General features: G+C 35.6%; 57 protein-coding genes and 1 pseudogene (2 of these 58 only partly in view). 21 read left to right on the forward strand and 37 right to left on the reverse strand.

The genetic code is table 11. From position 1 onward, the window contains the following. A protein-coding gene (nadB, locus tag ACFQ0I_RS04370; protein ID WP_379939708.1) for an L-aspartate oxidase crosses the window boundary here: on the forward strand, positions 1 to 595 show its final stretch. It extends 962 nt beyond the left edge of the window; only the last 595 of its 1,557 coding nucleotides appear in the window; its start codon lies beyond the left edge, outside the window; it ends in the stop codon at positions 593 to 595. A 12-nt stretch (positions 596 to 607) separates the two neighbouring features. On the opposite strand, the gene dsrP is transcribed toward nadB, so the two are convergent. The 7 genes from dsrP to ACFQ0I_RS04405 all read right to left on the reverse strand — a co-directional run bounded on the left by dsrP (position 608) and on the right by ACFQ0I_RS04405 (position 7,483). Continuing rightward, a complete protein-coding gene (gene dsrP / locus ACFQ0I_RS04375; protein ID WP_379939710.1) occupies positions 608 to 1,825 on the reverse strand; it encodes a sulfate reduction electron transfer complex DsrMKJOP subunit DsrP in 1,218 nt (405 codons plus the stop codon). Positions 1,826 to 1,858: 33 nt separating this feature from the next. Beyond that, entirely contained in the window at positions 1,859 to 2,983 is a 1,125-nt protein-coding gene (locus ACFQ0I_RS04380) for a 4Fe-4S dicluster domain-containing protein (RefSeq protein ID WP_379939712.1), read from the reverse strand. 34 nt (positions 2,984 to 3,017) lie between these two features. After that, positions 3,018 to 3,647, reverse strand: a complete 630-nt coding sequence (locus ACFQ0I_RS04385; protein WP_379939714.1) for a cytochrome c3 family protein — start codon at positions 3,645 to 3,647, stop codon at positions 3,018 to 3,020. Next, positions 3,637 to 4,335 (reverse strand): cytochrome C, encoded by a 699-nt coding sequence (locus ACFQ0I_RS04390; RefSeq protein WP_379939716.1) that lies wholly within the window; start codon positions 4,333 to 4,335, stop codon positions 3,637 to 3,639. The genes ACFQ0I_RS04385 and ACFQ0I_RS04390 overlap by 11 nt, the downstream gene beginning before the upstream one ends. Positions 4,336 to 4,337: 2 nt before the next feature. After that, on the reverse strand, positions 4,338 to 6,665 hold the full coding sequence (locus ACFQ0I_RS04395; RefSeq protein ID WP_379939718.1) for a molybdopterin-dependent oxidoreductase: 2,328 nt from the start codon (positions 6,663 to 6,665) through the stop codon (positions 4,338 to 4,340). A 1-nt stretch (position 6,666) separates the two neighbouring features. Further along, on the reverse strand, positions 6,667 to 6,909 hold the full coding sequence (locus ACFQ0I_RS04400) for a chaperone NapD (RefSeq protein ID WP_379939720.1): 243 nt from the start codon (positions 6,907 to 6,909) through the stop codon (positions 6,667 to 6,669). A 241-nt stretch (positions 6,910 to 7,150) separates the two neighbouring features. Beyond that, on the reverse strand, positions 7,151 to 7,483 hold the full coding sequence (locus ACFQ0I_RS04405; RefSeq protein ID WP_379939721.1) for a single-stranded DNA-binding protein: 333 nt from the start codon (positions 7,481 to 7,483) through the stop codon (positions 7,151 to 7,153). A gap of 182 nt (positions 7,484 to 7,665) precedes the next feature. Between ACFQ0I_RS04405 and ACFQ0I_RS04410 the strand changes: the two genes are divergently transcribed. Beyond that, complete coding sequence (locus tag ACFQ0I_RS04410; RefSeq protein WP_379939723.1) at positions 7,666 to 8,016, forward strand: hypothetical protein; 351 nt, start codon at positions 7,666 to 7,668, stop codon at positions 8,014 to 8,016. A 14-nt stretch (positions 8,017 to 8,030) separates the two neighbouring features. Then, positions 8,031 to 8,735: a hypothetical protein gene (locus ACFQ0I_RS04415; protein ID WP_379939725.1), complete on the forward strand. Its 705-nt coding sequence runs from the start codon at positions 8,031 to 8,033 to the stop codon at positions 8,733 to 8,735. A 2-nt stretch (positions 8,736 to 8,737) separates the two neighbouring features. On the opposite strand, the gene ACFQ0I_RS04420 is transcribed toward ACFQ0I_RS04415, so the two are convergent. Further along, positions 8,738 to 9,205, reverse strand: coding sequence for a CBS domain-containing protein (locus tag ACFQ0I_RS04420; RefSeq protein ID WP_379939727.1), 468 nt, complete (start codon positions 9,203 to 9,205; stop codon positions 8,738 to 8,740). Positions 9,206 to 9,403: 198 nt separating this feature from the next. Here ACFQ0I_RS04420 and ACFQ0I_RS04425 point away from each other — a divergent pair, with 198 nt between their 5' ends. Further along, entirely contained in the window at positions 9,404 to 10,117 is a 714-nt protein-coding gene (locus tag ACFQ0I_RS04425; protein ID WP_379939729.1) for a hypothetical protein, read from the forward strand. 54 nt (positions 10,118 to 10,171) lie between these two features. Here the strand turns inward: ACFQ0I_RS04425 and ACFQ0I_RS04430 are convergent, their stop codons facing one another. Continuing rightward, complete coding sequence (locus ACFQ0I_RS04430; RefSeq protein ID WP_379939731.1) at positions 10,172 to 10,663, reverse strand: hypothetical protein; 492 nt, start codon at positions 10,661 to 10,663, stop codon at positions 10,172 to 10,174. Between the two features lie 185 nt (positions 10,664 to 10,848). On the opposite strand from ACFQ0I_RS04430, the gene ACFQ0I_RS04435 reads away from it, so the two are divergent. The 6 genes from ACFQ0I_RS04435 to ACFQ0I_RS04460 all read left to right on the forward strand — a co-directional run bounded on the left by ACFQ0I_RS04435 (position 10,849) and on the right by ACFQ0I_RS04460 (position 15,645). Continuing rightward, entirely contained in the window at positions 10,849 to 11,820 is a 972-nt protein-coding gene (locus tag ACFQ0I_RS04435; RefSeq protein WP_379939732.1) for an NAD-dependent epimerase/dehydratase family protein, read from the forward strand. 35 nt (positions 11,821 to 11,855) lie between these two features. Beyond that, positions 11,856 to 12,452: a HupE/UreJ family protein gene (locus ACFQ0I_RS04440; RefSeq protein ID WP_379939733.1), complete on the forward strand. Its 597-nt coding sequence runs from the start codon at positions 11,856 to 11,858 to the stop codon at positions 12,450 to 12,452. 396 nt (positions 12,453 to 12,848) lie between these two features. Beyond that, on the forward strand, positions 12,849 to 13,280 hold the full coding sequence (locus tag ACFQ0I_RS04445; protein ID WP_379939735.1) for a deoxycytidylate deaminase: 432 nt from the start codon (positions 12,849 to 12,851) through the stop codon (positions 13,278 to 13,280). Beyond that, positions 13,280 to 14,872: a S41 family peptidase gene (locus ACFQ0I_RS04450; RefSeq protein WP_379939737.1), complete on the forward strand. Its 1,593-nt coding sequence runs from the start codon at positions 13,280 to 13,282 to the stop codon at positions 14,870 to 14,872. Before ACFQ0I_RS04445 ends, ACFQ0I_RS04450 begins: the two co-directional genes overlap by 1 nt. Positions 14,873 to 15,109: 237 nt before the next feature. Beyond that, the gene (locus ACFQ0I_RS04455) at positions 15,110 to 15,337 is read left to right on the forward strand and encodes a type II toxin-antitoxin system ParD family antitoxin (protein ID WP_379939739.1); all 228 of its coding nucleotides are present in this window, start codon (positions 15,110 to 15,112) and stop codon (positions 15,335 to 15,337) included. 5 nt (positions 15,338 to 15,342) lie between these two features. Next, a complete protein-coding gene (locus ACFQ0I_RS04460) occupies positions 15,343 to 15,645 on the forward strand; it encodes a type II toxin-antitoxin system RelE/ParE family toxin (protein ID WP_379939741.1) in 303 nt (100 codons plus the stop codon). 45 nt (positions 15,646 to 15,690) lie between these two features. Here the strand turns inward: ACFQ0I_RS04460 and ACFQ0I_RS04465 are convergent, their stop codons facing one another. Genes ACFQ0I_RS04465 through ACFQ0I_RS04475 form a run of 3 tightly spaced genes read right to left on the reverse strand, consistent with a single transcriptional unit; the run spans position 15,691 to position 17,099 of the window. Beyond that, positions 15,691 to 16,296 carry an FAD-dependent oxidoreductase gene (locus tag ACFQ0I_RS04465; protein WP_379939743.1) on the reverse strand — a complete coding sequence of 202 codons (606 nt, stop codon included), beginning with the start codon at positions 16,294 to 16,296 and terminating at the stop codon, positions 15,691 to 15,693. After that, on the reverse strand, positions 16,296 to 16,499 hold the full coding sequence (locus ACFQ0I_RS04470; protein ID WP_379939745.1) for a hypothetical protein: 204 nt from the start codon (positions 16,497 to 16,499) through the stop codon (positions 16,296 to 16,298). The genes ACFQ0I_RS04465 and ACFQ0I_RS04470 overlap by 1 nt, the downstream gene beginning before the upstream one ends. 12 nt (positions 16,500 to 16,511) lie before the next feature. Continuing rightward, complete coding sequence (locus ACFQ0I_RS04475; protein WP_379939747.1) at positions 16,512 to 17,099, reverse strand: MarC family protein; 588 nt, start codon at positions 17,097 to 17,099, stop codon at positions 16,512 to 16,514. Positions 17,100 to 17,207: 108 nt separating this feature from the next. On the opposite strand from ACFQ0I_RS04475, the gene ACFQ0I_RS04480 reads away from it, so the two are divergent. From ACFQ0I_RS04480 to ACFQ0I_RS04495, 4 genes are all read left to right on the forward strand, one after another. Beyond that, positions 17,208 to 17,771 (forward strand): DUF3109 family protein, encoded by a 564-nt coding sequence (locus ACFQ0I_RS04480; protein ID WP_379939749.1) that lies wholly within the window; start codon positions 17,208 to 17,210, stop codon positions 17,769 to 17,771. A 290-nt stretch (positions 17,772 to 18,061) separates the two neighbouring features. After that, on the forward strand, positions 18,062 to 19,042 hold the full coding sequence (locus ACFQ0I_RS04485) for a ribonucleotide-diphosphate reductase subunit beta (protein ID WP_379939750.1): 981 nt from the start codon (positions 18,062 to 18,064) through the stop codon (positions 19,040 to 19,042). 223 nt (positions 19,043 to 19,265) lie between these two features. Beyond that, positions 19,266 to 21,746: a ribonucleoside-diphosphate reductase subunit alpha gene (locus ACFQ0I_RS04490; RefSeq protein ID WP_379939752.1), complete on the forward strand. Its 2,481-nt coding sequence runs from the start codon at positions 19,266 to 19,268 to the stop codon at positions 21,744 to 21,746. Positions 21,747 to 21,943: 197 nt separating this feature from the next. Beyond that, positions 21,944 to 23,719: a Na/Pi cotransporter family protein gene (locus ACFQ0I_RS04495; protein ID WP_379939754.1), complete on the forward strand. Its 1,776-nt coding sequence runs from the start codon at positions 21,944 to 21,946 to the stop codon at positions 23,717 to 23,719. A 168-nt stretch (positions 23,720 to 23,887) separates the two neighbouring features. Here the strand turns inward: ACFQ0I_RS04495 and ppnP are convergent, their stop codons facing one another. The 8 genes from ppnP to ACFQ0I_RS04535 form a co-directional block, all read right to left on the reverse strand. Next, a complete protein-coding gene (gene ppnP / locus ACFQ0I_RS04500; RefSeq protein ID WP_379939756.1) occupies positions 23,888 to 24,169 on the reverse strand; it encodes a pyrimidine/purine nucleoside phosphorylase in 282 nt (93 codons plus the stop codon). A gap of 127 nt (positions 24,170 to 24,296) precedes the next feature. Continuing rightward, positions 24,297 to 26,609 (reverse strand): inorganic phosphate transporter, encoded by a 2,313-nt coding sequence (locus tag ACFQ0I_RS04505; RefSeq protein WP_379939758.1) that lies wholly within the window; start codon positions 26,607 to 26,609, stop codon positions 24,297 to 24,299. Positions 26,610 to 26,731: 122 nt separating this feature from the next. Then, entirely contained in the window at positions 26,732 to 27,394 is a 663-nt protein-coding gene (phoU, locus tag ACFQ0I_RS04510) for a phosphate signaling complex protein PhoU (protein WP_379939760.1), read from the reverse strand. Between the two features lie 11 nt (positions 27,395 to 27,405). Next, positions 27,406 to 28,197 (reverse strand): phosphate ABC transporter ATP-binding protein PstB, encoded by a 792-nt coding sequence (pstB, locus tag ACFQ0I_RS04515; protein WP_379939956.1) that lies wholly within the window; start codon positions 28,195 to 28,197, stop codon positions 27,406 to 27,408. Between the two features lie 25 nt (positions 28,198 to 28,222). Beyond that, complete coding sequence (gene pstA / locus ACFQ0I_RS04520; RefSeq protein WP_379939762.1) at positions 28,223 to 29,077, reverse strand: phosphate ABC transporter permease PstA; 855 nt, start codon at positions 29,075 to 29,077, stop codon at positions 28,223 to 28,225. Further along, positions 29,070 to 29,948: a phosphate ABC transporter permease subunit PstC gene (pstC, locus tag ACFQ0I_RS04525; protein ID WP_379939764.1), complete on the reverse strand. Its 879-nt coding sequence runs from the start codon at positions 29,946 to 29,948 to the stop codon at positions 29,070 to 29,072. Before pstC ends, pstA begins: the two co-directional genes overlap by 8 nt. Before the next feature lie 71 nt (positions 29,949 to 30,019). Beyond that, positions 30,020 to 30,970, reverse strand: coding sequence for a PstS family phosphate ABC transporter substrate-binding protein (locus ACFQ0I_RS04530; RefSeq protein ID WP_379939766.1), 951 nt, complete (start codon positions 30,968 to 30,970; stop codon positions 30,020 to 30,022). A gap of 21 nt (positions 30,971 to 30,991) precedes the next feature. Further along, positions 30,992 to 32,191, reverse strand: a complete 1,200-nt coding sequence (locus ACFQ0I_RS04535) for a porin (protein WP_379939768.1) — start codon at positions 32,189 to 32,191, stop codon at positions 30,992 to 30,994. A gap of 387 nt (positions 32,192 to 32,578) precedes the next feature. On the opposite strand from ACFQ0I_RS04535, the gene ACFQ0I_RS04540 reads away from it, so the two are divergent. Then, positions 32,579 to 32,929, forward strand: a complete 351-nt coding sequence (locus ACFQ0I_RS04540) for a toxin-antitoxin system YwqK family antitoxin (protein ID WP_379939770.1) — start codon at positions 32,579 to 32,581, stop codon at positions 32,927 to 32,929. A gap of 133 nt (positions 32,930 to 33,062) precedes the next feature. On the opposite strand, the gene ACFQ0I_RS04545 is transcribed toward ACFQ0I_RS04540, so the two are convergent. The 5 genes from ACFQ0I_RS04545 to ACFQ0I_RS04565 form a co-directional block, all read right to left on the reverse strand. Next, complete coding sequence (locus tag ACFQ0I_RS04545; RefSeq protein ID WP_379939772.1) at positions 33,063 to 35,885, reverse strand: TonB-dependent receptor; 2,823 nt, start codon at positions 35,883 to 35,885, stop codon at positions 33,063 to 33,065. 95 nt (positions 35,886 to 35,980) lie between these two features. Further along, a complete protein-coding gene (locus ACFQ0I_RS04550; RefSeq protein ID WP_379939774.1) occupies positions 35,981 to 37,222 on the reverse strand; it encodes a hypothetical protein in 1,242 nt (413 codons plus the stop codon). 298 nt (positions 37,223 to 37,520) lie between these two features. Then, positions 37,521 to 37,907: a carboxypeptidase-like regulatory domain-containing protein gene (locus ACFQ0I_RS04555; protein WP_379939776.1), complete on the reverse strand. Its 387-nt coding sequence runs from the start codon at positions 37,905 to 37,907 to the stop codon at positions 37,521 to 37,523. A gap of 269 nt (positions 37,908 to 38,176) precedes the next feature. Further along, positions 38,177 to 38,494, reverse strand: coding sequence for a type II toxin-antitoxin system RelE/ParE family toxin (locus ACFQ0I_RS04560; protein ID WP_379939778.1), 318 nt, complete (start codon positions 38,492 to 38,494; stop codon positions 38,177 to 38,179). Further along, complete coding sequence (locus tag ACFQ0I_RS04565) at positions 38,494 to 38,727, reverse strand: hypothetical protein (protein ID WP_379939780.1); 234 nt, start codon at positions 38,725 to 38,727, stop codon at positions 38,494 to 38,496. Before ACFQ0I_RS04565 ends, ACFQ0I_RS04560 begins: the two co-directional genes overlap by 1 nt. A 186-nt stretch (positions 38,728 to 38,913) precedes the next feature. Here ACFQ0I_RS04565 and dgt point away from each other — a divergent pair, with 186 nt between their 5' ends. Further along, a complete protein-coding gene (dgt, locus tag ACFQ0I_RS04570; RefSeq protein WP_379939782.1) occupies positions 38,914 to 40,254 on the forward strand; it encodes a dGTP triphosphohydrolase in 1,341 nt (446 codons plus the stop codon). Positions 40,255 to 40,453: 199 nt separating this feature from the next. On the opposite strand, the gene ACFQ0I_RS04575 is transcribed toward dgt, so the two are convergent. Both ACFQ0I_RS04575 and ACFQ0I_RS04580 read right to left on the reverse strand, forming a co-directional pair. After that, entirely contained in the window at positions 40,454 to 40,909 is a 456-nt protein-coding gene (locus ACFQ0I_RS04575; RefSeq protein WP_379939784.1) for a GNAT family N-acetyltransferase, read from the reverse strand. A 17-nt stretch (positions 40,910 to 40,926) separates the two neighbouring features. Continuing rightward, entirely contained in the window at positions 40,927 to 41,646 is a 720-nt protein-coding gene (locus ACFQ0I_RS04580; RefSeq protein WP_379939786.1) for a 3-ketoacyl-ACP reductase, read from the reverse strand. A 242-nt stretch (positions 41,647 to 41,888) separates the two neighbouring features. Between ACFQ0I_RS04580 and ACFQ0I_RS04585 the strand changes: the two genes are divergently transcribed. From ACFQ0I_RS04585 to ACFQ0I_RS04595, 3 genes are read left to right on the forward strand one after another with little or no spacing between them, the layout of a single operon-like run. Continuing rightward, positions 41,889 to 42,152, forward strand: a complete 264-nt coding sequence (locus ACFQ0I_RS04585) for a helix-turn-helix domain-containing protein (RefSeq protein ID WP_379939788.1) — start codon at positions 41,889 to 41,891, stop codon at positions 42,150 to 42,152. Positions 42,153 to 42,197: 45 nt separating this feature from the next. Continuing rightward, positions 42,198 to 43,634: an McrB family protein gene (locus tag ACFQ0I_RS04590; protein WP_379939790.1), complete on the forward strand. Its 1,437-nt coding sequence runs from the start codon at positions 42,198 to 42,200 to the stop codon at positions 43,632 to 43,634. Further along, positions 43,631 to 45,004, forward strand: coding sequence for a hypothetical protein (locus ACFQ0I_RS04595; protein WP_379939792.1), 1,374 nt, complete (start codon positions 43,631 to 43,633; stop codon positions 45,002 to 45,004). The genes ACFQ0I_RS04590 and ACFQ0I_RS04595 overlap by 4 nt, the downstream gene beginning before the upstream one ends. A gap of 174 nt (positions 45,005 to 45,178) precedes the next feature. On the opposite strand, the gene ACFQ0I_RS04600 is transcribed toward ACFQ0I_RS04595, so the two are convergent. The 5 genes and pseudogenes from ACFQ0I_RS04600 to ACFQ0I_RS04620 all read right to left on the reverse strand — a co-directional run bounded on the left by ACFQ0I_RS04600 (position 45,179) and on the right by ACFQ0I_RS04620 (position 49,043). After that, positions 45,179 to 45,418, reverse strand: a complete 240-nt coding sequence (locus ACFQ0I_RS04600) for a hypothetical protein (protein WP_379939794.1) — start codon at positions 45,416 to 45,418, stop codon at positions 45,179 to 45,181. A 101-nt stretch (positions 45,419 to 45,519) separates the two neighbouring features. Beyond that, positions 45,520 to 45,986, reverse strand: a pseudogene (locus ACFQ0I_RS04605) (DNA cytosine methyltransferase); the annotation flags it as partial. Continuing rightward, positions 45,976 to 46,284, reverse strand: coding sequence for a helix-turn-helix domain-containing protein (locus ACFQ0I_RS04610; RefSeq protein WP_379939796.1), 309 nt, complete (start codon positions 46,282 to 46,284; stop codon positions 45,976 to 45,978). The pseudogene ACFQ0I_RS04605 and the gene ACFQ0I_RS04610, both read right to left, overlap by 11 nt. Positions 46,285 to 46,505: 221 nt before the next feature. Next, positions 46,506 to 47,816 carry a sulfatase-like hydrolase/transferase gene (locus ACFQ0I_RS04615; RefSeq protein ID WP_379939798.1) on the reverse strand — a complete coding sequence of 437 codons (1,311 nt, stop codon included), beginning with the start codon at positions 47,814 to 47,816 and terminating at the stop codon, positions 46,506 to 46,508. Positions 47,817 to 47,822: 6 nt separating this feature from the next. After that, positions 47,823 to 49,043 carry an Lcl C-terminal domain-containing protein gene (locus tag ACFQ0I_RS04620; protein WP_379939800.1) on the reverse strand — a complete coding sequence of 407 codons (1,221 nt, stop codon included), beginning with the start codon at positions 49,041 to 49,043 and terminating at the stop codon, positions 47,823 to 47,825. A gap of 598 nt (positions 49,044 to 49,641) precedes the next feature. Between ACFQ0I_RS04620 and ACFQ0I_RS04625 the strand changes: the two genes are divergently transcribed. Continuing rightward, positions 49,642 to 49,776 carry a hypothetical protein gene (locus ACFQ0I_RS04625; protein ID WP_379939802.1) on the forward strand — a complete coding sequence of 45 codons (135 nt, stop codon included), beginning with the start codon at positions 49,642 to 49,644 and terminating at the stop codon, positions 49,774 to 49,776. Between the two features lie 59 nt (positions 49,777 to 49,835). Here the strand turns inward: ACFQ0I_RS04625 and ACFQ0I_RS04630 are convergent, their stop codons facing one another. Together ACFQ0I_RS04630 and dxs are read right to left on the reverse strand one after the other, a co-directional pair. After that, positions 49,836 to 50,315 carry a hypothetical protein gene (locus ACFQ0I_RS04630; RefSeq protein ID WP_379939804.1) on the reverse strand — a complete coding sequence of 160 codons (480 nt, stop codon included), beginning with the start codon at positions 50,313 to 50,315 and terminating at the stop codon, positions 49,836 to 49,838. Between the two features lie 7 nt (positions 50,316 to 50,322). Then, positions 50,323 to 52,089 (reverse strand): 1-deoxy-D-xylulose-5-phosphate synthase, encoded by a 1,767-nt coding sequence (dxs, locus tag ACFQ0I_RS04635; RefSeq protein WP_379939806.1) that lies wholly within the window; start codon positions 52,087 to 52,089, stop codon positions 50,323 to 50,325. A gap of 89 nt (positions 52,090 to 52,178) precedes the next feature. Here dxs and ACFQ0I_RS04640 point away from each other — a divergent pair, with 89 nt between their 5' ends. Further along, complete coding sequence (locus tag ACFQ0I_RS04640) at positions 52,179 to 52,628, forward strand: nucleoside deaminase (protein WP_379939808.1); 450 nt, start codon at positions 52,179 to 52,181, stop codon at positions 52,626 to 52,628. A gap of 601 nt (positions 52,629 to 53,229) precedes the next feature. Here the strand turns inward: ACFQ0I_RS04640 and ACFQ0I_RS04645 are convergent. The 3 genes in view from ACFQ0I_RS04645 to ACFQ0I_RS04655 are tightly spaced (at most 53 nt apart) and all read right to left on the reverse strand, a layout consistent with a single transcriptional unit that may run on beyond the window. Further along, positions 53,230 to 53,466, reverse strand: coding sequence for a hypothetical protein (locus tag ACFQ0I_RS04645; protein WP_379939810.1), 237 nt, complete (start codon positions 53,464 to 53,466; stop codon positions 53,230 to 53,232). An 8-nt stretch (positions 53,467 to 53,474) separates the two neighbouring features. Next, positions 53,475 to 55,262, reverse strand: coding sequence for a chloride channel protein (locus tag ACFQ0I_RS04650; RefSeq protein ID WP_379939812.1), 1,788 nt, complete (start codon positions 55,260 to 55,262; stop codon positions 53,475 to 53,477). 53 nt (positions 55,263 to 55,315) lie between these two features. Beyond that, positions 55,316 to 56,987 carry the 3' portion of a chloride channel protein gene (locus ACFQ0I_RS04655; protein WP_379939958.1) on the reverse strand. Its footprint extends 122 nt past the window's final position, so 1,672 of the gene's 1,794 nt are visible here — the last part of the coding sequence; its start codon lies off the right edge, out of view; its stop codon occupies positions 55,316 to 55,318.

Genomic DNA, 56,987 nt, shown 5'->3' on the forward strand with positions numbered 1-56,987 from the left:
GCACTTTCCTAATATTTATCAAAAATGTTTAGATTATCATATTGATATAGCTACAGATTGGATTCCTGTTGTTCCCGCATCTCATTATTTATGTGGAGGCATAAATGTGGATAAAGACGGAAAAACCACTATCGAAAATTTATTCGCTTGCGGGGAATGCTCCAGAACTGGCTTGCATGGTGCTAACAGATTAGCCTCTAATTCGCTTTTAGAAGCCCTAGTGTATGCGCATAACATTTACAAATATCTTTCTGATAATGACATTGAAGTTTTAGATGTTACGATTCCAGATTGGAATGACGAAGGCACAAAAATTGAAAAGGAACATATTTTAATTCAACACAACCTTACACAACTACAGGCATTAATGAGGGATTATGTGGGCATTGTAAGAAGTAATAAGCGTTTAAGAAAAGCTGTAAAACATTTAGATTTAATTTATAGCGAAGTAGAAGATTTGTACAAGGAATCGAAAATAACCACCTCGCTTTGTGAGTTACGAAATATGGTTAATATTGCCCATTTAATTGTAAATCAATCTTTAGAAAGAACCGAAAATAAAGGTGGGTATTTTAATGTGGATAATGTAAAATAAAACCACTGTACTTTATTTTTTATAGCGTAGTTCTCCTGTTTCAATGGAAATAGCGGTTTTCGCTAGAATTGTAAAAATAAAAGCACCTAGTGCCCAAATACCCAATGTAACGCCTATTTCAATTCCTGTTGGTGAATACTCCACAATTTTGCCATAAGGTTCTGGGATAAAACCAGGAACAATTAAACCAAAGCCTTTTTCAATCCAAATAGCTATAAATAATATAAAACAAGCAAAATAGAGAACTTTAAGATTATTTCTTAATTTATGAAACGTGAGTATAATTGTGGCTAAAACATTCATTGAAATAGAAGTCCAAATCCAGGGTAAAAGCGCTGTTTTTCCGTCTAATCCAAAAAATAAGTAATATGCACTTTCACTGTGGTGCGTGGGAGCGTAAAATTCTTTAAATAGTTCTGAGACGAGCATAATTATATTTATTTGAGCTGCAACAGTTACTACCATGGCAATTTTTTTAATGGTTTTATCTTCAATTTTAAATGCTGTATAACTTCTAATTATGGCAAGTACTAAAATGATTAAGGCTGGACCAGCGGCAAAAGCAGAAGCTAAAAACCTTGGGCCTAAAAGAGCGTTATTCCAAAAAGGACGAGCTTGTAACCCTTGATATAAAAAAGCTGTTACTAAATGAATGCCAACTGCCCAAAAAACCGATATTAATGCCCCTGGGATATAAACACTGGATTTAGCCTCTTTGCCTTGGTAATGTCTGAATAATATGTAAAATGGAATGCTAATATTTAAAAATAAATAGCCGTTTAATACCAAAACATCCCAGGTTAACATGGAGTTTGGAAAATTAAAAACACCAATTCCAGGTATCATATGCCATAACACAGATGGTCCTCCCATGTCGGCAATTACAAAAGCTAAACACATTATAAGGGCTGAAACGGCTAAACCTTCTCCAATTAGAACTGCTTGTTTAAAATCAATATCTTTTAATACATAAGTTGGCATGACTAACATAACGGCCGCCGCCGCAACACCTACTAAAAACGTGAAATTAGAAATATATAATCCCCAGCTCACCTTGTCCGACATTCCGGTAACACTCAAACCATGCTCTAATTGTATAGAATAGCAATACATGCCAATTAACATTATAAAAGTTAAAATTCCCATCCATAAATGATATCTTTTAGAACCACGGGTAATGGTGTCTAAACTATCTATTACTAAACTTCTAAATACTTTAAATCTTCTCATTTAAATAGAATATTTTAATTTTGAGTATGGGTGTTAATCCATAAAATACCAGAATTTAGGCTCCGTACCTAAATCTTCTTTCAACCTAAATACTTTCTTGTTTTCAAGTACCCAACGAATGGTACTATCTGGATCTAAAAGGTTACCAAAAATGCGGGCGCCGGTAGGACAAGCTTCAACACATGCTGGATTTTTTCCTGCTCTGGAGCGTTGTACACAAAACGTACATTTTTCCATCACGCCTTTTTTACGCATTCTATTACCTAGATAGTGTTGGTTTTTGTTAATTTCAACTTCAGGCACTTCAGGTTTGCTCCAATTAAATCTCCTGCCATCATAAGGGCATGCAGCCATACAATACCTGCATCCTACGCACCAATCGTAATCTACTACAACTAAACCATCATCTTCTCTCCAAGTGGCCTGTACCGGACAAACCTCAACGCATGGCGGGTTGTCACAATGAAAACATTGTGTTCCCATGTAAAAATGACCTTCGGCAGGCACTTCGTGGTAATAGTTATCATCGGCTTCGGTAAAATTAAACCCTTTACCATCTTTCATTTCATGAATGCGGATGTATTCCATTTGAGAGTTTCTGTCTTGATTGTTTTCTTCAACACAAGCACTAACACAATCCATATAACCTTGGCATTTAGAAATATTAAATGCATATCCAAAAAGCACATCTTTTTCAGCATTTTTAGAAGACATACTTATTGTTTTGCCAGTTCGAAGTTGATACGATCTAACTAATCTTTCAACGGTGCCTTTTTTCTCATCATCATTCATCAATTTATAATTGCCCTTAAACTGTTCTTCCCAGTCTATTTGAGCTTTTTCCTTATTTTCGTCACCAGAAATTACGCTACACGAGGTGGAAACAGCACCTGCACCTATTAATAAACTAGCTGTTAACTTTTTAAAGGCAGTTCGGCGATCCATTTTTACATCGAATACCTGTTCAAAACCATCTTTTGTTCGTTCTTCACCTATAGAAGCTAATACGGCGTTATCAAATTCGGCATCACTAAGATGTTCTTGAGTAGAAGAGCTGTCACAACCGCCAGAAGTTTTTCCACAACCGCAAGAGCCAGAAGTTGTTTTTTCTTTTCTGTTCAGATTTAATGAAAACCATTTTTTATTATTATCACTCATACCTGTTGTTTTTTTATAATCTATAATGGCGAATTTATTCTCTTTCTTTGGCCTTTTGTGTGTTATAACGTACTGGCCATCTGGATTCAAAATGTGGCTTATGTGGGTTATGACAGTTTACACAAGTCATTGATGCTCTTGGTGGCGCCCAACCCCCAATGCGTTTACCATGCGCCCCGCCTTTCCAGTCTTCAAATTGCTTTGTGTGGCACTGGCTACATAATTGATAACTTTTATTAAAATCGATTGATTTGTTTGTAATGCTTTTTAAGTTATCCATATCGTTACCGTTATGGCATGTGCTACAATCCATCGTGTTTTCATTAGCATGAATTAAGTCGATATCCCAATGCGCTTTTTTAATAGTACCAGTTTGCATTCTATCTAAGGACTTGTTATGACATTCTGTACAGTTATAAGATTTAATTTGGCTTTTACGTTCAGGAATTAAAAAAGTGTGATCGCCTTCTGTAATTTCAATAGTCTGAATATCGCCAATGTAGTTTTCCGATGAAATAGAAGTTCCATGATAGTTTTTACTTTCGGCATTAATTTTATCTGTAATGCTATGATATTTATCTTCATGGTGTTTACATGAAAAACTAAGGCTAGCTAAAAATAGCAAGCAACCAATTATCCTCAATAATGTTTTGTTATTCTTCATCAGGATTTTGTCTATTAAAAATTCCAATATCAGTCGTTTCTTTGTTATTAAGTACATGGCATTGTCTACAATTCACTCGTTCTGGATGTGTTACCCTAATTTCTTTAGGAGCGCTGGGTCCAGCATGACATGCTAAACAGTTTTCATGCAATTGAATTTGATGCGGAATTATAGGTGGGCTACCTAAAAGCGCATTATTATCGCCAACTTTTGGTGCATTAACTTTACCGAAATTATTTTCTTTAAATAAGCTTTGGGTTTTTTGTGGTACATGACATTGCCTACAATTAACTAATTCTGGGTGGGGACTAACCGGTGCATAGGCATTAAACTTTGATACAAATCCACCATTATCATGGCATTTTAAGCAGGTACTGCCACCCATACCGCGTTCGCTTTCTACAGGATGAGGAATACTAGGTGGAGCGCCATGAAAGGCTCGATTCTCGTAATATGAATTTAAACTTCTTTGATAATTTTCATCAATAGGCATGTTACTATAATCTAAAGCATGCTCAGAACGTTTAAAAACTCCGGCTTCAGAAGGAATAATATGCATAGTGTTGTTGCCTTCTTCAATTGGAATATACGCTTCTTCCAACCCCGTTAAATAACTAATATCCCAAATAGTTATAAAAGCTATAAACAGAATTACGAACAATGATATGATGCCTAATCGCTTTTTCATAGTTATGCTTTTTCTACTTTAACAGCACATTTTTTGTAATCAGGTTCTTTTGAAATCGGACAAAATGCATCCAGAGTAACATCATTAATCATCATATTTTCATCAAAAAATGGCACAAAAACTTGTCCTTTAGTTGGCAATCCTCGTTCATTAATGGATGCGGGTAAAATGCAAGAGCCTCTTCTAGAACTTACTTTTACTTTTTCTCCATTTCTAATACCTAATTTTTCAGCGTCATCTGGATGAAATTCAACATAAGAATGTGGCATTGCTTTGTGAAGCACAGGTATTCTGCGTGTCATGGAACCCGTATGCCAATGTTCTATGACGCGCCCAGTATTAAGCCAAAAAGGGTATTTAGCATCTGGAATTTCTGGCGCTGGTTCGTAGGGTCTTTGCCATATAATAGCTTTACCATCTTCATTGCCATAAAAATGAAAATCTTTGCCATTATTACATGCTGGGTCATATTTAGAATTAAAGCGCCAATTTGTAGATTTTCCGTTTACATATGGCCAAATAACGCCTGATTCTTTTTTGAGAACCTCAATAGGCGCCATTTCGTGTTTAGCACCTTTATGAAATTGACTGTATTCTTTATAAATTTCTTCTACGTGATTTTCTTTAGAATAAGGGAATAATTTTCCATATCCCATACGCTTCGCTACTTCAATAAACATCCACGCGTCGGCAGTTGTCTCTCCTGGTCCGTCAATCATCTTATCCCAGTGTTGGGTTCTTCGTTCGGAGTTGCCATATAATCCGCTTTTTTCTATATGCCATGACGCTGGTAGAATTACATCAGCAACGTCAGAAGTCGGGGTTGGAAATACGTCAGAAACAACAACAAAGCACGAATCTTTTTTCATTCCTGGACGGTATCTACTTGTTTTAGGAAGCGAGACTAACGGATTGGTTGCCTGTATCCATATAAATTTTATATCACCACGATCCACAGCTCTGAACATTTCAGTAGCGTGATACGTTGGTTTCGATGGAATATTTTCATAAGGTACTTTCCAGATTTTCGCTGCTAATCGTCGATTTTCTTCTTTCATTACCACGCCTTTTGGCAATTTATGTGTAAAAGTGCCCACTTCTCTTGCAGTACCGCAAGCAGATGGTTGTCCGGTTAAAGAAAATGGACCATTACCTGGTTGCGATATTTTTCCAGTAAGTAAATGAATATTATATACTAAATTATTTATCCAAGTACCTCTGGTATGTTGGTTCATTCCCATGCACCAATACGACACCACTTTCTTGTTTGGGTCTCCATAGATTGAAGCCAAATATTTGATGTCTTTTACTGAGACTTTCGAGTATTTTGCTACTTTCTCTGGGGTGTAATCTTCTAAGAATTTTTTATAACTATTGAAGTCTATTACCGTAGCCTTATCTTCAAATTTAAATTTATCTTCTAATCCATAGCCTATATTGGTTAAGCCTTTTTGGAATTTAATATGATTATCTACAAACGATTTATTAACCCAACCGTTTTTTATAATTTCATAGCAAATAGCATTAGCAACAGCTAAATCTGTTTGAGGTTCAAATAAAATGGATTTATTTGAAGCGGTACTTGAACGAGTTGTTCGAGTGGCGAAATCTATAATTTTTGCACCACGTCTATTTTTTTGTTCCAACATTCTTGAAAACAAAACAGGGTGCATTTCTGCCATATTATTTCCCCAAGTGATAAAATAATCTGCGTGTTCTATATCTTCATAACAACCCATTGGCTCGTCAGCTCCAAAAGTGGTTAAAAAGCCAGTTACCGCACTAGCCATACATAGACGCGCGTTACAATCTAAATTATTAGTGCCAATAGCACCTTTCATAAATTTAGAGGCCACATAGCCTTCAGGAATTGTAGATTGCCCCGAGGTATACATGGCAACAGCATCTTTACCATGGTTTTTTATAGTGGCCTTCATTTTATTGGCAACAAGATCTAGAGCTTCATTTAAAGGTGTTTTTACATATTTTCCGTTTTTCTTAACTAAGGCATGTGTTAACCTGTCACTTGCTTGCGTACACATAATTTGATGATAGCCTTTTACGCAAAGCAACCCTTTATTAACGCTGCTGTTAGGATCTCCTTTTACAGCAACTGCTTTTCCATTTTCAATGCCCACCAAAATACCACATCCTACACCGCAAAAACGACAAGGACCTTTTTTCCATTCAAGATTCCCACCTTTTGGTAATTTTAGTTCTTGTTCTTCGGCAAACATAATTCCTGGGAACATTGTGGCTGCTGCTGTCATTGCCGATAAGGCTGCCATTTTTTTAATAAAACTTCTTCTATTGGTTAAAGAGGTATACATATTATATCTGGTTTTGAGATGTATTAAATCCAGAAACCATGGCCAGTAGCTTTATACTTGGCAATGTTTCTAACTTTGCTTTTAATTGTTCTTCTTCCTTTTCAGTCTCTGTTTCTGTTACTAAGATGACCAAATCTTCATTTTCTGCAGGCATAACTTCACAATTACCTATAGCAGACAAAGCTTCTATAAGTTCTTTTTTTTTGCCTTTGTGTGGATGCACTAAGTAGCTCTTTATTGGCATAATATATTGAATGTTGGTAACAAAAAACTAAAAATTAAAATCCTTAAAATATGACAATTGTCATATTAAGACAAATATGTCTTAAATTAATAGCTATCGAAATATTATGATTTTGTTAAGAAATGATAGAATCAATATAATAGAAAATGAGGTATGTTAAAGGGATTCGTTAAATAATAACAAAGGCTCCTTGTATACAAGAAGCCTTTGTTAACGTACCAATTTATGGGCAAAAAAAGGTTTATTTTCCTAGCATAAGGAGCTCACTACATACTACTTCGGTTATATAGCGTTTGTTGCCATCTTTGTCATCATAACTACGCGATGTTAATTTGCCTTCAATAGCAACTTCTTTTCCTTTAGTTACGTATTTTTCAATTATTTGAGCTGTTTTTCCCCAAGCAACCACATTGTGCCATTGGGTATCTGTAATTTTTTCACCTTTCGCATTGGTGTAGCTTTCGTTTGTAGCAATATTAAATTTTGCTAAAGTTTTTCCTGATTCAAGATTGATGATTTCTGGATCGTTTCCTAAGTTACCAATCAACTGTACTTTGTTTCTAAGTGTGTTCATAATTTAAATTTTTATCGTTAAACAGTTAATACTATCGAGTTCTTATGTTTCGACATTGCAAAGATGTAACCCTTTCAAAATTTTATTCGGTACATAAATGCTTAATATCGTTTGTAAATGTTTGTAGTCGTTTGTAAACGAATAAATATTTTTACCTATATTTGATTTAAATTCAGTTTTTTATGGCAAAACAATGTTTAGAATGTGGCGAAAAAATTGTTGGTCGCATTGATAAAAAATTCTGCAGCGATGGGTGCAGAAACGCATATAACAACAATGTAAATAAGGATAGTAAAAACCTAATACGGAATACAAATAACAGGCTTCGTAAAAATTATAGAATTTTAGAAGAACTCAATCCAGATCAAAAAACAAGAACATCGAGAGGGAAAATGATCGAGCTGGGGTTCGACTTCAATTATTTTACCAGTATTTACACTACCAAAGCTGGTGCCATTTATTATTTTGTTTACGATCAGGGGTATTTGCCATTAGAAGGCGATTATTACGCGTTGGTAAAACGAGATAGCTAACAAGCAATATAACGATGGATTTATCTTTAAAACAAACGCTGCTTATTGCTTTAGGAATTTGTGTTATTGGAATCGTTGCATTCGGCATTTATTACTTTAATCCGAAACAAATAATTCTTAGAAAACTCGCAAAAATAAGATTAAAGCCCATTGTGAGTTTAAGCGATAACGAACTGGTTAAAGTAAACGGAAAAGCTGTAAATATTCAAGCGCCATTAATAGCCCCATTAAGCAAAAGAAAATGTGTTTACTTTACTATTAAAATTGAAAAAAAAGTGAGTACCGGTAAAAATTCGCACTGGAAAACGGTGGTGAATGAAGAGAAAATAGACCCTTTTTTTATGGAACAAAATGGGAGTTTTGTTCTTATAAATTCCACCCAGAACCCTAAAAATTATGTAAGTTATTTAGTAGTAGATTCTAAGCTCACGTCTGGTGTTTTTAATAAACCTACGCCAGAGGCGCTAGCATTGTTAGAAAAATACAATATGGATAGTAAAAACTTTTTCGGTTTCCATAAACAACTCCGATATCAAGAAGGTGTTATAGAAATAGGCGAAAAGATAACGGTTGCTGGCGTTGTAAAATGGAATACCTTATCGGAACCTTTAGAAGGTTATAATTATTCAAAAATAGCAAGTCTAAACCATTCTGAAACTCAAAAACTTATTATTACAGATTTACCAGAATCTAAGGAATCTAGGGGATTAAGCGTTTAAGCTTATTTCCAGTTATTACCTTTCATACCCATTGCGGCTTTAAGCACATCTTTTTGGCTAATTTGACCTACCAATTTTCCGTTTTCAACGATTGGGAATCGTCTGTGTTTAGATTCTAAAAATTTGTTTGCAGCATCAAAAATATTCATGTTTCCATCAATAGTTTCAACATTTTTAACCATACAACTTTCAACCGTATGATCGTTCATTGGCATATTATAATATCTGCTTTCGCTAATTTGTTTAATGCAATCACCTTCAGAAATAATTCCAATAAGTTCATGTTTATCGTTTACAACTGGTCCGCCAGAAATTTTGTACTTAATTAAGGCATCAATAACTTTATCAATACGTTCATCTGCTTTAAAAGTTATTAATTTTGTAGTCATATAATCACTTACCCTTAAAGGCACATCGTTAGTTATCTTATTTTGATTTTTTCTAGAGGCTAAAAAGCTTTTAATTCCCATGATTATAAATTTTAGTAATTCTAATGTACTTATTTTTTTTTTGTTTTCCTAATAATCTATTTTTTTGGAGATTAAAATAGTATTTTTTTATAGCTTTAACATTTTAAAAACAACCTAATCTCGCAAAGCATTTTGTAATTTTGCATTTTGTAAAATGATGCATGCGAATAGATAAATAAAAACAAATAAAAGGAACCGATGAAAAGAATAGTAGTATTAGGAATAATGTTGAGCAGTATTTTTGTTAGCGCACAAAGCAATGCCGATTTACTTAAACATTTTGAAGCTTATTACAAGCAAATGCAAATACAAGGCGATGTGCAAGGAATTATAAACGCTTTAACGCATTTAAATGTTATTGCCCCTTCTGAAGCCCGAAAAGATACGTTGGCTTATATTTATATGAGCGAAGGTAAATATGTTGAGGCATTAAACACGATTGGTATCGAAAAAGTATTAAACGATACCGATATTGCCATTCAGGTAAAAGCCGTATCATTGAAAGCTGTGAAACAACCAGATTTAGCTGCCGGACATTTTGAAGAAATGTTTAAAAGATCGCCAAATGCTTTAGTTGCCTACGAATTGGCTGAACTTTATTTACAAACTAAAAAATTAACAGATGCCGAAAAGTACATTAAATATGGTTTAGCAAACTCTAAAGAAGAGCAGAAAAAGGCGTATTATGAGTCGCAATCTCCTTATGAGGTGCCATTAAAATCTGCCTTTATGTATTTAGATGCCCTGTTAGCGTATAATAAAGATGCGAAAGCAAATATAGATGCTGCAGTAGATATTTTGGATGCTACATTAAAAGCTTCGCCAAATTTTAATTTAATACAAATTACCAAAAACGAGTTGTTGAGACAAAAGCAAATGCTGCAATCGCAATCGGCACAACCTAAAAAGTAAAAAGCAACAAATATTCAAATTGAGAAAGGAAAGCGTTTAAAATGTTTTCCTTTTTTAGTTTATAGGCTTTTCGATAACAATATTATCGGCTTCTAATTTTTTATTCATTTGAAGGTTTAAATTAGAAAAAGCAATCAGCAGTTCTTTGGTGAGTTCTAAAATTTCGGGTTTCTTAGAGGGCGATAATTTTAAAATACTTTCTAATTTGTAAATTTTGGTTTCAAGCGATGTTATTCTAACTAAAATAGAAGGCGTATTCACTTCAACTGGTATGGTTTGTTTAAAATTTCTTAATAATTCTGAAATAGCCTTGTTATTATTTTTAAAAAAAGTGAAATCGCCTTTTTTTACTTTATTTATAGCATTTTGAAGTTGCGCATATTCAAACCAGTTTGTAACAATAGCTTCGGTGCGATCATCTAAAATATAATCGGTATATATTAGTTTGGCAATATCTTTTTCTTTAATTAACAGGCTTTCTGCTTTGTTGTTTACAGGTAATGCGGTCTGTTCTTGTTGTTTGTTACAAGAAAAAAAAGAAACCATTATTATTACACTTAAAAAATAAACCTTCATTAGTAAAATTTGTAAAGTAAAGCACAAAGATATAAGTTTAGTTTGTTTTTTAATTGCATATCAAATAATCAAATTAACAATATTTCGGATTTAAAATATATTATTATCAACAAAATCTTATTAATTTTGAAAAATCTTTATAAATGCAGTTTTAAATGAAGTCTAAAATATTAATAATTGGCGCATGTGGTCAAATAGGTTCAGAATTAACATTCAAACTAAGAGAAATATATGGGCACGATAATGTTATTGCCAGCGATATAAGTTACAGTAATTTAGAAGTTGTTAATTCGGGTCTTTTCGAGATTGTTGATGCTCAAAATTATGCCAGCGTTAAGGTGTGCGTCGAAAAATATAATATAGACACAATTTATTTAATGGCTGCGATGTTAAGTGCTACTGGAGAAAAATTCCCCATGAAAGCCTGGGATTTAAATATGGAATCGTTATTCCATGTATTAAATTTGGCGCGAGCAAAATTTGTTAAACACATATTTTGGCCATCGAGTATTGCGGTATTCGGACCCACAACACCAAAAAACTACACGCCACAATATACGGTAATGGAGCCCACAACCGTTTACGGCATTACCAAGCAAGTGGGCGAGCGTTGGTGTGAATATTACCATAACAAATATGGGGTCGATGTGCGCAGTTTACGCTACCCAGGCATTATTAGTTGGAAAACCTTACCAGGCGGCGGTACAACCGATTATGCGGTAGAAATTTATCATAAAGCCATTACCGATGGGCACTATAATTGCTTCTTAGCAGAAGATACCGAACTCCCCATGATGTTTATGGACGATGCGATAAAAGCTACTGTAGATATTATGCAAGCCAGTAATGATGCTATTAAAATTAGATCGTCTTACAATTTATCGGCTATCAGTTTTACGCCAAAGCAAGTGGCAGAATCAATTAAAAAACACATTCCAGATTTTAGCATTCAATACCAGCCCGATTACAGACAAGAAATAGCGAATAGTTGGCCGAAAAATATAAACGACTCGTATGCCAGACAAGATTGGAAATGGAAACACGCGTTTAATTTAGAAGACATTACCAACGAAATGCTTTTTCAGCTCGATAAAAAATACCACCCAACAAAAATAGAATCTAAATAATTGTATATTTGGCGCTCCCTGTAATCTAAGATATTATGCTAGAAAATTTTTGGTTTAATGTTCAATATGGTATTTACCATGTACTCGATATAAAAGCCTACGATCACGTATTGTTTCTTATAGTGCTAACCGTTCCGTATATGTTTAAAGACTGGAAACGGATATTTTTATTAGTGTCTATGTTTACTCTTGGTCACACGCTGTCGCTGGTTTTAGCGGTGTACGGCATTATTAGTGTTCAAGCATCCATGGTAGAGTTTTTAATACCCATAACCATATTAATTGTGGCGCTTTTTAACGTCTTTACCTCGGGTAAAGGGGCTCAAAAAGAAAAAGTGGGCATCTTATTTTTATCAACTCTTTTTTTCGGATTAATACATGGCCTTGGGTTTGCCCGCGAATTTAAAATGCTTTTAGGTGATACCGATAGTAAACTATTATTACTATTAGAATTTGCTTTAGGTATCGAAATAGCACAACTCATCATCGTTTTAGCGGTGTTAATATTTGGCTATATATCGCAATCAATTTTCAGATTTAATAAGCGCGATTGGATTATGGTAATTTCGGCAGTGGTAGTAGGCTTGGTTATTCCCATGATTTTAAACAGCGATTTTTTAGCTAAATATTAAGGGCGTTACCCAAAAGGGTCGGGCTTTTAGCTAAATCTTTTTAAAAAAATACCAGATCTTTAAAATAACAGCGTATTTGCCGTGGTATTTGGTTAGTTATTAGTAAAATCGGTCACGCTTTTTTTTAAAAAGGATACCGCTGCAATCCCTAACGCAACAGAGAATTACAGCTAAAAATACGGCATAATTATAAAAACTTTAACGAACTTGCGTTGTAATTAAAATACGAACCAAGTATCTTCGTTATATTGTTTTGCGCTAGGGATAGAAATGAAAATCCTTTTACTTTTTAGTAAAAGATTGTAATGTATAGCCCGACCCGAATTGTACTTATTTTTTTTTTTTTGAAACTAAAACATAAAATGAGGGTAGCGCCATAATTTTTAAATAAATTGAATGCCAGATAAAAAACAACTTAAATACGACAAAGCTTATTTGAGAATAGCCCAAGAATGGGGAAAATTATCTTACTGTAAACGCCGACAAGTTGGTGCGTTAATAGTAAAAGACCGGATGATAATTTCTGATGGTTACAACGGTACGCCATCGGGTTTTGAAAATTTTTGTGAAGACGACGCTGGTTACACCAAGTGGTATGTGTTGCACGCCGAGGCCAATGCTATTTTAAAAGTAGCAGCCTCTACCCAATCGTGTAAAGGCGCAACGCTTTATATTACCATGTCGCCTTGCAAAGAATGCAGTAAGTTAATCCATCAGGCAGGCATTGTAAAAGTGGTATATAACGAACCTTATAAAGACGATTCTGGATTAAAATTTTTGGAAAAGGCAGGCATAGAATTAACGCTAATTGAAGATTTAAAAGCATAATGGCTTATAAAAAAAAATATCTACCATTATTTTTAGGGGTTGCTATAGCCGCTGGGATTTTTATTGGTGGAAAGCTTAATTTTAGCGATTCGTCTGATAAATTGTTTTCTAAAAACAGTAAAAAGGACAAGCTCAACAGACTTATTGATTATATAGATTACGATTACGTAGATAATGTAAATACCGATAGCATTGTAGATGTAACGGTAAATGGTATTTTAGAAAATCTAGACCCACATTCGGTATATATTCCAAAATCTGAAATGCAGAGTGTTAACGAAAACATGAAAGGCGATTTTGTGGGTATTGGGGTGAGTTTTTATACCTACCGCGATTCTATTACCGTAATTAGAGCCATAGAAGGAGGTCCGAGTGCTAAAGCAGGCATAAAAGGAGGCGACCGAATAATTATGGCCAATGGCGATACGCTTTTTGGCAGTAGATTAAATGATGGCGAACTTATAAAAAAGCTTAAAGGACCTTTAAACAGCAAGGTGAATTTAAAAGTATTTAGAAAAGGAGAACCAAAGCTGCTAGATTTTACCGTAAAACGATCTAATATTCCTATAAGAAGCGTGGATGCCGTTTATATGTTAACCGACAAATTGGGCTATATAAAAGTAAACAGGTTTGCCGAATCTACCTATAAAGAATTTAAAACAGGATTAGATAAACTTTTAGCCTTAGGCGCTAAAGAAATCGCGTTGGATTTACGCGATAACCCAGGCGGATTTTTAGGGATTGCCGAACAAATTGTTGATGAGTTTTTAGAAGATAATAAGCTTATTCTATTCACAAAAAATAGAAGAGGTAACATCGAAAAAAATTATGCGACCAGTAAAGGCGATTTCGAGAAAGGGAAGATTTATGTTTTAATTAATGAAAACTCTGCTTCGGCAAGCGAAATTGTAGCAGGAGCGTTGCAAGATAACGATAGAGGCACTATTGTTGGTAGGCGTTCGTATGGCAAAGGGTTGGTACAACGCGAAATGGATTTAGGCGATGGAAGCGCGGTACGCTTAACCGTGTCTAGATATTATACGCCAACAGGACGTTCTATTCAGCGACCATATACCAATGGCAATAAAGATTATTACGACGAATATTTCGAAAGACTTGATAGTGGTGAGTTGTTAGACCCAGATAAGATTAAAGTCGCCGATTCTTTAAAATACAAAACACCAAAAGGTAAAATTGTGTACGGCGGCGGTGGTATTATTCCCGATGTTTTTGTGCCAATAGATAGTGGTATGCAAAATGAAACATTAACCTATTTACAACGTCGTGGTTTTATAGGCTATTTTGTTTTTGAAGAATTAGAAAAAGACAGAAAGAAATATAAAGGGATTTCCAGACAGGATTTTATAGATAATTTTGAAGTTAGCGAAGCTATGATTTACGACTTTCAAGAGTATTTAAATTTAAGAACCGAATCTAAATTAACCTTTGTAGCCTATCACGATCAAGTAAAGCAATACCTAAAAGCTACTTTAGCAGACCAACTTTATGGCACTGGAGCTTTTGAAGAGGTGTTTAATAAACACGATATTATGATTGAAGAGGTTATTGAGTTGAGTAATAAAAAGAAATAAGCAACCTCCTTATTTATTAGAGAAAGTGTTTTTCAGAAGATACTTTTAATGAGATAATTTTATTCAATCTTATCATGCACCGTAACATGCTTCCCATCATTCCAAAGCCTTAAAATGTCGGTAAGAACTTGTGTTTTTTGGTGTCAATAAATGGCGATGTTTACTAGTTCATGTCTATATTTGCTAAATATGAACATATTTGTTAAATTTGACATATATTAATTTAAACACATACACATGAACGTAAGTTTAACAAAAAAGCAAGAAGAGTATATTGCCAATCAAATTGAATCTGGGGATTTTCAGAATGCAAGTGAACTTGTAAGAGATGCGTTGCGCTTGCATGAAATGTATAGACATAGAGTTATTTTCGATTTAAAAGCCGAAATAGAAAAAGGATGGACAGGTGCAACTAGCAAGCGAAAAATTTCCGATATTATTTCTGACAAGGCGCGAACTAAATAAGTTTTATGGTTGAAAAACTAAAAGGATATTTGTTATCTGAAAGCGCTGATAACGATCTTGAGGATATTTTTGATTACACAGAATACCAATTTAGTACCGTTCAGGCTATTAAATATCTTAACGATTTAGATAGTGTTTTTGAAAGCTTGGTAATTAATCCGAAAATTGGAAGAACACGAAAAGAAATCAAAAAAGGTTTATTTAGTATTACAGAACAAGAGCACGTTATATTTTATAGAATTCAAGAAGATTATATTCGAATTGTTAGAGTACTTCACGGGAGTAAAGATTTGCCAAAGCATTTTTAATTAGCATCCATGCTAAGGTCTTAATTTTGAGTCTACTTTATAAGGCTAACCAATCTTATCATGCACCTTAACATGCTTCCCACCATTCCAAAGCGTTAAAATATCAGTCGCAACTTGTGCGCCGCTACCTGCGGCTATCGCAAATTGACTGCGCCAGCCCGCTAAGGTGCCAGCAACATATAAGTTTTCTTCAATAAGATGGTCGGTATTTTTTAGCCAAATGCGGTCTTTTTCAAGTTCCGTTCTTGGGTGCGGTTCTATATAGTGATCTAATCCTTTAATAGTAAATAAATTCGTGTAGCCTACCGCAACAACAACTATTTTCGCGCTATAAGATTTTTTGTTGGTAACTACGATAAAAATACCTTCATGCTTTGAAATCTCTAAAACTTTTTCGTTTTCAATCTGCTCAACATGTGGATATAGCGTTTTTAATTGGGTTTTGCCTTCATTTAAAATAGATTCGCCGGTTGTGCCAGGGGATAAACCAAGTACATTGTTAAACAATGCCGTTTGTAAATGCGATGTTTTTTGGTGCATAATAATGCCAATATGTTTATGCGCAGCAAAAGGTTTTTCTTTTGCCGAACCTAATACCAAAGCACATTGCATACCCGCAGCGCCACCGCCAATAATTAAGGCATCAAACATTAGTGTCGTTTTTTTACTTTTTGTTCTATACGTTTAGAGATTCTTAGAATAAGCATCATTAGTATGGCGCAAAGCGAAGCTAAAATAGTTATTAATGCCACCATACTTTCGCCTTCAAAAGGAGCTTCCAAATTCACTTTTGTAGCATTAAAAATGGCGAGACCCAAAGCAATAACACTTATTATAATAGTTGCAATTTTCATGATAATTAAAAATTAAGTAAGTTCAAATAACGCTTTAATATTATAGGCAAATAGTTTCACTGCAATCGCTAACAATACCACACCAAATATTTTTCTAATAATACTAATACCGTTTTGCCCCAAAAAGCGCTCTATAGTTTTTGATGTTTTTAGCACAATAAAAATAACAATAACATTTAAAATGATCGCTATAATAATGCTATTGGTTTCAAATTCAGCGCGTAATGATAAAAGCGTGGTTAAACTACCAGGACCAGCAATGAGTGGAAATGCCAATGGAAATACCGAAGCGGTATCCGAAGTATGTTCTTCATGTTTATAAAGTGTAATGCCTAAAATCATTTCTAAAGCGATAAAAAATAAAATAAAGGCTCCTGCAACAGCAAACGAGTTTACGTCAATACCAATAAGGTTTAATATGCTTTTTCCTAAAAACAAAAATGAAATCATTATCACGCCCGAAATAATAGAGGCTTTGCGGCTGTTTATATGCCCCACCTTTTTTCGCAAGTCTATTATTATGGGAATATTTCCAATAATATCGACTACGGCAAATAATACCATAAAAGCGGTAAATATTTCTTTAAAATTAAATTGCATTCTTAGACTTTTTAAAATTTGTTGCAAAAGTAAAGGATTAAAGGGAATATCTATGTTATATAATATTTAAGTTAGCTATTTTTGCTGCCTATTAGATAATTAGCAAATATGTTTCAGTTAGGCAATACCATCGTATCAGAAGAAATTATAGAAAAAGACTTTTTATGCAACCTGTCTGCATGTAAAGGAGCTTGCTGTATTGATGGGGATGCCGGAGCACCTTTAGATGCGGAAGAAGCCGAAATATTAAAATCTATTTATCCGAAAGTAAAGCCTTTTTTACGTAAAGAAGGTATTAAAGCCATCGAGTCTCAAGGCGTTTATATTACTACTGAAGATGGCGACCTAGAAACCCCATTAATTAATGGCGCCGATTGTGCCTATGTTATTTTCGATAAAAAAAAGGTGGCACTTTGCGCTATCGAAGAAGCCTATAACCAAGGTGAAATAACCTGGAAAAAACCAGTTTCTTGTCATTTGTACCCCATAAGAGTTCAAGATTACAGCGAATTTTCGGCAGTCAATTATCATAAGTGGCAAATCTGCGACGACGCCTGTATTTTGGGTAAAGAATTGCAAGTTCCGGTGTATAAATTTGTAAAAGAAGCCTTGATTAGAAAATTTGGAGAAGATTGGTACCGCGAATTAGAGAAGGTTGCTAACAAGTTGTAATAACTTCAAATTATCTCTGAAAACGCCTTTAAAATAAGGGGTTTGAAACAAAAATACTTGTTTTTTATTGTAAACTTTTCAAAAAATAAAAAAAGCTAAATAGCTGATAAACAGTAAAAAAGCCATTTTTTTTTGTAAACTTCATGTTGTTAGGAAGTTGTGTAATTGTTAAAAACTTTTTGACAATGTTTATAACTATACCTTTCATTTTTAACTTCATTTTTGAATCTTTGTTGTTCCCGAATCGGTGAAATTATTCGTTTAACACTCATTAAAAACAAAAAACAACAATGTCTCAAGCTATTGAACCCATTTTACAAGAAAACAAAAATCGTTTTGTTATTTTTCCAATCGAACATCATGATATTTGGGAATGGTATAAAAAATCGGAGGCTAGTTTTTGGACCGCAGAAGAAATTGATTTGCATCAAGATCTTACAGACTGGAAAAACAAGTTGAATGATGACGAGCGTTATTTTATAAAACACATTTTAGCCTTTTTTGCAGCCAGCGATGGTATTGTAAACGAAAATTTAGCAGAAAACTTTGTAAGCGAAGTGCAATATAGCGAAGCGAAATTCTTCTACGGGTTTCAAATTATGATGGAAAATATTCATAGTGAAACCTATTCGCTTTTAATTGATACTTATGTTAAAGACGAGAAAGAAAAGGATTTATTATTTAACGCCTTAGAGAACTTTCCGGCTATTAAGAAAAAGGCAGAGTGGGCCTTAAAATGGATTGAATCGCCAAGTTTCGCAGAACGTTTAATTGCGTTTGCAGCGGTTGAAGGTATTTTCTTTTCCGGAGCCTTTTGTTCCATTTTCTGGTTAAAGAAAAGAGGCTTAATGCCAGGACTTACATTTTCTAACGAGTTAATCTCTAGAGATGAAGGGGTGCATTGCGATTTTGCGGTTCATTTACATAACAAACACTTGGTAAATAAAGTGCCAAAAGCGCGTATACGAGAAATTTTAATTGATGCCTTAGATATTGAACGTGAGTTTATTACAGAATCACTGCCAGCGAGTTTAATAGGTATGAATGCGAAATTAATGTCTCAGTATTTAGAATTTGTAACCGATAGATTACTGTTTGAGTTAGGCTGCGATAAAGAGTACAATACGGCGAACCCTTTTGATTTTATGGATATGATTTCGTTACAGGGAAAAACCAATTTCTTCGAGAAACGTGTGTCCGAATATCAAAAAGCAGGTGTTCTTAATAAAGAGGAAGAACAAGATAAATTTACTTTTGACGCCGATTTCTAAATAGAAAACCAAGCGATCAAAAATATATTTTACTGTTAATAAGAGTGTGTTCTCATCTACTTTCACTGAGTTGATTTCGGTGAAACGAGAAATTTAATATTTTTTTAAAACCAACCAAACCATCTAAGTATTAGTCTAATAGCTATTAGAGTGAATATTTGGAATAAATAATTAATCATTTTTCTGAAGGTGTATCAGAAAATTTAAAAAACGTGTAAAAATTATGTATGTAGTAAAAAGAGATGGCAGAAAAGAACAAGTCATGTTCGACAAAATTACCGCAAGAGTGCGAAAATTGTGTTACGGATTAAACGAATTGGTAGATCCATTAAAAGTAGCCATGCGTGTTATTGAGGGATTGTATGATGGCGTAACCACCAGCGAACTTGATAATCTTGCTGCCGAAATTGCTGCAACCATGACCACTGCACACCCCGATTATGCGCGTTTAGCCGCCAGAATTTCGGTGTCTAACTTGCACAAAAACACCAAGAAAACCTTTAGTGAGGTTATGCATGATTTGTACACTTACGTAAACCCAAGAACCGGCAAAGATGCACCGCTTTTAGCCGACGATGTGTATCAGGTTATCATGGATAATAAAGATGTTTTAGACTCTACCATAATTTATAACCGCGATTTTGGTTACGATTATTTCGGATTTAAAACTTTAGAACGCTCGTATCTATTAAAGCTTAATGGCAAAATTGCCGAACGCCCACAGCACATGTTAATGCGCGTTGCCGTAGGAATTCATTTAAACGATATAGAATCGGTAATCGAGACCTACGAGCTCATGTCTAAAAAATATTTTACACACGCTACACCTACACTTTTCAATTCTGGAACCCCAAAACCACAAATGTCGTCTTGTTTCCTTTTAACCATGAAAGAAGACAGTATTGATGGTATTTACGATACCCTTAAACAAACGGCTAAAATATCGCAATCTGCTGGTGGTATTGGGTTGGCTATTCATAATGTGCGTGCAACCGGAAGTTATATAGGTGGAACCAACGGGACTAGTAATGGTATTGTGCCTATGCTACAAGTATTTAACGATACGGCGCGTTATGTAGATCAAGGTGGCGGAAAACGTAAAGGAAGTTTTGCAATCTATTTAGAAACTTGGCATGCGGATATTTTCGAATTTTTAGACTTGAAGAAAAACCACGGTAAAGAAGAAATGCGTGCACGCGATTTATTTTATGCCATGTGGATTTCTGATTTGTTTATGAAACGTGTGCAAGAAGATGGACCATGGACATTAATGTGCCCGAACGAATGCCCTGGATTAGACGAAGTACATAGCGAAACGTTTGAAGCTTTATATATAAAATATGAAACCGAAGGAAAAGGGCGTAAAACCATAAAAGCACGCGAACTTTGGGAGAAAATATTAGAATCGCAAATTGAAACGGGTACGCCTTATATGTTGTATAAAGATGCGGCCAACCGTAAATCGAATCAACAAAATTTAGGGACTATTCGTTCCTCAAACTTATGTACCGAAATTATGGAATATACGTCTCCAGATGAGGTTGCTGTATGTAATTTAGCATCCATTGCATTGCCTATGTTTGTTAAAAATGGGGAATTCGATCATAAAGAACTGTTCCGTATTACCAAACGCGTAACAAAAAATTTAAACCGTGTCATAGATAGAAACTACTATCCGGTTCCAGAGGCTAAAAACTCTAATATGCGTCATCGTCCAATAGGTTTAGGTGTACAAGGATTAGCCGATACGTTTATTCAATTGCGTATGCCTTTTACAAGTGATGAAGCTAAAAAATTAAACCAAGATATTTTTGAAACGCTATACTTTGCTGCGGTAACAGCAAGTATGGAAGAAGCTAAAGCCGAAGGACCTTATCAAACTTATGAAGGATCTCCAATAAGCAAAGGTGACTTTCAACATAACCTATGGGGATTAAAAGACGAGGAGTTAAGCGGCATGTGGGAATGGGATAAATTGCGTAAGCAAGTCTTGAAACATGGCGTTCGTAATTCACTATTAGTGGCACCAATGCCAACGGCTTCTACATCTCAAATTTTAGGAAATAACGAGTGTTTCGAGCCTTATACGTCAAACATTTACACACGTCGTGTATTATCGGGCGAGTTTATTGTTGTTAACAAGCATTTACTAGAAGATTTAGTAGAACTTGGTTTATGGAACGATAGCTTAAAACAAGAAATTATGCGAGCAAACGGTTCGGTGCAAGGAATTGATGTTATCCCTCAAGATATCAAGGACTTGTACAAAACCGTTTGGGAGCTAAGTATGAAAGACATAATTGATATGTCTCGCCAACGCGGATATTTTATTGACCAATCGCAATCTTTAAACCTGTTTTTAGAAGGCGCTACTATGGCGAAATTAACATCGATGCATTTTTACGCTTGGAAAAGTGGCTTGAAAACAGGGATGTATTATTTGCGTACTAAGAGTGCAGTTGATGCTATTAAGTTTACATTATCAACCACAAAAAAGGAAGAACCCGTTGCCGAAGAGGTAGCGGTGGTTAATCCGGTTGTAGATCAAGAGCAGAAAAAGCACATTGCCGAAAAAACAGCAGCCAAATTCTCAAAACAACAGCAAACACCCGAAGCGGAGCCTATGAGTGCCGAAGAAATGAAAGCGCTTATTGCACAAGCTAAAGCAGCAGAAGGCGACGATTGCTTGATGTGTGGGTCTTAAAAAGTTTGCCCCAAATTATTTGAACGCAATTTCAAATTAAGTGTTATAAAAAGGTATCTCAAACGAGGTGCCTTTTTTATTTGAACATCAAGCCATTTTTAATGGCTTATGTATTTCCTACCGTTTTCGTTTTGAGTTTGTATAAACTTTGTATTATATTAACGTTTATTTCCAAAAGTTGCTAAAAACACTAAGAAATGGTTAGGAGAATCTTTTTTATCGCATTTTTAATTGTTTTAGCCTTTTTATTATACCTCTATCCGAACTTTGAAACGATTATAGCCGGTGTTGCTATTTTGCTGTTTGGAATCATCATGTTAGAAGAAGGGTTTCGGGTATTTTCAAAAGGGCCACTTCAGAATATTTTAAAAAAAGCGACAAACAAACTTTATAAAAGCCTTTCGGTTGGTGCCGTTGTTACTGCATTAATTCAGTCAAGCTCTTTGGTTTCTGTTATAACAATTTCCTTTATAAGTGCTGGTTTAATAGATTTAGCGAGCGGCATGGGGTTGGTATTTGGTGCTAATATTGGTACCACGGCAACCACCTGGTTGGTAGCTGGTTTTGGACTTAAAATACAAATTGCTGCTCTGGCATTGCCCATGTTGGTATTCGGACTTGTTTTTTCGTTTCAAAAAACAATCGAATTAAAAGCCGTTGGGAATGTTTTAGCGGGACTTGGTTTCTTCTTTTTAGGAATTCATTATATGAAAGAAGGTTTCGATGTGTTTAAACAATACATAGACCTAACACAATATGCCATCCCTGGATTTTTCGGTGTGATTGTTTATACGGGCATAGGCATCGTTATCACCGCAGTTTTGCAATCGAGTAGCGCAACAATGGCCTTAATATTAACCGCCTTATCTGTGGGCCAAATTGAATATGAAAACGCCTTAGCAATATCTGTCGGAGCCAATGTTGGGAGTACTATCACAGCTATTATAGGTTCATTAAGCTCTAATATCGCTGGTAAAAGATTGGCAGGTGCTCATTTAATATTTAATGTTGTTACCGCGGTTGTGGCCATAATTTTTATTTATCCATTAGCTAATTTGGTTCGTGTAATCGCTGAGTTTCTAAACATAGCAGCCTCGGACTATACTTTGAAATTAGCGCTGTTTCATACCATTTTTAATGTTTTAGGAGTGGTGTTAATGATTCCGTTTATTAAAAAATTAGAACGGGTTTTAATGAAATTATTTAAAGAACAAATCGATAAAGATGTCGACGAACCTAAGTATTTAAACGAATCTGTTTTAGAATTCCCCAGTGCGGTAATTTCTTCTTTGTTTAAGGAGTCTGAATACCTTTTTAAGAATGCTATTTTCGAAATTGTTGCCCATGCTTTAAATATTCATCGGGAAGATGTGATTTCGGATTTAAAAATTAAGGCTGTAGTTAAAAAATCGACAACCGATTTTAATATTAATGTCGATGATATTTATTACAAAAAAGTTAAAACCATTTACGGAGAAATCATTAGGTATGCTACAACGGCAGAAAGCAAATTAAAACTGCGTAAAAAGCAGCAAAAAATAATATCTGATATAAAAGTGGCTAATCGGAAAATGATTGAAATTATAAAAGATGTTAAAGAATTAAATAGAAATATCAGTGCATCATTTAGTCATGATAATAAGGACGTACAAAAGGAATACGATGGTTTTAGGAAAAAGTTAACCATGGTATTACGCACTATTTATTTGTTCAGAACCGAGGAGGAAAGCCTTAAATATGCCGAAATACTTGCGCAATTAAAGCAGGATGCCAAGGCGCATATTAGAAAAAGTAATAAATCGATTGATAGATTAATCCGAAAAGATTTAATAACCGCCGAAATGGCTTCGTCGTTATTCAATGATTTTACAAACGTAAATCAAATCACTAAAAAATTAATTGAAGTAGCCGAATTACTCTATAGTCACAAAGATGTTTTATTGGAGGAAAAAGTTCTAAACGGCGAAAGTTAAAATTTTGGATAATGAATAAAGACTGTCTGAAAAGTTTATGTTTTACTTCATTCAAAAAAACGAAGCAATTAGTATTCAATGAACAGATTACTTCACTCCGTTCGTAATGACGACTAGTTTTGACTTTTCAGAGAGTCTAATCGATTTTCAAAAAATGATGAAGAAGAATTATTTATACTGACACAAGTATGACGTTTGCGCAGAAACTTTCACTTGAAATTTTTTATTAGCATCTACTTCAAAAGCTTCACCTGCTTTATAAGTCACCCATTCTGAAGCTTCTGGTAATTTAACGGTCATTTCTCCTTCAACAACAATCATGGTTTCGTGTGTAGAGGTTCCAAATTCGTAATCTCCCGCATTCATAACACCTAAAGTAGATTTTCCATTAGGAGTTACGTATCCTAAAGATTTTACATTACCGTTAAAGTATTCGTTTGTTGTAATCATTTTATTTGTTTTAAAATTTCAGCAAAAATAGGGAACTACTTCGCTAATTACTGTTGAAAAGTATATTTATTTAAACACAAAGCCATCGTATTGGGATGGCTTTGTAGTTAACTAATTTTATGAATGCTTATTGCTTAGTATCGGTATTTGGTGTCACCAACGTTGCTGGTTTTACAGAGCTATCGTGGGCTTTGTAATACTCTTCTAAAAGATTCATTGTGGCATTTAATAAATCTTTCGTTTCTAATAATAAACTAAAATATAAGGTGGTATTTTTAGGACTCGATTCTTCTGTACGCGTGCGGTCTACCTGTTTTTGTATTTTAGCACCAACCAATCCTAAGATTTCTTGTTTTCTACCTAAAATGATACCAATTTGCTCGAAAGAACGCGAATCGAACGCATTTTTAGTGTTATTAAAAAATGTGTCGAAGCGTTCGTCAACTTCTTTGAGCTCTTTTATTTGGTTGAATTTTAATTTTTTATGATTATTGTTAACATGTTTGTAGCTTACCTTGGTTATGTACTCTAAAGATTGCACCATATCTTGTAGATAACCTAAAATATGAATGTAAAAGTTACTAGCACCAACACTCGATTCATCTAAATTTTTAATGAAATAAAAGATATTATCGCGCAATTCATCAACCTCACTAGACAGTTTTACAATTTGTTTTTTATTTTTTTGTAGCAGTGCTAAATCATGTTTCGCCAAACCATTTATAGCGTTGGTATAAATTTTATTAGTTCGTTTTACAACATTTGCGATGTTAGTAGCACTTTCGTGGATTACACCCTGTATTGAGCTACTCTCAGATTTTGTTAAGCTATCTTCTGCTTTTACTTCTTTAGACTGTTTTCTATGTGCAATGTAATTTCTAATTATTAATAAGAAGGAAATTAGCAATAAAATAGGAACCATTACATCTACGTTCCAATTTAATAAATAGGCAATTGTTCCGGCTGCAACAAAAGCAATGAGAGCGGTAAAAAACCATCCACCAATAACATTTAAAACGCCTGCAACTCTATATACAGCACTTTCTGCACCCCAAGCTCTATCGGCTAAAGACGAACCCATGGCAACCATAAAGGTGACGTAGGTTGTAGATAAAGGCAATTTCATAGATGTGGCTAAAGAAATTAATATGGCAGCTACCATTAGGTTTACAGCGGCTCTTACTAAATCGAAAGCAGGAAGTTCGTGTGTTTTAGATCGCGCTAAATTAATTACTGGTTTTTCAAACTGTTTTTCAATTTTGTCTTGCCAAGTTTTTGGTAGTACATATGAAGACATTTGAGAAAGAGCCACGGCTAATCTTACAAAGCCACGAGATAAAAAGTTTGGTTGAAAACGTTCTTTCCCGTCGCCTTCTCTCGATAAATTAATTTCTGTTTCGGTAACTGTTTTTGCTTTTTTAGAAAACCATAAAGTTACAACCATTACCAAGCCTGCAATAACTAGTAATAAAGTTGGAGTAGGTACTTTTTCGGCTAGAAAGCCCATGCTAAAATTTTCTGCTAAGACGCCCGATCCAGCCCATTCTGTATACGATTGCCAACCTGCAATTGGAACCCCAATAAAGTTTACTAAATCGTTTCCAGAAAATGCTAGAGCTAAGGCAAACGTACCTATAATGATAACAATCTTAAAAATATTTTGTTTTGCATAGGTTATAACGGCATAAGAAAGAAGCGACCAAAAAATAAAGCTGAAGAAAATAATAGAAACTGCTTGATTACTTAAAAACTCTTTTATAGTTGCACCTCCTAATATGCTAAAGCTCTGTTTTGCATATGTAGTACCTCCTATACCTTTCATAAAAATAAAGTAAGTAATAGCAGTAATGGCAATGCCACCAAAAATAGCTCCAATCCAATTGGCTTTTCTTTCATAATTGTACGATAATAAAAGTCTAGCGATCCATTGCACAACAGCTCCAACCGAAAAGGCAATAACTACCGATAATAAAATACCGAAAATAATTTCTGTTGCCTTAGATGTGTTAATGTAGTTCACAACTTCTGAAAAGCTACCTCCATTATGGCCTATTTTAATAAGTGCCATGGCTACCGAAGCGCCTAATAATTCAAATACTATAGAAACGGTGGTAGAGGTTGGCATACCTACCGTATTGAAAAAGTCTAATAGCAATATATCTGTAATCATAACCGCCATAAAAATGATCATGATTTCACTAAACATAAATTCATGAGGGTTAAAAATTCCAGACCTTGCAACCTCCATCATCCCACTCGAGAAAATAGCGCCTAGACCTACGCCAATACAGGCCACAATCATAATGGTTTTAAAAGGAATGGCCTTAGAGCCAATAGCTGAGTTTAAAAAATTTACTGCGTCGTTACTTACTCCTACAACCAAATCGGCAATGGCTAAAATACCAAGAGCAATAACCATATATAAATATATGTTTTCCATAATACATTCGTTAATTTAACGCTGCAAAAGTAACTAATTAATAGGTTTTAATCTTAAAAAAATAGTATCAAATAAAAAAGAAGTCTTAACGACTTCTTTTTTTACTTTTATTTTAATAAGGGTTACTTTTTTTTATTGTGCTTTAAAACCTCGGCATCAATGTAAAAGATTATTTCTTCTGCTACGTTTTTAAGATGATCACCTACACGTTCTAGTTTTTTAATAACTGAAAATACTAAGAGGGCTTCTGCAATAATGTTGTTGTCCTTTTTTATTTCAGATTCAATAACTTGAAAAGATTGCAGGTTTATTTCATCTAAAATTTTATCTTTTTTAAAAACTTTTCTTGCAGTCTTTACATTTTTGTTTTGGTATGCTTCAGAAATATTCTCGAACATCAGTACAATGGTGGAATACATTTTTTCGAACTCTACGGCTTCAAGTAATTTAGATGGTATTTTATTTTTTGAATCTGTAACGTATTTTGAAATGCCATATGCATGGTCTGCTATTCGTTCTAAATCGTAATTTATTTTTCGAACAGCCATAATAAATCTTAAATCTATAGCTACTGGATTATAAAGTGCTATAAATTTTTCGCAATCTTTTTCAATTTTTAAATCGAGTGCATTAACACGATTTTCAATGTTCATTACTTCTTCTGCTAAATCACTATCATGATTTATAAAAGCCTCTTTCGCTTTATCAAGCTGAGACATACTTAAATTAAGCATGTCTAAACCTGCTTGATTTATAACTTCTCTTTGGTATGTAGCGTTATCCATTATGTTTTTATTTATCCGAAACGACCAGTTATATAATTTTCTGTTTGTTTCTTTTCAGGATTAGTAAATATTTTTTTGGTTTTGTCGAACTCAATTAATTCTCCAAGATAAAAGAAAGCCGTGTAATCGCTTATTCTACTGGCTTGTTGCATATTATGAGTAACAATTATAATAGTATATTTTTGTTTTAATTCAAAAATTAATTGTTCAATTTTTGCGGTAGAAATAGGGTCTAGTGCCGAGGTCGGTTCGTCCATTAAAATGATAGAAGGTTCTACAGCTAAAGTTCTAGCAATACATAAACGTTGTTGCTGACCACCAGATAGTGATAGGGCAGATTTTTTTAAATCATCTTTAACTTCATTCCATAAATCAGCTTGTTTTAAAGCTTTTTCAACCCGTTCTGCAATAAATTTTTTATCTTTTATTCCTTGGATTTTTAATCCATAAGCCACATTTTCGAAAATAGATTTTGGAAACGGATTTGGTTTTTGAAATACCATTCCTATTTCTTTTCGCAGCACTTCAATATTTATTTTTTTCTTATAAATATTATCACCGTTAATTTTTATTTTACCTTCTAGCTTAAAGCCTTCAATATAGTCGTTCATTCTATTAAATAAACGTAAAAATGTAGATTTGCCACAACCCGAAGGGCCTATAAAGGCAGTAACCGTGTTTGGTTTTATTTCCATGCTAATGCCTTTAATAGCATTAAAATCGCTGTACCAAACTTTTACATCTTTTACTTCTATTTTTGGTACTTTCTTTAAAGAAAGGTCTATTATTTTATCTAAGGCCATTGTATTTTCTATAACTCTGTTCATGTTATTTGAATTTCTTTTGCCATTTATTTCTGAAATAAACTGCAACGCCATTCATAACAAATGTAATTAATAATAATATGATAATTGCTGCGGCTGCATTTTCTATAAAACCATGTTGCGGTCTAGAAATCCAATTGAATATTTGAATTGGTAAAACCGAAAATTCATCCATTGGCGATGCAGGAGCAAAGGGCACATACGCTAATGCGCCAATTACAATTAGTGGTGCAGTTTCTCCAACTGCTCGAGACAGTGCTAATATAACACCGGTTAATATACCTCCGCTGGAAGCTGGTAAAATTTGATGCCAGATGGTTTGCCATTTCGATGCGCCTAAGGCATACGAAGCATCTTTAATAGATGTTGGTACTGCCTTTATGGCTTCTCTTGTGGCCACTATTATTATGGGAAGGATTAGTAACGATAATGTTAAACTACCCGCAAGTACACTAGCTCCTAAACTCATTACTCTTACAAATACTTCTAAGCCTAATAAACCATAAATAATAGAGGGTACACCTGCCAGATTTGAAATATTAATTTCTAATAAGGCCGATAATCTCCCCTTTTTGCTATATTCTTCTAGGTAAATAGCTGCTGCTACTCCAAGGGGAAGTGCAATAATTGTGGTTAAAAGAAGAATCCAAATGCTTCCCATTAACGCCGTGTAAATACCAGATTTTTCGGCTTTTCTAGATGGTAAATCTGTTATAAAGTCCCAATCGATTCGTTGTATCCCATCAATTAAAATATCTCCTATAAAAAAGAATAAAATAACAAGTCCAATAAGCGTACAACCAATACCCCAAATTTTGAAGATTTGATCTTTAAGTCTGTTTTTTTGAATGCTATTCATACTTAGATTGGTATTTTTTTCTTATTCTATAACTAAGCGTATTTAATAAGAACGTAAATGCAAATAATGTAATTCCGGCAGCAAAAATGGTTCTATATTCTAATGATCCATGTTGTACATCGCCTAAACTTACCTGAACAATGTAAGCGGTAATGGTTTCTACCGGCACTGTTGGGTCTAAGGTTAACCGGGGTTGTTGTCCTGCTGCAATAGCCACAATCATGGTTTCGCCAATAGCTCTTGATATTGCCAAAATAATGGACACTATAATACCTGAAGAAGCTGCTGGAACAATAACTTTAAATGCCGTTTGAAGTTTTGTTGCTCCCATTCCAAATGAAGCTTCTCTTAATGAACTAGGAACGGCATGCAATGCATCTTCACTTATGGATGATACAAATGGGATAATCATAATTCCCATTACTATTCCTGCCGATAGTGAATTAAATCCAGATAATCCGGGGATAAAGTCTTGGAGTATTGGAGTTACAACAATTAAGGCAAAAAAACCATAAACAACTGTTGGTACCGCTGCTAAAAGTTCTAACAAAGGCTTAACTGTTTTCCGGAAGCTTTTTGGTGCATATTCGCTTAAGTAAATGCTTATAGACAAACCAATTGGTAAAGCAACGCAAATAGCAATTAGAGATGTTAAAAATGTACCACTTAATAAGGGTAAAATACCAAAATGTTTTTCAGTAAACAATGGTGTCCATTGCGTATCGGTAAAAAAATCGACAATTGAAACTTCTTTGAAAAAATATACAGCTTCGATTGAAAGAACTAAAATAATACCAATTGTAACAGCAATAGTAATTAAGGCACTAGAAAATAGCGACTTTTCAATTATCTGTTCTTTAATTCGTCTCATTTATTGGAGAATATTAAATAAGGAAAATCAGATGCTAAAGAGCACCTGATAGACCTATAAAAATCTTTTTCTTATTTGACACTTTCAACAAAACTTTTAAAGTTTTCTTTCTGCTTTGTGTATAGTTCTTTTGGAAGTGGAATGTAGCCAACATCTTCAGCCAGTTCGCCAGCATTATTTAAGTAGAAATTTACAAAATCTACCACCTCTGGAGATTTAACAGATGAGCTGTTAACGTAGATAAATAAAGGTCTTGATAACGGTGTATAAGAACCATTTCGAACAGTTTCTAAAGAAGGTTTAACAACTTCAGTGCCATTATGAACACCAATTAAAGTTAATTTATCGGCGTTTTCAGTGTAATAAGCTAAACCGAAAAATCCTAATGAATATTTATCTCCAGCGATTCCTTGCACTAAAACGTGGTCGTCTTCACTTGCCGTAAAATCACCTCTACTTGAACCGCTTTTTCCAACAACGGCTTCTGTAAAATAATCGTAAGTTCCTGATGCCACACCAGGGCCAAATAAATGGATCTCTTCGTTAGGCCATTCTGGTCTAATTTGATTCCATTTCATAATTTTACCTTGTGCTGCTGGTTCCCAAATCTTTTTCAATTCTTCAACTGTAAAGTTATCTACCCAGGTGTTTTCTGGATTTACTAAAACAGCAAGACCATCATAAGCGACCTCTAGCTCTACATAAGAAATGTTGTTTTCTTTACAAGATTCTATTTCTTTATCTTTAATAGGTCTTGAGGCGTTTGAAATGTTGGTTTCGCCTCTCGAGAATTTTTTAAATCCGCCTCCAGTACCAGACACACCAATGGTTACTTTAACGCGTGGTTGTTCATTTCTGTATTCTTCAGCAACAGCTTCGGTTACTGGAAAAACGGTACTCGAACCATCGATGGATATTGCTCCTGTTAATTCGGATATGTCACCACCATCATTGTTCGATTTTTTGTTCCCACAAGCAATTGCAAGGGACGCTAATGCGATAATAATTATACTTTTTTTCATGTTTATTCGTGTATTTTTTTATTAGAAATGGATATCAAATTGTAATCTGTATAAAAGCTCGTTGGTTCCGTTAGTAACTTCTAAGTGACTTATATCGGTTTGAACTTTTAATTTATGGCCCACTAAATATTTAGATAAGCCTAAGGTATATTGACTTTCTGGATTGGCTCCAGTAATGTTTTGGTCTAATTCTATGTTTGTATATCGGCCAGAAACTTCCCAGTTGTTTTTGAACAAATAGCCTGCTTGTAAGTTTAATCCTTTACCTACTTGAACTATTGCGCCTGTTAGTGAACCATCAGAGTTTTTAGCAATAGGATCTTCAGCAGTTCTGTCGGCATATTCAGCCATTAATGAAAATCCGTTATACTTAAACATGGCATCTAAGAAAAACACATTAACATTTGTTTCATAAAAACCGGTATCGGTTACCATATAAGTACCTTGGTTACCTCTGTTTCTTACGGCATTATTATTATGGTCGTAGGCAACAGCTAACGACAGCTTTGGAGTTTCTTCTCTTTTTAAATCGCCACCAGAATAATCGCCTTCACTTTCAAAATCACCCATTGGGAAAAGCTCGATACGTCCTGTATATTCATAGCCACCTAAATTTCCTGTAGTAACATTTCGTCCTTCACCTTGCGCTAAAGAGAAAATTTCTTTTACTACAAAATTATCTGAAAGATTAAATTGATGTCTTAACTGAACACCCATATCACGATCGATATTAAAACGGCTGTTAAGTAAAGATCGGTCTACCATTTGTAAGTTTCCAGAAGAAATAACACGTTCTCTGTTACCCGGAAGTTTTGTTTGACCTACCCAAAGCACGAAATTTTCGTAAAAATTCCATTTAACAACAGCATCCATGACGTGTCTTGGTGTATTACTTGTATAAGTAGATGTTCCAGACTGGTCTCTGTTAGATAGTCCTAACTCTAATTTGTATTCTAATTTTGGGCTAAATGCATAACCATCAAATTTTAAACGCGCTCTACGTACTAAAAAACTCGATTGGTTATTATTGTCCTCTTCAAATTCACCTACTTCGAAAGTTGATGTTCCTAGAAGTTGAAATCTCGCAGCTACTTTCATGGTCCAACTGCTATCTTGACCAACAAGATTTAAAATGCCTTTTCCGAATTTACCTGTTTGAATATCCTGAGCGTTCATTAAAAATAGCGTAAAAAAGGATAATGCAAATAATTTAATTTTCATAATAAGATTATTAGTTTTTTGTCACTGCAAAGAACTAAAACCAATGTTAACTGAATGTTTCCTAATAATTAAGTTTAAAATAAAAAAAGCTGCCTCGGCCTAAGGCAGCTCATTAGAAATCATGATAATGTAGTCGACAAAAACTAATAGATTATATGAAAAACTAATTGTTTTGTCTTAAGACATTGCAAATATGTTAATTGTATTTAATTTAAATGTAACCATAACATTAAGTAAACATTAATATTTTCCAATGTTAAATTTTACTTTGTTAAAGACCTGTAAGACAAATAGTTAAAGCGGAAATGTTAACTTAACGTTACGGGAGTGTTGTTTTAAGGTTACGAAATTTGTATCTTTGATAGATAATGTTAAACCCCCATAATTATGAAGAAAAGTATTTTACTTTTTGCCTTTTTAATTACTGTGGTTTCTTTTGCACAACAAAAGAGAGATTTAAAACTTAACAAGGACACCAATTTAATTGAGGTTGTTTATTATCACGACAATGGCGTTGTAAGTCAGACTGGAACTTACACGGTAGATGGTAAATTGCAAGGTGAATGGTTAAGTTTTGATACAGCAGGCAAAAAGACAGTTTCTGGTAATTATGATAATGGTAAAAAAGTCGGCAAATGGTTTTATTACACTAATGAAACCATAAAAGAAGTAGATTATAAAGATAACGTAATTGCTAATCTAAAAGAGACTGAAGTTAAAAATGATATTAATTTTTAATTTTAGTTGTTAGAGTAGTTTAGAAAAGGGTTTCAATGTATACATTGAAACCCTTTTTTTATGTTTACTATTTTAATCGAACCACTTTTTATAACGGAAACCAAAAAGAGCAGTTTCTTGAAATTCGATTTTATTAAAAACTCAAACTATAGCCTAAAGAAAATGCCGTTCCTGGTTGCCTTAAAGAAAACGGTACTTTTTCGGCACCATAAGATTCGTATAAGCTTTGTCTTTTTTCGTTTAAGATATTATCGATTTTTAAACTAATCGTCGAATTTTTAGCAGTGCCAATCGTTTTCGATACGTTTAAATTTAAACTATTAAACGGCTGTACAAACACATCTGGATTTTGTCCAAACCCAACCACTTCTAAGGTTTTTCCTTGAACATTAAAAGAAATGGCAGTTTCTAAGCCAATAGCTTGGTTCTCGTAACTTAAACTCGAATTGATTAAAAATGGCGACTGCCCTTGTAACGCTCTCGTATCTTTAATGGTTTCATTATCTCTAGCAAAGGCTTGACGCGATTCGTACTCTTGTCCTGCACCTTTAGCCATTTCAATTTCAGAATCGATTATTGAAATATTTAAGGTCATTTTTAAATTTTTTAAACCTTCAGCGATAAATCCAAAATGCTTTCTGGCTTCAAATTCTAAACCTAAAACTTTCGCCGATGGTGAGTTTCTCGGAGTAAATTGGTTTGGGGCAATTACAGAATAGGCTACCAGCTCTATAGGGTCTACAAACTTTTTATAAAAACTACTTAAGGCTAGCATTTGCGAATCGTCACCAAACAGTTCTAATCTCACATCGAAGTTGTCTATATAAGACGGTTTTAAATCGATGTTTCCAAGAAAAATGGTACCCGTTAACAAATCGGTAATTTGTACCAACGATTTTTCTTTAAAACTAGGTCTGGCGGTTGTTTTAGAGTAGGAGCCTCTTAAATTTATATGCTCATTAAACCCATAAATTAAATTTGCCGATGGGAAAAAATCCAATTCGTCAAGAAGTTGGGTGTTATTAAAAACAACACTTCCCGTATTGTTCTGCCCAGTAAAGTACGAGGTAAAGTATTCTGCTCGTAGCCCCAGAATGGTTCTTAACTTATCGGTAATTTTAAATTCGTTTGAAATGTATCCAGACGCCGTATTTTGATTCGCATCGAAGGAGTTTGCAGGTTCAAAATTCCCTCGAATATAAGACCCGCTGTTAGATGCACGTGTCCAAATATTTTCAGTAGCCAAAATAGCATCAGGATTGCCATTAAACACCGTTGGGCTTATGTTAATAAACCCCACATCGTAGTTGTATATGGAATAATCGCGTTGTTTGTAGCTAAACAAGCCGCCGAATTTTAAGGATGCTTTTTTATTAAACAGGTTGTATTTTTTTGTAAAATCTAGTTTTCCAACAGCGTTAATTTCTTCTAAATCTCTCCAAATACGCGCCGGAAATCCAGCATCTGAACTTATGGTATATGCACCGTCTCCTTGATCTATAAATGTGGTTAGCCTAACGTCTTTATCGTACACTCTCGATAGCGATGGCGACAGATTCCATTCTGTAATAAACGAGGCATCCTCGCTTGTGTGATAACCAGAAAGCAGTATGTTCGATATAGAGCGTTCGGTATATTCCAGATTGTCTTTAACCACATCGATGGCATTAGAGATTTCGGTTCGCTGATCGAATAAGGCTGCACGACTTTCGCCATTTTGAATGTGCAATAAATTTAATTTGTATTTAGACTTTTGGGTTTTATAAGTTAACCCAGTTAAAATGGAAGCCAAAACATTGTTAGCTCCTAAGTCACCTTGTTGGCGTCTATCAAAACGTAGGTTGTAAACGTCGCGCTCTTCGGGTTTTTGGTAAATACCATTTTCAAAACCTTCGTAAAACGTGGAAGTATTTTTATAGTCTAGCGACGCAATAACCCCTAACTTGTTATCTCCAACCGCAAATTGGTTGCCGTAGCTAAAGCCCAAACTAAAATCGGGTGCACTTGTTCCAGTGCTTGTTGCTAATGTAGGGTTGAAGGCACGTGTAATAGGTTCTAAAGAGCTATTATTTGAAGCTGCTGGGTTCGGAATGTTTTGTAACTTATTAATAGGAAGGGCTCTGCTACCATCGTCGAAACCTAAAAAGTCTGTATTACTGCCTTTGTAGTTAACATAATTGTCTTTAAAGTGCATACTCGGATTAAAGCCACCAGAAACCGAAAATTGCATTTGCTTTTTTGAAGGGAAATCTTTGGTGATGATATCTACAACACCACCCGTAAAATCGGCAGGCAAATCGGCTGAAGCAGATTTTAATATGATGATATTTTCGAGAATATTAGTTGGGAAAATATCCATTTGAATGGTGTTTTTATCTGGGTCTAATCCCGGAATGTCCATGCCATTTAAAATAGATTTGGTGTAGCGATCGCCTAAACCACGCACAAATACAAATTTACCTTCTTGAACCGATACTCCCGGAACACTTTTAATAGCCGAGGCAATACTGCTGGCTCCAGATTTTTTGATACTTTCAATAGATAAGCCATCCATAAGAGTTGCCGAATTCTTCTGTAAATTTAATACAGATTCTTCGGTGTTTCTTCTCACAGAGGTGGTAATAACAACTTCACTAAGTAGTGCTGATGACGGATTTAAAGTGATGTTTAAATCGGTTGTTTGTCCGTTTTTTACAACCACATCGGTTACCTGTTTGCTATCGTAACCAATAAATGAATAAATAATGGTATAGCTGCCGGGAGCGAGCTCTAAGGAATAGCTTCCATCAAAGTCTGAAGTAGTTCCTTTTAGCGTACCTTTTACAAGTACATTGGCAAACGCTAATACGTCATTAAATTCACTATCTATAATTTTACCAGCAATTTTACTGGTTTGTGCCTGCATTAATTGTAAAGAAAATAAACAAACAATAATAAGAATTCCTTTGTTTAACATGTTTGAAATTAGTTATAGTAAAATGTTATAAATGAATAAAATGCCCACCGCTTTTTTGCTGGTGGACATTTTATTTAAAATGTTTTTATTTGAGATTAAAATGCACTTACAGATTTAGCATAGGTCCAGCTAAAAACAGCTGTATTTGCACCTACAGTTGCAGCACTTGCCGCAGTAATAGCCGTAGCATTGTTAGTAAATTTGGTATCATCGCCAGCATTCGCGCCAGTTATTAAACTAGACACTGATGTTACACCCGCTGGTAATACTATTTCCCATTTTAAGAATGTAATTCTCCCTGCAGCTAATTCGGTAGCAGAATCGGCACCGTTTACTTTCACAACAGAGGTTGGTCCAAAATCATAAGCTAAAATGTTTTGAAGATTGGCAATTAAACCGTCTCTTAAATCGGCATATTTGCTAACACTCGAAGCGCCTGCACCTTTTAAGGTTACGTTTTTAATGGTGTAGCCCGCTTCAGTCGCAGCAGAACCTGCAGGACCATCTAATTCTAAAGCAGAATCAGAATCGGCACCCATAATTACTAAGGCATTATCTAAAGTTCCAGACCAAGCTTCATCGGCATCAATAGCATCATCACCTTGTGCATAAGTCACCACGTTGGTAACATTTACAGTGCCTCCAAACCATTCGATGGCATCGTCTTGATTAGCTACTACTTCAATATGGTCGATAGTAGTACCAGACCCAACACCACCAAGGGTTAATCCGTTAATTTCGTTATCGCTACCAATTGTAATACCACCATGTCTGATAGAGATGTATTTTAAGACACCAGAATTGTCGTTTGCAATGCTTCCACCGTATTGTCCGAAAGAATCAGTTGCAGGAATGCCTTCAATTTGTTTGGTTTCTAAATCGCCACTAACAGATATTGGTGCTTTTCCTAAAACAATAACACCTCCCCATAAACCAACATTGGCAATAGTTAAATTAGAACCTTTTTTCTGTCCTACGGTAATATTGTCTAAAACAGAAGTGAAAATAATAGGCTTATCTGCAGTGCCTTCTGCCATTATTTTACCACCTTGGTCAATCACTAAAGCCGAAGCTAAAGAGCCTTGTCCTTCAGCACCTTTAATAATGGTACCTGGTTCAATAGTAAGTGTAACACCTTCATTTACTACAACTTTTCCAGATAACACGTAAATATTATCGGCTGTCCAAGTTTCGTTTGCAGTAATTAAACCCGCTTTGGTAATGGTTGTTCCAGATTGATTGTCATCCTCATCAATAATTGCAGGATCGCTACTATCGCAACTTGTTGCAAGACCTAAAGTAAAGATTGCTATTAGTAAATAATTTAATTTTTTCATTTTTTTTTGAATTTAAATGGTTTCGTTTTTATTTGATTTTAAACTTCCACAAAGAAACTTCGAGTATGTAAAGTTGAAGTTATCTGAAGGTTAAACCTGTTTCAAAAAAAAGTTACCTCAATGTTATGGGGCCACAGGTTTTTGAAGGATTTAGAAACATTCAATTAACATTGAAAAAAAGCGTTTGTATATCGTGGTTTTATTGAAACCTGTAAAATGAAAAAACGACGAAAGGCGTCGTCGTTAAAGGGAAAGCCCATTTGTAAATTAGGCTCAATAATAAAGAAATGCAAGCTTATTAATTGGCTGCTATAAAGGGCGTCTCGTCTTTTTTGGCAGTGCTGCTAAGAAGTGCTAAATCGCCAAACGAAACCGTACTTGCAGCCAAAGATACCTTTACTTCAGCAGGCTCTAGCGCATCTACATGTACGTTAATTTCTTGGGTTTCATAACCTGCAAAACCACAAACTAAGGTATAATCGCCAGCTTTTAAATTCTCGATTACAAACATACCCGTTAAATCGGTGTTGGTTTGAGTAGCGGTTTCTTTTATGGTTACTTGCGCCATTACTAACGGACTGTTTTGTAGTTCGTTGTCCATTATTTTGCCAATAAGCATTCCAGTGTTTTGAGAAAAACTTAAGCTAGAAAATGCAAATAGTATTATGGTAACAAGGTGTTTCATCTGTATGTTATATTGTTATTACAAAGAAAAAACATCCTTTAAAAACCCATGTTACCTAAACATTAAACATAAGTGATTAAAGTGTTACCCTAATGTTACCAACTTTAGGATTTTAGTGTTAGCGAATTTTATCAGAAAAGAGTTCCTCGTTTTTAAACCAGGTTTCCGTTTAAAATGTCATTCCTACGAAAGTGGGAATCTAAATAAGGAATTTTATTTAAGCCTATATTGAAAAGTAAAGTTGCAGGTGTAAGTTTTGGCAACTGCTATTATTTAGTACGTTTCAGTTTTGGTGGATTTTGTCGTGTATCAAACACATCGGCAATTTTTATAAATCCGTTTTCATTATCCACAGAATAAATTAGTTTGTAGTTTTTGAAAACTAAATAGCGGTATTCAATTTCTCTGTGTTTTAATAGGTCTTCCTCTTGTCCTATTTGGGGTGTTTTTATCAACTTTTTAGGCTCGTTAATTATTCCCCTTACAAGTTTCTTTGCAACACTTGTACTTACGTTCTGTTCGTAATAGTCGTAGATTTCGTCAAGTTGCGTTTCGGCAAATTCAGACCAAATAATCTTTAGTGCCATTACTTATATTTGGCTAATAGTTCTGCACTATTTTTGAATCGATTGTTTTTAAAATCAGATTCCGATTGGTCAATGCGTTTATTCAAGGCCTCTGGAGTCATTGGTTCAAAAATGCGCGCTTCTGTTGCTTTTTTTTCGTTACTTAATATTTTTTCAAGACGAGAAATAGCTTCTTCACTTTGAAGTTTTAAAAATTCTTGCACAAATTTTATTTTCCGAGCTTCTAAATTCATTTTATTCGACATTTTATCAAAGATACAAATTTATCAATTCAGTTGTTGTTTTCTTAAATTGACGTATTTCAAAGCTTGTTGCCAACTTCAGTCCAAAATTAAAACGGTAACTTATTCCTTCCTTTTAAAGAATATGCTACGTTTAAAGAATTTCTTTATTATCTTGCCCAAGCATAAAAAATTACAATGAACTGGGAACAATTATTATCTTTAAAACGCGCTGGCGATACCAATAAACGCATCAGGAAAGAACAAGACGAAACCCGCTTGGGCTTTGAAGTCGATTACGATCGTGTGATATTTTCATCAGAATTTAGAAGTCTTCAAGATAAAACCCAGGTCATTCCCTTGTCGCAAACAGATTTTGTGCACACCCGCTTAACCCACAGTTTAGAGGTAAGTGTGGTAGGGCGCAGTTTAGGACGTCTGGTAGGTAAAAAACTCTTAGAAAAACATCCACATTTACAAAACGTACATGGCTACCAAGCCAACGATTTTGGCGCTATTGTGGCTTCAGCAGCTTTGGCGCACGATATAGGCAATCCACCTTTCGGACATTCAGGTGAAAAGGCCATTGGCGAATTTTTTAAAACAGGCGCCGGTACTCAGTTTAAAAATCAGTTAAGCCCTAAAGAATACCAAGATTTGTGCGATTTTGAAGGAAACGCTAACGGTTTTAAAATATTAACTGAAAGTAGAGCAGGACGCGATGGCGGCTTGCGTTTAAGTTACGCAACTTTGGGCGCCTTTACCAAATACCCCAAAGAGTCGTTACCCAAAAAACCAACACCCCATATTGCCGACAAAAAATACGGCTTTTTCCAATCAGAAAAAGAGGCCTTTATAGATGTTGCCACCGAGTTGGGTTTAGTAAAACGAAGCAACACCGATGTGAGTTTCTCACGTCATCCCTTAGCGTTTTTGGTAGAGGCGGCCGACGATATTTGCTACACCATTATCGATTTTGAAGATGGTATCAACCTCGGGCTCATCCAAGAAGAATTTGCACTCGAATACCTGTCCAAAATAATACGCGACACCATCAAACCCGAAAACTATTACGCCCTTTCCACCCGCGAAGACCGCATCGGGTATTTACGCGCCCTTGCCATAGGCAGCCTCATTAACGAGGCCGTCGCTATTTTCATGAAACACGAAGACGCCATACTAAAAGGCAGTTTCGATAGCGCCTTGTTAGACAAAAGTAAGTACGCCGCGCAAATAAAAGACATCATAAAAATAAGTGTCGAAAACATTTACCAATCTACCGAGGTTGTAGATAAAGAAATAGCAGGTTACGGCGTAATAAATACCCTGTTAAGCACCTATACCCATGCCGTAAACAACAGTTTTAATGGCAGCGCTTCCAATTACGATGCCCTCATTTTAAAAGGATTGCCCAAAACCATAAAGGCACAAGACAGCAGCATGTACAACCGCCTATTAAGCGTGTGTTGCCACGTCGCCCTGCTGTCCGATAGCAAAGCCATTTTAGAATATAAAAAAATAAAAGGGATTAGTTTTTAGTTGGGCGTTACCCTCCTAAGGTCGGGTCGGGCTTTCGCAACTCGCTTTTTTTGTTATGTCACCTTGAGCGCAGTCGAAAGGTTTTTTAACTACAAAAAAGAGCTCAAACAAATTGCTCAATCCCTAACGCAAACCCAGTAATACTTTCAAGTTTAGGTTTGAAAATTGCCTTTGAGTCATTTCTAAAATAGCTCGATCCTTACTTAAAATGCAATTTCATCCCTTCATGACTGGCAATAAAACCCAAATCCTCGTAAAACTTAATGGCTCGTGGTCTTTTTTTGTCCGAAGTTAATTGCAGCACGTGCGCCTTCCGTTCTTTCGCTCTGTTTATGGCCCATTCAAACATGTGTTTCCCAATACCCAAACCACGTTTGTCTTTTCTAATCATCACATTTTCAATTTGCGCCCTAATGCCACCGCAATACGACATGTATTGAATAAAAGTTAATTGAAACGTGCCAATAACAGCATGGTCATCATCCACCACCACCATAAGTTCTTGATTGTTATCGGCATTTATTTTTTCAAAAGCGATTAAATATTCTTTTGGTAAAGGCTCTTGAAACTGTTCCCTGTTTTTTCCAAGGTCGTCGTCTGCCATAAGTTGTACAATGGCCGAAATATCAGATTCTGTGGCTTCTCTAAAAGTCATGAGTGGATGGGGTTTAATCACGGATTTGTAGACCATAACGAAGCGCCTTTAAGCATTGCTCTTCGTGGCAACTTTAAGCCCGCAACAATTAATTCTGCAAAATCTTCCGGTTGTAACACGCTGTCTTCAGAATCTTTTTTGGCAATACCCAGATTAATAGACATATCCGAAGCTATCGTACTTGGTGTTAAGGTGCAAACGCGAATGTTGTTTTTACGAACCTCTTTCATTAACGATTCCGACATGCCAATAACCGCAAATTTAGAAGCAGAATACGCCGATGTGGTAGCATTGCCATTTAACCCAGCGGTAGAAGCCACATTAATAATATCGCCTTCATTTTGGTTTACCATGTACGGCAACACCTGCTTGGTTACATAATACATGCCCATCAAATTGGTTTGAATTATTTGGCTCCATTGGCTTACTTCCATGTCTATAAACGACCCAAAAGCGGCAATACCGGCGTTGTTTACTAAAATATCAACCGATCCTAGCGTTTTTATAATACTGTTAATGCCCGTTTTAACGGCTTCGTAATTACCAACATCAAAAACCGCATAAGTAGCCAGAACGCCATAGGTCTGTAATTCTGCAACAGTTTCCTTTAAAAGCGCTTCGTTTCTACCAGTTATGGCTACGTCTATCCCTTCTTTGGCGAAGGCAATGGCGGTTGCTTTTCCTAAACCTCTACTGCCACCTGTAATGATGGCTTTTTTATTTTTTAATTCACTCATGATTGTTTTTATAGAAATTAATACATATTAGTACGCCTATCCTTTGGTTTTAATAAAGCGTACACCTAAGCAAACAAATTTAGGGGTTTTTTTGAAGAAGCCGAACGGATTTAGATATTCTTAACTTTAAAATAGGGTAAAATCTACCCAATCTGTTTTATGACTCCTGAAATTAAAAAACATTAGTTAAATGATACACATTGTCGGTTGACAAAAACATACAATTAGTATAGTTTCGAACTATGGTAAACAATTTTCTTTTAAAAGAATTTGGTGATAGAATTCGATACTTACGAACACAAGAAAACTTAAGTCAAGAGCAATTATCACACAAAACTGGGTTTCACAGAACTTATATAGGTATGATTGAAAGAGCTGAACGAAATATTTCGCTTACCAATATGGCGATTTTTGCTAAAGCCTTCAATTTAACTCTTGACGAACTTTTAAAGTTTGATAATGCTAAAGAATTACTTGAAAAATATAAACTTAAAACTGAAGATTAAATCTTTAGTAATTAATCATTTTAATCTGACGCTTAAAAAAAGAATATGAGTATCGAAAATATTAGACAGTTTATAAAAGAAAAAGCAGAACAATTTGGTGCTAAAACAGATAGCGAATTCAATAATTCCTATGTTGAAAGAAATAATACGGGACAAGAAGCTCTTAAAGATAATGGTGCTTATTTTGGCTTTATTCATCCGGAAGAAGAAGTATCCGGTCCATTTCACGACTTTTCTTTGACAATATTTCCCAACGACCAGAATAAACCTTGGTTAGTTTGCCTTGGAGTGGGCTCCAGTGGGTTTAAAAATGATTATACGCTTGCGACATATCCTGGATTAAGGCGATTGTTTTCAAACTTAACAGATGAAAGGGGTTTTTGTAAATCGGACTTCGCTGATATAGAAACTAGTCTGCCTAAATCAATCACAGTAAGTCCAGACTTACAGCACATAAAAAACACGATTAAAACATACACCAAAGTTTTACCTACTTGTCAAATCGTTGATGACCCTGAAAGTGAAGAAGGAAAACAAGTTATTGCAGCGTTTGTAGCTGGTTATGCGAAGCTCAGAGATTGGCCTTCTAACAAAGACCATCGAAAAGCAGTATCTGAAGCTTTAGGGCCTTTTCTAAACAAAGAAAGGAAAGACGATACTGAAGAAATAAAGAATCTGTTAAAAGAACGAAAATATTTAGTTCTTCAAGGCCCTCCAGGAACCGGGAAGACAAGAACGGCAAAAAGTGTTGCAGATAAAATCGGTGCTAAGACATTTTTCACCCAATTTCACGCAGAGACTAGTTTTTCCGATTTCATTTTCGGAATAAAACCTGACACCGTAAATGAAGAACTTCGATATAGGGAATATCCTGGTAATTTCTCAAAAGCCTTGAAGTATGCAGTTGAGCATAGCGCAGAAAGAGTCATTTTAATCATTGACGAAATAAATAGAGCTAACCTCTCAAATGTATTAGGTCCAATTTTTTATTTATTTGAGCACAAGATGGATGTATCAAATGTAGAAATTGAAATATCGCCTAATTTTAAGATAAATAAACTACCCAATAATTTCTTCGTAATAACAACTATGAATACAGCTGATAGAAGTTTGGCCGTTGTAGATTTTGCATTAAGAAGAAGATTTGCTTGGTATAGTATGACTCCGAAAATTGTTGAGGGTGTGAGCAAAAAGCTTGAAACTGTCTCTGTGAATAAAATAACCGACGAAGAGTTTTTCTTTAAAGAAGACTTTGCTGCTATCGAGGAAATTTTTAATTGGTATGCTTCAAGTTCTGAACTAAGCCTTCAACCGGGCGAAGGGTATTTCATTGCTAAAAGTGAAACGGAGATGTACAATAGAATCCGTTACGAAATCTTTCCTTTGATTAAAGAATATTTACAAGAAGGGCTATTAAGAAATGCTAAAGAGGAATTCAATAGCTATTTCTCGACAAGAATAAAATTATCTCTCTTCGAATGACAAAACCATTGGATGTATTTTGTGAAGTTCCTTGCTTAACTGAAAGATCAAGACAGTTAAGTGGAATTTCGTTGCAAAAAAAGTGGTTCAAATCGGCAGACAAAAGAGTGATTGGGCAATACCTTCAAAAATTTATTGATTATAATTTAGAGCAATTTAAATTCCTGGGGGTTCAACCGTACATAATTGGCTCAGACCAAAGCACAGCTATAACATTTCATACATCAGGTTTCATCGGTTCTATTCCACTAAGAGCTTCTGATACCGGAAAGCAAATTGGTGATTTTGTTGTAATGCCCAGATTTACTGGGCGTGATAGATTTGAAGATTATATTGAAATTTTAAACCTACTTGGAACAGAAATCAGCCCAGAGGTTGTTGACAGTTTACCACTGGCATCAGGTAAAAACTTTAGACCGCCATTGTATTTAGAAGCCGTGAAGTTCATTAGCTCTCTTGAAAAACTGACAATGAAATCTTGGCGCAAGTTTGACAACGTTGAAAAGGTTTCAAATCAACCAACTGGACAAGTAAACTGGACTAAATACATTAATTCGGAATATAAAGTTGAAAACCGCTTAAAGTTTCCAGCTAGAGCCAATGTGTTAAGCGAGTTTCACACTGAATATGCTGAAATTAGATATGTGTTTGACATTTGTAAAATTGAACTTCTCTCCGCTAATACGCCAGAAAGAATAAAAAACATACTTAGAAACAAGTTAAGCTTTCTTGAAGAACGGTTATATTATCATAAACCAAAATCAGCCAATAAAATAATTATTCGGTTTTCAGACAGTCCAACAGTCAAAAGTTGTAAGGTACAGGCAAATAAAATTCTAGACTTTAACCTGGTTGACAGTACAGCGTGGCGTGTGGATTTCTCAGATGTATTTGAAAAATTTATACAACATATCTTTAGAGAAGTAGCGAAAGAAACAGGTGGGCGACTTTATTCGAACGTTAGATTCCGCTCTAAGACTACAAAACACTACTCTTGGGAACTAAAGCATATTGAACCGGACGCTATTTTTCAGAAAGAAGATTTCTTGGTGTTTATTGATGCGAAGTACAAATCTAATTTGTACAATAAATTCGAAAAAAGTGAATTACTTAAAGAATACCATAGGCAAGACTTACATCAGATAATGGCATATTCCTCATTCAGCAAGACAGATTTTAAGTATGGCTTTCTTTGTTACCCATCAGACCAAATAGAAATAAAAAGCATTCAATATAAAAACGGAATAAACAAAGTGACAAACACAATATTGATATTGGGCGTACCCTTGAAAAAGGAATCCATAAGGGAAGCGAAGCGTTTATTAACAAATAAACTTACCGAGATTGAAAGAAAAACAACGATGGGATAAGAAGCAGTATAGCTGATTCGTAAAGCAGTGTGTTTTCGATAATTTCTGTATAAATGATAAATAGTAGCATCTTGACATAAGACTGTTTTTTATGAGTGCCTTAATAAATTCTCTACATATTATCCTTTGAAGAGTTAGAAAAAATCATAAGAAATAAAAGAATTCAATTTCAAATTAATTTATAGAAAGGTCAATTTCGAAATTTGATTTTTCAAACTCAATTAACGCTTCAGATTTTGAATATTTATAAACATCAATAAATTCTATTTTTTGGTTTATGTCAAAAAAATAATATCCATTTTCTTTTTTGTACAATAGCCAAGTTGAATTAATAAATCTATTCTTTTTTGTGAGTTGGAAACCATTAAATTTATTTTCGGCATCCAATTTTTCTAATATTTCTTGAATTTTCATAGAATCTCATTTTTGCGTTAGGGATTGAAGCAATTGTTTGAGCTCTTTTTGAGACGATAGGAACAAAAAAGCGAGTGCGGAAAGCCCGACCTTTAGGTAACGCCCAAGTTATTTAAACTCTGAAGCATAACCGCAAAATCACGACCTCTTTGTCTTGCTGGTGATTTTAAAAGTCTATCAACATTTTCCAAAAACAAATATTTAGGTTTGTTTTTTTGTTCTCTAGTATTTTATGAATTGACCACCAAAGAACTCCTTTTTTACCTTTTAAACCTTTAGAATTATGTAATGTTGTTGCTACCGAATAATCTTGACAAGGAAATCCACCCACTAATAAATCGTGGTCAGGAATTTCTTCTACATTCCTAGTTACTACTTCGTTAATATCTTCATTTAAATGGTTTTCTTTTCCGAAGCGCTCCTCATAGACCATAGAGGCGTGCTGGGTTTTGGTTGAAGGCTCCCATTGATTACTCCAAACAACTTCGTAATTGCTTTTTTCAAGTCCAAGACGAAAGCCTCCAACTCCTGCAAATAATTCTGCCACTTTCATTTTCTTATTTTCCATTTTCTTGAGCTTTATAATAGTTGATTTTTTCTTCTGCTACTTTCAATATCTCAGATGTTGATTCGGTATATTTTAATTCTTCTGCAATTTTTTCAGAGTACCAATTTATTATAAGTTCTCTTTCAGATAAGTCATAAAATTTAGCAAGTCTTATGATTTGCTCCATTGTTGGTTTTCTTTCGTTTTTCTCGAATTTGCTAATAAGAGATTGGTCAATATCTACTTCGGCTGCAACTTTTCGAAGTATTAAATCTTTTTCTTCTCTAGCGCATTTTAGAGTATCGCCTAGTGTTTTCATTGGTCAAAATTGTTTTAGACAAATATTGTCCAATATTTAGAAAAACAATTTGGATTTCAAACTTTTAATTTAGATTTTTTATTTAGAAATAAATTAGGAAGGAATGAATCTTTCTTTCACTTAAACTCTCATTTCAGTTTATATTAATTCAACTTCAACTTTTAATAAACACAAAGTAAAACCCAGCAATGCATAAAAAAACAATACACTAATTGGACAACTCAAGACCTAATCACCCCAGCTTCTTTTTTTAAGTTGTTATAAATAGTGGTTTCTTCGGGTGTTAGGGTATCTATGATGTTATTGGTTTCGTAGGGGTCGGTTTTTAAATTGTAAAAGCGTTCGGTGCCATTATCTAAAACAAACAATTTATAGGTAGTATCTCTTATGGTATATCCCGATCGGGCGGGTGCTGTATTTAATACATCGGAATAATTATACTGGCGGTTATTGCTGGTAGATTGGCTTAGCAACGGATAAAAACTTGCACTGTTTTGGTAGCTGCTTACCGTTACGCCAGCCATTTGGGCAATGGTTGAAAATAAATCGGTGGCATTAATAAGGTTTTGGTCGCGTGCGCCTAATCGCGTAACGCCTTTGCCCGAAATAATTAATGGCACGGCAATACCGCCTTGGTACAAACTGCCTTTGCTTTTAGCGGCGTCGTACGGATTTTGAGCAACCTCGGTTGGGGTGCCATTATCGCCCATAAAAATGATGATGGTGTTTTCGAGTTCGTCTGCTGGTATATGTGCTAGCAAGCGGCCGATTTCATAATCCATACTTTCTGCCATGGCGAGGTAATAAGGCAACGGGTTGGCATCGATACTACTTTGGTCTGTAGGTAAACTACCTTGCGAATGCATATAATCTGGCGGTAAATGAAACGGGGTATGCGGCGCGTTATAGGCTAACCAACAAAACCAATTGCGGTCTTGGTTGTTAATCCAATTTATCGCCAAATCGGTGATTTTGGTGGTAATATATTCGGTGCTTGTGCTGCTCACACCATTTTCGACTAAATTCCATTGGTTATAATTGTTAACAGTACCTTTTAATAAACCCGCAAAATAATCAATGCCCATTTCGGTAGGGCGGTTGGGTTCGTTATCAGATAAATGCCATTTACCAATTATGGAATGGCTGTATTGTTTTCCTAAGTTATCATCTAAATAGGCCTGTAATGTTTTTTCGTTCGCGTTAATGGTTGAAGCATCACTAGCATTTAACACACCTGTTTTAACCCCATATTTTCCTGTAAGTATCGAAGCTCGTGTGGGCGAACACATGGGGGTTGCCCAAAAATTATCGAAGGTAATGCCCTTATTTATTAGTTTTTGCAACTCGGGCATGTTTGGTTTGGTAGTACCAATAGCATAATTAGGGCAAGCATCTAAGCCAAAATCATCGGCAATGATGAGTAAAATATTGGGTTTTGATGGTTCGGTGGCAGTTTCGGAAGCCTTATCATCTTTAGAACAAGACAGCACAAGCAATAGGGTTCCGTAAATTAAAAACTTAAATGGCTGCATACTATCCTATTTTGAAATGGTTCGTACGGCTCTCACATAATTGTACACGTATTGCACATCGCCTTGTGGTCCAAAATATTGTGGATAATCGGCACTATTACCGCTTTTAGGGTCGCTTCGTTGGCAGCCTGCACCATGCACATCCATTAAAATGCCATTCATTTTGCCCAAGCCTTCACCAAAAGCAATGTAAACCGCCGTAGTATAAGGGTTTACACCATCTAAATGCGAAGTGCTGCTCCAGAAAAATGGGTAATGACCGGGGTTCCCATCGGGGTCGTTAATTTCGGTAGTTTGAAACAAGGGGTTGATGGCTGGGGAGTTTGTTGTTTGTGGTGATCGGCTATAATCAACAATACTTTGTAATTCTTTGGCGTTTGGTAGGCGCCAGTCGGTATAATTGGCAAGGGTTAAACTTTCGCTATAACTTAAGGCGGTTTCCCAATCTCTTGCAACGCCATCATCGGCCTTTTGCCACATGAGTCCGGTAGCGAGATCGCTGATGGTGCCATCGCCGTTATCAACAAAATTATTTTGTCCGTAGTCGCTGTTTCCGCGCACCATTCTAAGATACATGGTGTTGGCGGCTCCGGTAGCTGGTTTGTATTTTGGGTAGCCTTTAATTCTGCCATCAACAAAATTAACACCAAAAACTGTTTCAACATTGTTCATTGTTTTTCCAACATACTCGGTGGCCGACCATACTTGTGCGTCAATTTCTCGTTCACCAAGGCTTACATCGCCAATAGGTTGATTAAAATAATGGGTGTCGATAAACATGGTAATAGCCGTTTCACCTTTTACTTTACCAGTAAATAATATGAGGGAATACAATTCTTTTAAGGTAGGAACGCGCCAATCGGTATGACCGCCTAAAGTGGCGTTGGCAGCTTTGGTTTTTACGGCATCGAAGGTTATTTTGTCACCCATATCTTGTGCCCACATCAATCCAGTAACATGGTCGGTAATGGTGCCATCGTTGTTATTGGTGTAAGCAGGTTGGTTTCCGCTATACGAAGCGTCTTGCCCATAAAAAGCTTGCCCAACCGAAGGCGTCGCTATAATAGCGGTATTACTGTAAAAGGAGGTGGTGCCGGTATCTACAATGGGATACCCTGAAACATTGGGTAAATTATCGGTAGAATCGTTGGCATTGTCATCGTTATTGCAAGAAGTTAAAAGTAAGCTGCTAATAAAAAATAGCATGAGGCAAAAAGGGTGTTTCATTGGTGTGAGATTTAATAAATATTAGAATGTAATGATAAGACTGAGTTTTTGTTGAAAGGTTTAATTAAGATATAAGGCCTTGGGTGTCATTCAATAGGTAACTATGAAATTGGGTTTTTAATGCAAAATAAATGGCAATTAATAGTTAAATGTCAGTCTGAGCTTGTCGAAGACCATAAAAAGTAGCACTTCGACAAGCTCAGTGTGACCTCTAGCACTGATTTTGCAAACTAAAAACAACTGCATCCAACGGGTAAAGTTTTAGTGTTTATGTTTGAATGAATTTATCTGTGAAGAAAAAACGTTGTGCTTTTGATGAAGCATAAGAAGGCTGAAATCTGCTGACATTACAGTGCATTGAAAGTGTTATAAGCAAGCAACCGAGGCTGTCTGAAAAGTGTAATGCTGTGTCATATTGAGCCTGTCGAAATATTCTAACTTATTGATAATAAATATCGATTTCGACAAGCTCAATCTGACAAAGTAAATATAATGCACTTTTCAGGCAGCCTCATACCCTATAGATACCCTATGGATACTCCGTAGATACTTCGTAGATAAAGCGTGCTACTGTTAAAAATACAAAAAAGCCAAGTCCATGCGGAAACTACAAAAACGTACAGATTTTACAGAATTTACAGAATTTGCAAAAAACTACAAATATGAACAGACGATGCATTATTGTTATAAAACGCCAATGACTACTATAATTACAGCAGCTAAAGGCTTATAAAAAGCGGCATTGCACACAGCCTCTTAAAATTTGGTCTTTTACCGTGGAAAATACTTGAATTAGTTCACCCAAAACCAACCATGGCTTCCGGCTACGGTACCTGCAATGGTAATAAGGCTTAGTACCAATAGCACCCAATGCAAGCGATGCATAATGTTAAAGGTTTTTTCTGGGTTTGCTTCGGCGTATTTTTTAAAGACTTTATGAAGCACAAGTGGTTCCAGTACATAAAGAATTAATGTGAATAAAATCCATACCAAGGTCATGGCATGAATCCACCAATAGCGGAGGTCTAAATACCGATTCCAAGCATCCATTTCATAGAGCATATAAAATCCCGAAAGTCCGGTAAGCAGCGTTGTAATTTTAGCTTGTATGGCAAACTTCCCTTCAATGGTTTCAAAGGTATTTATTTGATCTTCTTTAGAAGTCATTTTTTTAATGGCAGGAATAAGCACGGTGGTTACCATGGCCACACCACCAATCCAAAGAACTACGGCTATAACGTGGATAATGCGTGCTAATGTAAACTGTTCCATGTGTTTTTTAAATTGAATGTAATTCGAAAAATGATTTTAAACTGTGTGTATCTAAACCAACAGATTGTTGCAATTCTGTAACGCTACCGTGTTCGATAAATCGGTCTGGAATCCCCAAAACCTTCATGGTATTTTTATAATTATGTGCTGCGGCAAATTCTAAAACAGTGCTTCCGAAGCCGCCATTTATGGCATTATCTTCCACGGTTATGATGGTTTGGTAATTTTTAAAAACGCTATGCAATAAGGTTTCATCTAAAGGTTTTACGAAACGCATATCGTAATGCGCGATGTTTTCAGGTTGCTTACATTGTGTAATGGCTTCAGAAACATTTTTGGCAATGGTTCCAATACTTAAAACCGCCAGCGTTTTTCCTTCTTTTAATTGCAAACCTTTACCAATATCTATTTTAGTAAACGGTTGTTTCCAATTAACGGTTACGCCAGCACCTCTTGGATAGCGAATGGCAATGGGCAATTGTAGCCCAAGTTGTGCGGTGTACATGATGTTGCGCAATTCCATTTCGTTTCTTGGAGCAAATAGGATGAGGTTGGGAATGCATCTTAAATACGACACATCGAACACCCCGTGATGCGTGGCGCCGTCTTCACCCACCAATCCGGCGCGGTCTAAACAAAAAATAACAGGTAGTTTTTGTAGCGCCACATCGTGGATAATCTGGTCGTAAGCCCGTTGTAAAAAGGTGGAATAAATATTGCAAAACGGTATCAATCCTTGGGTTGCCATACCTGCCGCCAAAGTTACAGCGTGTTGTTCGGCAATACCCACATCAAAAGCGCGCTCTGGCATTTCGTCCATCATATATTTTAAAGAGCTTCCTGTAGGCATTGCGGGCGTAATACCAACAATGTTTTTATTTTGCTTAGCCAATTCTACAATGGTATGACCAAAAACATCCTGATATTTTGTGAATGCTGAAGGTGTTTTAGAAATAATATCGCCGGTAGAGGCGTTAAATTGTCCGGGTGCGTGGTATGTTACTTGGTTTTCTTCGGCTTGCTTTAAACCCTTGCCTTTGGTGGTAATGATGTGTAAAAACTTCGGACCTTTTACGGTTTTTAGGCGATTTAATTCCACAATGATTTTATCAATATCATGGCCATCAATAGGACCTGAATAATCGATATTTAGCGCCTCAATAATATTATTTTTTCGTTGAATACCCTTTTTAACCTGGGTTAAATATTGCTTTAAAGCACCCACACTTGGGTCGATGCCGATGGCATTGTCGTTTAAAATTACCAATAGATTGGCGTTGGTAACACCGGCGTGATTTAATCCTTCAAACGCCATACCACCCGCAATAGAGGCATCGCCAATTACGGCAATATGTTGTTTATCTACATTACCTTTTAGTTGCGATGCAATGGCCATACCTAAGGCAGCCGAAATAGAGGTGGAGGCATGCCCCACACCAAAAGCATCGTACACACTTTCATCGCGTTTTGGGAAGCCGCTAATGCCACCAATTTGTCGGTTGGTGTCGAATATTTCTTTTCTGCCGGTTAATATTTTATGTCCGTAGGCTTGGTGACCCACGTCCCAAATAAGCTGATCTTCGGGGGTATTAAATACATAATGGAGTGCAATGGTTAATTCTACCACGCCTAAACTCGCGCCTAAGTGGCCTTCTTTGGTGGCAACAATATTAATGATAAAGTTGCGCAATTCTTGGGCAAGTTGAGGCAAGTCTTTTTGGTTTAAAAGACGGAGTTCTTTGGGGGAATGAATATGTTTTAACAATTGGCTCATGAACATACAAATGTAATATTTGAAAACGATACGAGCGCCATTATCATTTTGAAATTGTATTTTTGATTTTTAATAGTTACGTTTCTTTTATGTTACAACCTTTTGATGATACTTATTTTATGAAAAAAGCGCTCCAGGAAGCGGAGGTTGCTTTTGAAAAAGGCGAAATTCCGGTGGGCGCTGTTATTGTTATAGATAATAAAGTGATTGCCCGCGGGCATAATTTAACCGAAATGTTGGTGGATGTAACCGCACATGCCGAAATGCAGGCCATTACAGCAGCATCAAATTTTTTAGGTGGGAAATATTTAAAAGATTGCACTTTGTACGTCACTTTAGAACCTTGCCAAATGTGTGCCGGGGCTTTGTATTGGAGTCAGATTTCCACGGTGGTGTATGGCGCTCGAGATTTGGAGCGTGGGTGTATTAATATGAATACGAAATTGCATCCTAAGACTGTTGTTAGAGGAGGCGTTATGGAAGCCGAGGCTTCGGAGTTGTTGAAGCGGTTTTTTATACAGAAGCGTAATTTGAATTAGGTTTTTATTGATTAGAAGGGTTGAATTTGCGAGGACTTAAGAGGTTTCGACTGGGCTCAACCTGACATACTTAATATTGAATTGAGACTGCAAACTGGTACTGGATACTGCGACTGCGACTGTGACTATAGGATATAGGGGTTTCGACTGCGCTCAACCTGACATGGGTAGCTGTAAACTGCGACTGCGACTGAAAACTAAAGAGGTTTCGACTGCGCTCAACTTGACATACTTAATATAGAATTGAGACTGCAAACTGGTACTGGATACTGCGAACTGCGACTGAATACTATAGGGGTTTCGACTGCGCTCAACCTGACATGAATAACTGAACACTGAGACTGCGACTGATTCTAAAGAGGTTTCGACTGCGCTCAACCTGACATGGTTCACTGCAAACTGAGACTGAATACTGCAACTGAGACTGAACACTCCAAAACAAGCCCGCGTTAGCGATTGCAGTGAAAATCCTTTTTAAGATGGAGGGTAATAAAAACGGTTAGAACTATAATTAAACAGATTGTTTCGTCCTTCGTCCTCGCAATGACGCTTTAAAAAGATTGTAACGAAAAGCGCGACCCGCAGGGGAACGCCCAAAATACTAAAGCTTTTTTTCTTTTTGGGATTCGCGCATTTTATCTAAATTTTCTTTGGTAAGCATATAGTCTTTTACATCTTTGTCTTTCCAGCGATAGTATGAAAATAGCGGAAATACGATGAAAAACAGCCCTAAAACGCCAAAACCTATGAGTTTTTGAGTGTATGGGGTTTCGATAAAATACCCTGCTAAGATACTTCCGAAGCAGATTAAAAATGATATGAGGATTATATATTTCATTAAATAATTTATTTGGTAAATTTAATTAATTGTCGTCTGTAAGCGGTTAATAATTTGGATTTTGAAATATAACCAAAATATTTTCCTGCTTTAATTACGGGTAAATTCCATGCGCCGGTGGTTTTAAATTTTTCCATAATAGCGTTCATGGAATCGTTATCGTAATCAATAATATCATCGTCGGCGCGCATTAAACTGGCAGCATCAACTTTTTCGTATAAATCTGCATCAAACATCATATGCCTGATGTCGTCTAAACGGATGACTCCCAATAATTCATTGTCGTCATTAACCACCGGAAAATGATTCCGAGAGGACTTGGCGACGGCTTTTTTTAAGATATAGCCCAGATTCATATCGGGTTTTAATACGATAAAATTGGTTTCGATAACTTTATCGATGTTTAAAACCATGAGTACATTTTGGTCTTTGTCGTGCGTTAAGAGTTCGCCACGTTCTGCCAGTTTCATGGTGTAAATTGAATGCGATACGTAATATTTTGTGATGGCATACGAAATAGCAGCCACTATCATAAGCGGAACAAAGAGTTCGTGCCCACTTGTAATTTCGGCAATTAAGAAAATAGCGGTTAATGGCGCATGGAGTACACCTGCCATAAGCCCGGTCATGCCTAAAAGTGTAAAATTTGCTTCGGGAACCGAAAAATTAAATCCGATGTTGTTAACGATTTTAGCAAACACATTACCCAAAACACTGCCCATAATAAGTGTAGGGATGAAAATACCCCCAACACCACCAGCGCCAAAGGTTGTGGTCATGGCTATGGCTTTAAAAAAGGCAATGCCCAATAGCAAACCAATAACAATCCAGATGTTAGTTAAATCGAAATTGAAAGGCATATTGCCTATGGCTGAAACATGGTCTCCTTTTAAAAGGTTGTTCATAATACCATAGCCTTCACCGTATAATGGCGGGATGAAATACAGCATGGTACCAATGGCTACGCCTCCAATTAATAGGCGGATCGCGCGACTTTCGAACTGTTTAAAAAAATTGGTGATGGCGAAAAACACCTTTGAAAAATATACCGAAGTTAGGGCGGTTACAATTCCCAGCAGAATGTATAAAGGAATGTCTTTAAAATCGAAACTATCGTTTAAATCGACATGAAGCAAAACATCGGTTCCTAAAAATAAATAGGAGGTAATGACAGCAGAAACGGATGCCAGTAATAAGGGAACCAAGGATGTAAAAGCAATATCTAAACTAAAAATTTCGACGGCAAAAATAACCGCAGCAATGGGTGCTTTAAACATGGATGCCATAGCACCGGCCGAAGCACAACCAATTAACAGCAATCGGGTTTTTGTGCTCATGTGGAAAAGCTGCGCGGTATTAGACCCCAAAGCGGCCCCAACACTTACGGCAGGACCTTGTAAACCTACAGACCCACCAAACCCTGCCGTTAAAGGAGCGGTAATTAATGCCGCATAAATATTATAGCGTGGAAGAATGCCATTTAATTTTGATAAGCCATGCAAGGTTGTTGAGATGCCATGCCCAATATGCTTTTTTAGCCATGTTTGTTTTATTATGTAAACAAGTGCCAGACCTATGATAGGAAAAATAAAATATAAGGTATTTTGGTAGTTTTTTAGAAAGTCTAAGTCTAATAGCATTCTAATAAGATGGGTCAGGTTTTTAAGCACAACCGTTCCCATACCTGCTAAAATACCAACTACGACGCTAAGTATGTAAATAAATTGTCGCTCGGAAATGTGTTTGTATTTCCATATTAAGAATTTGCGCAATAGACTTTTAGAGCTGTACGGCATTGTATAAAATTACTAAAAAAATAATGTAAAAATCGGGTTTATTTTTTTATCCTTTATGATTTGCCTTGTATGGTTATTAATTGGCGTCTGTAAGCTGTTAATAGTTTCGATTTTGAAATGAATCCGAAATACTTACCGTCTTTTATTACGGGCAAATTCCATGCGCTACTATCTTGGAATTTTTGCATAATTTCAGTCATTTTATCCTTTTCAAAATCGATTACTTCTGGTGCGGGTTGCATAATATCGTGCGCTACCACTTCACCATATAAATCTTCGTCGAACATAATAGGTCTTAAATCGTCTAACAAAATAACGCCGACTAATTCTTGAGTTTTAGCTTTTACAACAGGGAAAATATTTCGGTTGGATTGCATGACCGCCGTATGTACAATTTCGCCTAAATTCATATTAGAGGTAACGGTTGCAAAATTGGTTTCAATTACTTTTTCTATATCCATTAACGTGAGCACCGCATGGTCTTTGTCGTGGGTAATTAATTCGCCCTTTCTTGCAAGTTGCATGTTATAAACAGAATGCGGACTGAAATATTTAGTCAATCCGTAGGATATAGTCGCAGTAAGCATTAAAGGAATAATTAGTTCGTAACCACTGGTTAACTCTGCAATTAAGAAAATAGCCGTTAAAGGTGCATGTAAAACACCCGCTAATAAACCAGCCATACCAACTAAAGAGAAATTACTTTCGGAAACTGGCGAGCTAAACAAACCACAGTTATTAATTGTTTTAGCAATGACATTGCCCATGATGCTACCCATAAAAAGTGTTGGAGCAAAAATACCACCCACGCCGCCAGCACCAAAGGTTAATGAGCTCGCTATAATTTTAAAAAACACCAGACCAGAAAGCAGTAAGATAACAATCCAGATATTGGTTAAATCCATTTGCATTAAATTTTGTTCTAAAGCTTTTTCTGGGTTACCAGCAATGAGATTATTAATTACATCAAAGCCTTCGCCGTATAGTGGTGGAATAAAATAAATAAGAATACCTAAACCGATACCACCTACCAGCAAGCGTTTTATTGGGGAATTTAATTTATCGAAAAACGTATGAATTTTATCGTATACCTGGGTGAAATAAATAGAGGTTATCGCAGCGAAAACACCAAGAATCATGTAAAAAGGTGCATCACCAATTACAAACTTATCTTCAATTTTAAAAGGCAATAGAATATCGTCTCCAAAGAAAAAATAGGAAGTTAAAATAGCCGAAAGTGACGCCAATAGAAGCGGTAGCATGGAGGCGATGGTAAGGTCTAAACTAAATACTTCGATAGCAAAAATGATAGCAGCAATAGGCGCTTTAAAAATGGAACTCATAGCCCCGGCGGCAGCACAACCAATCAATAAATTTCGAGTGGTTTGGTTCATATGAAACATTCTCGAAATGTTAGAGCCTATGGCGGCACCCGTAGCTACTGTAGGGCCTTCTAACCCTACCGAACCACCAAAACCAACGGTGAGCGGTGCTGTTAAAATAGAACCAAACATTTGATATTGTTTCATTATCCCTTTTCGTTTGGAAATAGCAAAAAGGGTTGAAGGAATACCGTGACTTACTTTATTGCGAATAACATATTTAATGGCAAAATAAACCAGTGTAAGTCCAAGAATAGGAAATAGGAAGTAAAAAGCGTGGTGGTAGTATTTTATTAAATTGCCCTCTAGTAAATGTTGAATAAAGTGGGTTAAATTTTTTAAT

The organism is Mariniflexile aquimaris, from assembly GCF_042676825.1.
Classification (GTDB): domain Bacteria; phylum Bacteroidota; class Bacteroidia; order Flavobacteriales; family Flavobacteriaceae; genus Mariniflexile; species Mariniflexile aquimaris.

Coding starts and splice junctions, on each gene's coding strand:
- ACFQ0I_RS04480 (WP_379939749.1), top strand. CDS start 17,208: ATGTTTCAGTTAGGCAATACCATCGTATCAGAAGAAATTATAGAAAAA.
- ACFQ0I_RS04560 (WP_379939778.1), bottom strand. CDS start 38,494: ATGGCACTAAAGATTATTTGGTCTGAATTTGCCGAAACGCAACTTGAC.
- pstB (WP_379939956.1), bottom strand. CDS start 28,197: ATGGCCTTAGATAAAATAATAGACCTTTCTTTAAAGAAAGTACCAAAA.
- ACFQ0I_RS04400 (WP_379939720.1), bottom strand. CDS start 6,909: ATGCCAATAAAGAGCTACTTAGTGCATCCACACAAAGGCAAAAAAAAA.
- ACFQ0I_RS04610 (WP_379939796.1), bottom strand. CDS start 46,284: ATGAAAACACTAGGCGATACTCTAAAATGCGCTAGAGAAGAAAAAGAT.
- ACFQ0I_RS04580 (WP_379939786.1), bottom strand. CDS start 41,646: ATGAGTGAATTAAAAAATAAAAAAGCCATCATTACAGGTGGCAGTAGA.
- ACFQ0I_RS04490 (WP_379939752.1), top strand. CDS start 19,266: ATGTATGTAGTAAAAAGAGATGGCAGAAAAGAACAAGTCATGTTCGAC.
- ACFQ0I_RS04535 (WP_379939768.1), bottom strand. CDS start 32,191: ATGAAAATTAAATTATTTGCATTATCCTTTTTTACGCTATTTTTAATG.
- ACFQ0I_RS04625 (WP_379939802.1), top strand. CDS start 49,642: ATGCGGAAACTACAAAAACGTACAGATTTTACAGAATTTACAGAATTT.
- ACFQ0I_RS04440 (WP_379939733.1), top strand. CDS start 11,856: ATGCTAGAAAATTTTTGGTTTAATGTTCAATATGGTATTTACCATGTA.
- ACFQ0I_RS04590 (WP_379939790.1), top strand. CDS start 42,198: ATGAGTATCGAAAATATTAGACAGTTTATAAAAGAAAAAGCAGAACAA.
- ACFQ0I_RS04585 (WP_379939788.1), top strand. CDS start 41,889: ATGGTAAACAATTTTCTTTTAAAAGAATTTGGTGATAGAATTCGATAC.
- ACFQ0I_RS04410 (WP_379939723.1), top strand. CDS start 7,666: ATGGCAAAACAATGTTTAGAATGTGGCGAAAAAATTGTTGGTCGCATT.
- ACFQ0I_RS04380 (WP_379939712.1), bottom strand. CDS start 2,983: ATGAGTGATAATAATAAAAAATGGTTTTCATTAAATCTGAACAGAAAA.
- ACFQ0I_RS04640 (WP_379939808.1), top strand. CDS start 52,179: ATGTTACAACCTTTTGATGATACTTATTTTATGAAAAAAGCGCTCCAG.
- ACFQ0I_RS04505 (WP_379939758.1), bottom strand. CDS start 26,609: ATGGAAAACATATATTTATATATGGTTATTGCTCTTGGTATTTTAGCC.
- ACFQ0I_RS04620 (WP_379939800.1), bottom strand. CDS start 49,043: ATGAAACACCCTTTTTGCCTCATGCTATTTTTTATTAGCAGCTTACTT.
- ACFQ0I_RS04475 (WP_379939747.1), bottom strand. CDS start 17,099: ATGCAATTTAATTTTAAAGAAATATTTACCGCTTTTATGGTATTATTT.
- ACFQ0I_RS04600 (WP_379939794.1), bottom strand. CDS start 45,418: ATGAAAATTCAAGAAATATTAGAAAAATTGGATGCCGAAAATAAATTT.
- dgt (WP_379939782.1), top strand. CDS start 38,914: ATGAACTGGGAACAATTATTATCTTTAAAACGCGCTGGCGATACCAAT.
- ACFQ0I_RS04465 (WP_379939743.1), bottom strand. CDS start 16,296: ATGTTTGATGCCTTAATTATTGGCGGTGGCGCTGCGGGTATGCAATGT.
- ACFQ0I_RS04530 (WP_379939766.1), bottom strand. CDS start 30,970: ATGAAAAAAAGTATAATTATTATCGCATTAGCGTCCCTTGCAATTGCT.
- ACFQ0I_RS04540 (WP_379939770.1), top strand. CDS start 32,579: ATGAAGAAAAGTATTTTACTTTTTGCCTTTTTAATTACTGTGGTTTCT.
- ACFQ0I_RS04645 (WP_379939810.1), bottom strand. CDS start 53,466: ATGAAATATATAATCCTCATATCATTTTTAATCTGCTTCGGAAGTATC.
- ACFQ0I_RS04395 (WP_379939718.1), bottom strand. CDS start 6,665: ATGTATACCTCTTTAACCAATAGAAGAAGTTTTATTAAAAAAATGGCA.
- dxs (WP_379939806.1), bottom strand. CDS start 52,089: ATGAGCCAATTGTTAAAACATATTCATTCCCCCAAAGAACTCCGTCTT.
- pstC (WP_379939764.1), bottom strand. CDS start 29,948: ATGAGACGAATTAAAGAACAGATAATTGAAAAGTCGCTATTTTCTAGT.
- ACFQ0I_RS04615 (WP_379939798.1), bottom strand. CDS start 47,816: ATGCAGCCATTTAAGTTTTTAATTTACGGAACCCTATTGCTTGTGCTG.
- ACFQ0I_RS04415 (WP_379939725.1), top strand. CDS start 8,031: ATGGATTTATCTTTAAAACAAACGCTGCTTATTGCTTTAGGAATTTGT.
- ACFQ0I_RS04595 (WP_379939792.1), top strand. CDS start 43,631: ATGACAAAACCATTGGATGTATTTTGTGAAGTTCCTTGCTTAACTGAA.
- ACFQ0I_RS04420 (WP_379939727.1), bottom strand. CDS start 9,205: ATGGGAATTAAAAGCTTTTTAGCCTCTAGAAAAAATCAAAATAAGATA.
- phoU (WP_379939760.1), bottom strand. CDS start 27,394: ATGGATAACGCTACATACCAAAGAGAAGTTATAAATCAAGCAGGTTTA.
- ACFQ0I_RS04445 (WP_379939735.1), top strand. CDS start 12,849: ATGCCAGATAAAAAACAACTTAAATACGACAAAGCTTATTTGAGAATA.
- ACFQ0I_RS04495 (WP_379939754.1), top strand. CDS start 21,944: ATGGTTAGGAGAATCTTTTTTATCGCATTTTTAATTGTTTTAGCCTTT.
- ACFQ0I_RS04450 (WP_379939737.1), top strand. CDS start 13,280: ATGGCTTATAAAAAAAAATATCTACCATTATTTTTAGGGGTTGCTATA.
- ACFQ0I_RS04385 (WP_379939714.1), bottom strand. CDS start 3,647: ATGAAGAATAACAAAACATTATTGAGGATAATTGGTTGCTTGCTATTT.
- ACFQ0I_RS04565 (WP_379939780.1), bottom strand. CDS start 38,727: ATGAATTTAGAAGCTCGGAAAATAAAATTTGTGCAAGAATTTTTAAAA.
- ppnP (WP_379939756.1), bottom strand. CDS start 24,169: ATGATTACAACAAACGAATACTTTAACGGTAATGTAAAATCTTTAGGA.
- ACFQ0I_RS04405 (WP_379939721.1), bottom strand. CDS start 7,483: ATGAACACACTTAGAAACAAAGTACAGTTGATTGGTAACTTAGGAAAC.
- ACFQ0I_RS04455 (WP_379939739.1), top strand. CDS start 15,110: ATGAACGTAAGTTTAACAAAAAAGCAAGAAGAGTATATTGCCAATCAA.
- ACFQ0I_RS04630 (WP_379939804.1), bottom strand. CDS start 50,315: ATGGAACAGTTTACATTAGCACGCATTATCCACGTTATAGCCGTAGTT.
- ACFQ0I_RS04460 (WP_379939741.1), top strand. CDS start 15,343: ATGGTTGAAAAACTAAAAGGATATTTGTTATCTGAAAGCGCTGATAAC.
- ACFQ0I_RS04575 (WP_379939784.1), bottom strand. CDS start 40,909: ATGACTTTTAGAGAAGCCACAGAATCTGATATTTCGGCCATTGTACAA.
- ACFQ0I_RS04485 (WP_379939750.1), top strand. CDS start 18,062: ATGTCTCAAGCTATTGAACCCATTTTACAAGAAAACAAAAATCGTTTT.
- dsrP (WP_379939710.1), bottom strand. CDS start 1,825: ATGAGAAGATTTAAAGTATTTAGAAGTTTAGTAATAGATAGTTTAGAC.
- ACFQ0I_RS04435 (WP_379939732.1), top strand. CDS start 10,849: ATGAAGTCTAAAATATTAATAATTGGCGCATGTGGTCAAATAGGTTCA.
- ACFQ0I_RS04430 (WP_379939731.1), bottom strand. CDS start 10,663: ATGGTTTCTTTTTTTTCTTGTAACAAACAACAAGAACAGACCGCATTA.
- ACFQ0I_RS04555 (WP_379939776.1), bottom strand. CDS start 37,907: ATGAAACACCTTGTTACCATAATACTATTTGCATTTTCTAGCTTAAGT.
- ACFQ0I_RS04545 (WP_379939772.1), bottom strand. CDS start 35,885: ATGTTAAACAAAGGAATTCTTATTATTGTTTGTTTATTTTCTTTACAA.
- ACFQ0I_RS04425 (WP_379939729.1), top strand. CDS start 9,404: ATGAAAAGAATAGTAGTATTAGGAATAATGTTGAGCAGTATTTTTGTT.
- pstA (WP_379939762.1), bottom strand. CDS start 29,077: ATGAATAGCATTCAAAAAAACAGACTTAAAGATCAAATCTTCAAAATT.
- ACFQ0I_RS04550 (WP_379939774.1), bottom strand. CDS start 37,222: ATGAAAAAATTAAATTATTTACTAATAGCAATCTTTACTTTAGGTCTT.
- ACFQ0I_RS04650 (WP_379939812.1), bottom strand. CDS start 55,262: ATGCCGTACAGCTCTAAAAGTCTATTGCGCAAATTCTTAATATGGAAA.
- ACFQ0I_RS04470 (WP_379939745.1), bottom strand. CDS start 16,499: ATGAAAATTGCAACTATTATAATAAGTGTTATTGCTTTGGGTCTCGCC.
- ACFQ0I_RS04390 (WP_379939716.1), bottom strand. CDS start 4,335: ATGAAAAAGCGATTAGGCATCATATCATTGTTCGTAATTCTGTTTATA.